Below are 57671 nucleotides of genomic sequence, written 5' to 3' on the forward strand. Positions count from 1 at the left end.
GCTGAAGCCCAGGATGACCGTGACCATCAACGCATACATGATCATGACCACGCCGTGCTGGCGGCGCGCGATCGCAGGCAGCTGTTTCATTTGGAACCGATCCCGATGGTGAACACGGGCGGCGCCGGCGGCTCGGCGAACGAGTTCTGGTAGCGTTTCTGGGCCGCGGCTGCGGCCTGGCCGTCCAGGCCGTTCACCGGTCGGGCGTCCCGGCCGGCATCGGGGTGGATCACTTGCCGGGCGAACGCGGCGCGCGTCGCATCGCCGAAACGGGCATCCCATTGCGGCGTCGTGCGTAAAATGGCTTCGCCGCAGCCGGCAAGCGCGCAGCAGATCACTGCCAGGGTCAGGCTGGTTTTCATGGGATCCTCCTTATTTCAGCTGGAAGCCGGAGCCTTGCGCAGGCGTGGCTGCTGGGGTGGTTGCAGGATTGGCTGCGGGGGTGGCTGCCGGGGTAACAGCGGGCGCACGCTTTTCCATCCTGCCGAGCATGAACAGGTCGCCGCCGCGGGCAGGCTGCAGTGCATCCGTCGGCAGGGCGATACCTGGCGGCAGCGGCTTGACGAGATGGGCCGTGACCACGAACAGCAATTCGGTGCGGTCCTGCTGGAAGTCGGTGCTGCGGAACAGCGACCCCAGCACGGGAACGTCACCGAGCACAGGCAGCGCATCGATGTTGCTGACCTGGTTATTGCGGATCAGGCCGCCAATAGCGAAGCTCTGGCCATCGAACAACTGCACCGTCGTGGTGGCGCGACGGGTCGTGATCAGCGGCATGATTGCCCCGCCCGTGATCCCGTTCGCGCTGATGCCGATGCCTTCGCGCGACAGTTCCGACACTTCGGGCGCCACCTTCAGGCTGATCCGGCCGCCGGCCAGCACCGTGGGCGTGAAGCGCAGGCCCACGCCGAATTCTTTTTCTTCCAGCGATACCTTGTTGTTGTCCTGGGCGACCGGGATAAAAATCTTGCCGCCTGCCAGGAAGCTGCCTTCCTGGCCACTGATCGCCATCACGGTCGGCTCGGCCAGCAGCCGCACCAGCCCCTGGTCGCGCTGGGCGTCCAGCCGCAGCGCATTCGCCGGCGATTTGCCCAGGCTGACGCCGCCCTTCAACGTACCGCTGAGGAAGTTCGATACCAGCGCGTGCGTCCACTCGCCGCCGCGCAAGCGCAAAGCGGTGCCCGCTTCCAGCTTGTCGAGCAGGGTTTTCGATACTTCGGCGATCTTCACCTCCAGCATCACCTGCTGTGGTGCGCTCACCCCCAGCAGGTTGACGACGCGCGCACTGCTTGCGCCGGCCGGTGCGGCGCCACCATCGCGATCCGTGCCGGCCAGCGGCTTGGCCGGCTGGCGCACGTAGGCCTGGGCCAGTTCCATTACGCGCGCCAGCGTCGTGCCGTCCGCCACCGTGCCGCTCAGCACCAGCGTGTCCGCGGCGGCGGTAACCCGGAGATCCTTCTCGTCCGGCAGCAGCGCGGCAAGGGTGCCCTGCAATGCAGAAGGGTCCATTGCAACAGTGACCTCGATCACGCTGCAGGCGCCGCTCCTGCCCTGCACGATCATGTTGGTGCTGCCGATGTCCACGCCGGCCAGGTACAGCGTGTCGGGTGCCACGGCCATCGCCTGCAGCACGGCCGGGTTGCCGACGCTGCGGCTGGCGATAGGTTCCGGCAGGCGCATCAGCGTGGATTTGCCGAGTTGCAGCGCCATCTGGCCCGGCGCGGCAGCCTTGCCGCGGCAGCGCGGCCCATCGACGCGCTCCAGCGCTGCGGTTTTGCGTGGCGCTGCGGTTGCGGCGCCCGGTACCGCAGCGGCGGCGGTCGGCGGTACGGTCGACAAGGCCGGCACGGGTTCGGCATGGGCCGCGGCTGACAGGCCGGCCAGGAGTATGGTGGAATACAGTTTCATGATGGCATCCTTACAGGCACTCTTGATGGCTGCGCAGCCCGGCGATGGTGCCGATGCAGTGACGATGGGGGGCGGCACTTGCCTGCCGTACCGTCGCGCGCGGCGGCGGCAATGCAGCGGGCTTGACCGGTTCCGGGGCGACAAGGCCGAGCAGGCTGTTCTTCGTTGCGCCAGCGGTCGTGCCGGGGTTCGGATCGACCTGGTTGCGCAGCACCAGCGACAGGCTGCCGACGCTGCGTGCCAGGTCCAGTTTTTCCGCCTGTTCGGGCGAGACCTCCAGCGTGACGGCATTGACGACGCGGGGCTTGGTATCGTCGCGCCCCACTTCCTGCGCGACGGCCAGCACAAGGATCCGCTCCAGCACGATCTTCGAGATCGCGCTGCCCTCGCTGGTAGCGCTGGCATCGGCCTGGGTGCTGACGAGGATATCGACGAAATTACCGGGCAATGCGAAGCCGGCGACCCCGACCACGTCGTTGACGCGCACGGTAATGGCGCGCTTGCCTTCGCTGATCAGGGCGGAAAGGCCCCCCAGCGTGCCGGCCGGAGCCAGCTTGGCTTCCGTGAGCGGTTCGCCACGCAGCACACTGGCTTTCAGCACCCGCCCGGACAGTTGCAGCGGATCGCGCAGCGCCCCGACCGGCAGGCTGTCGGCGGGCCATTCGGCCAGTTTCACCATCTCCGACCCCAGGCGCTGCCCGAGGCTGACATCGGCGGTGGCAACGACGATACGGGTGGCATTGCCCGGCGCCTGCCCCAGCAGCCAGCGTGAAGCCAGGGCGACGGCGGCCAGACCAAGCACGATGGCGAATGCCATCATCATGTAAGCACGGCGGTTTTTCATTCGATCCTCTCGAACAGGTTGGTATCGGGAATACCGGCGAGCTGCACGCCGGTGGTGGCAAACATGCTGGACCAGGCCTGGTCGATGGTGGCAACCGACACGGCAGGCGATTGGCCGGTAAATGCGGCAAAGTCGGCAATGCGGGACAGGATGTCGCGCGGGAAACTGGCGAGCAGCGGCTGCCCGTCGCCCCGGTGAAGCTCCTCGATCAGGTAGCGCAGCGCCACCTCGTCATGCACGATGCCCATCGTGCGGCACTCCTGGCGGAACAGCGTGCGGTAGGCGTTTTCACCGAGCGGCCCCACGTGGACCTTGTAGCCGAGCCGGCGCAGCGACGATGGATCGAGCACCGCCTGCGGTTCCAGGCTGGTAACGAAGATCATCGTCACATCGAACGGCACGGAAAACTTGCGGCCACCCTGCAGCGCCAGTTGCTCGACCCCCGTGTCGAGTGGCTGCGTGAACCGGTTCAGCAACTCGGCGGCCGGTATCCGCTGCCGCCCCAGGTCATCCACGATGACCAGTCCACCCGCCGCCTTGACTTGCGGCGGCGCCTGGTAGCTGCCCGAAAACGGGTCGTGGCGCAGGTCCAGCATGTCCAGCGCCAATTCCGCCCCCATGTGCAGCACAGGCCGCCCGCACAATGCCCAGCGGCTGTCGATACTGCGCCGCTCGCCCATCGGACGGGGCGCCTGTGCCGGCGGCGGGTGGTGGATCGCACTGTCGTAGACCTGCATGATTTCCTGTCCCACGGCCACCGCATACGGGACACCGACCGTGCCTTGCAGCAGCCGGCCAAGCCGGCGTGCCAGGGTGGTCTTGCCGCTGCCGGACGGGCCATGCAGCAGCAGGGAGCGGTGCGCATGCAAGGCGGCTCCCACCAGTTCCCTTACCTGGGCGGGCAGGCAGTCGTCGGCAAATTCCGCGGTAAGGGCCTGCGCCGCGACCGGTGGCAACAGGGCTGATTGCCGTTGGAGCAGCGCTCTGTACTCATCCAGCGGCACGGGTGCGGGGCCGCTGTAGGGACTGCGCTCGAGCCAGGCGGCGGTGCGCTGCCGACCAGCCGAGGTCAGCTGGTATTGCACGTCGATGTCGGTATCGCCCCGCCATGCCACCTCGGCCAGCTGCTCGGCCACCATGAAGTCGAGCACTTCGCGCAGCACGTTGATCGACAGACGCAGCCGCGCCGTCAGTACCGGAAGAAGGGTCTTGCCGGCGCTGAACAGATGCTTGGCCACCAGCTCGGCAAGCAGGCTCAGCTCCAGTCCGGTTTCGCGTACCGTTTTCGGTTGCGGAGGCAGTTGAGCTTGCCCTTCGGTACGCTCGCCTGCGGTGATTTGAAGGTCTGACATTGCGCTCCTCCGTTGTAGAGGAGCAATTTTAGGCGGGGGTTTCCTGGCGGATATTGATCTCAAACAAAGGTGAAACCGTGTTGTTCCAGGACGACGGCAGCCGTGCCAAGGGCGATCGCTACGCCATATGGGATACCGCCGGCACTGGCATGGCGTTCGATAGGCACTGCGTGCATACGGTAACCCGCGATCTGGCACATCAATGGCCAGAGCAAATTTTTCATGTTATTGACGAGAATGCGCCAGCGGCCATTCGCCACCAGCATGCCGATAGCCAGGACGCCGCCGATTAGCCAGGAAAGGACCGCGATCTCGAATGCCAGCGTGGGGCCGGCAAACGCGCCTACCATCGCCATCAGCTTGACGTCGCCGGCGGCCATGCCGCGCAACAAATAGAGTGGCAGGAAGAGAAAGAAGCCCATGGCGAGGCCGGCCAGCCACGTGGACAGCACGGCGCCCTCCGCACCCGTGCGCCAGTGCAGCAGCACCGACAGGACAAGGCCGGACAGGACGAGTACATTGGGAATGCGCCGCAGCGCGAGATCAGTGACGGCGGCCTGCAACACCAGCCACAGCAGAAGAATTTGAAGTGCCAGGTTCATTGGGGGTGCCTATAAATGAAAAAAGCCCGCCGGTCGGAACCGGCGGGCTTTTTTATCAATCAGGGCGTGACCGGAGTGGGGTTCAGGGCGCCGGTGATCTTCTCGCCGATGTCACCAAATGCCGTACCAATGGTCTCGCCGAGTGCCGCGAACGCAACGCCCACGACGCCGGCAACCACGGCTGCCAGCAGGCCGTATTCGATGGCGGTGATGCCTTCTTCGTCGTTGGCGAATTGGCGGGCTGCGATGATCAGTGCTTTCATGTTTCCTCCTGAGTACTTTGTGGTTGGGTTTAATGCTGGCTGCATGTCGTGTGCCAGTAGAGAAACTATAGTTTTTATGCCGCCGGCAAACATTGATGTAGCGCAAGCTTGCCCAGTGGAACGGCAAACCTGTGGCGAATTGCCACACGGCCCCTTTCCGGTACCGGCGCGCTGCCGAAATAGCGACTCCGTGTAGAATCGTGGCGCTTTTCAACATTTTTAGATCGGGATAATTGCTCCTGAAATAGAAAAGATTTATCCTTATCAACTATTCTCAGGAAAGGCCTCGTGCTCTCCATCACTATGTGCCTTGTTCCGGAAAAAGCCGCCGCAACCTTCTAGACGAGAGCATGGATTCCCTTCTGAAACACATGGTGGACATGACCGGCCACCGCGATCACACAATGCTCGATATATCCGTGATCTCGGCGGTACAAGAGCTCGCCGGCGCCAGTCGCGCCCGGGTGCTGACGCTGGCCAACGTGCGCGGGTACGTGTATGTGCGTCCGCGTGCCGTGGTGGTGGCCGGGCACGCGGCGAGGATGGAGGAAAGCCCCGATCCAGGCAGCCCTGGCGAGCCGATCGCCCGTTTTCCCGCGCTGGAGCGTTGCATCGCGCGTCGCGAAATGTCCGCCGACGAAGTCGATGAAGAAGGCAAGCACACATTGTGGTTGCCGATCTGGCTGGGAGAAAAAGCCGATACCTGCCTGGAAATCGTCAATCCCACGCCGTACACCGCCGATACCGTCCACGTCATCCGCGGCATCGTCAGCGTTTACAAGAATTTCCAGAACCTGCTCGACTACAGCGAGCGCGATTCACTAACGGGCCTGCTGAACCGCAAGACGTTCGACGACCAGCTGGCCAAGATGCTGCTGGCCGCGGGCACCGAGCCGGATGGGTTGACGCTGCTGCCGGGGGAACCGGAGCGCCGCCAGCATACGGACGAGGAAAAGCAGTGGCTCGCCGTGGTCGACGTCGACCATTTCAAGCACGTCAACGACCGCTTCGGCCACCTGTATGGCGACGAGGTGCTGATCCTGATCGCCAACCTGCTGACCTCGTCGTTCCGTGCCCAGGACCGGGTTTTCCGCTTTGGTGGCGAGGAATTCGTGGTGCTGCTGCGCTCGACCACGCTGGACAATGCCGGGAAGATCATCGACCGCTTCCGCATGAACGTGGAGCAGCATGACTTTCCCCAGGTGGGCAAGGTCACCGTCAGTGTCGGCTTCGTGGCGATCAGCCCCGTCGAGGCGCCGGTGGTGATTCTCGGCCGTGCCGACCAGGCGCTGTATTTCGCCAAGAGCCATGGCCGCAACATGGCGTGCCATTACGACGAGCTGGTCAGCAGTGGACTGCTGCAGGCCGTCGAATCGAACGATACCGCCGAATTCTTCTGACATGCCGGGTACTTTGAAGTATTGAATACAACCTTCCAGGAATATGGAACTACGGCAGTTGCGCTACTTTGTTGCAATTGTGGAACATGGCTCGTTGTCACGCGCTGCCGGGGTATTGCATGTGGCACAACCGGCACTGACACAGCAGTTGCGACAACTCGAGACGGAACTGGGTGCCCAATTGCTGCACCGGAGTGCCCAGGGTGTCCACAGCACGGATGCCGGCAAGGTGTTCTACGAGCACGCGCAAGCGATCCTCAAGCAGGTGGCCGATGCCCGCTCCGCCGTCAGCCAGTCGGCCCGCCCATCCGGCACTGTCACACTTGGGCTGCCGCACAGCATTTCCGCCGCGCTGGCCCTGCCGCTGCTGGCGGCGGCGCGCGAGCAGTATCCCGACATTACCTTGCAATTGACGGAAGAACTGACGGGCCACCTGGCCGAGCAGCTGAAATCCGGCCGGGTCAACCTTGCCGTGCTGTTCGACGATGGCCAGCTGACGCCCTTCTCGACCACGCCGCTGGCCGAGGAAGCACTGTGCTTCATTTGCCGTGCCGATGCGCCATGGTTTCCCGGCCGCGCAGCGGTGACGCTGGCCGAAGCGCTTGGCGCCACGCTGATCCTGCCAGGGCTGCAGCATGGCGTGCGGCCCCGCATTGAATCCGTGGCGCGCGCTGCCGGCCTGGCAACCTGCGGCGTCATCGAAATCAACTCGATCGCCATCCTGAAATCGGCACTGATGGCGGACATGGGTGCGACGATCCTGCCGGTGGCGCCCGTGCTGCCCGAGATCGAGCGGGGCCAGATGCGCTGGCTGGATATCCGCGAGCCGTCGATTTCGCGCACCGTGGTGTTGTGCGCCTCGCGCAACCTGCCACCCACGACGGCTGTCACGGCCATCAGCACGCTGGCTGTCGACGTCGTGCGCCGCCTGTGCACGAGCGACGCGTGGCCGGGTGCCACGCTGCCATGATCCGTTAGCCATCATTTTTTCTTATACCCCTATCCCCAAACGCTATTTCCGTATACGTCAACCCGGGCGTACACTGGGCTGATAACCGCCGATGACGGCGGGCGGACCCGAGCACAACCGGCGTATGATCGACGCGCAATCGACGCACGATCGACGCACCACCGGTACGTGATCGACGCGGGTCCGACCGTGGCCTGAACCGGAACGTCTCTACCCGAGACGGGATGGCGCAGGCGCAACCGAAACAAGATTTTGGAGACAAGCCATGCCCGATACCTCGGCAATGGGTTCTGCCGCACCGCTGCCCGGTGCCGACGGTCCACAGCCAGTCCGCCTGAACGACGTCAGCCTCGACGACAAGTACACCGCCACGTCCGGCAAGATCTTCCTCTCCGGCATACAAGCCCTCGTGCGCCTTCCCCTGATGCAGCGAAAGCGCGACGAGGCGGCCGGCTTGAACACGGCGGGCTTCATTTCCGGCTACCGCGGTTCCCCGCTGGGTGGCCTCGATGAAACCCTGTGGAAGACACAAAAACACCTGGAAGCACATCATGTGCAGTTCGTGCCCGGCGTGAACGAAGACCTGGCCGCGACGGCTGTCTGGGGTTCGCAGCAGGTCGACCTGATCGGGCCAAGCAAGTACGATGGCGTGTTTGCCATGTGGTATGGCAAGGGGCCCGGCGTGGACCGCTGTGGCGATGTCTTCAAGCACATGAACCATGCCGGCACGGCCCGCAACGGCGGCGTGCTGCTGGTGGCGGGCGATGACCATGGCGCCTACTCGTCGACACTGCCGCACCAGTCCGACCATATCTTCTCCGCCTGCATGATTCCCGTGCTGTATCCATGCAATGTGCAGGAATACCTCGACCTGGGCGTGCACGGCTGGGCCATGTCGCGCTTTTCCGGTTGCGCGGTGGCGTTCAAGGCGCTGGCCGATACGGTGGAATCGTCGTCTTCGGTGGATGCCGATCCATTCCGCGTGCAGGTGAAGTTGCCGCAGGATTTCCATATGCCGGAAGGTGGCCTGAATGCGCGGCTATCCAACGTGCCGCTGGGCCGGCAGGCGCGCAACCAGGAAGCGCTGATGCAGGATTACAAGATCTATGCAGCGCTGGCCTATGCCCGCGAAAACCGGCTCAATCACACGACGATCGACAACCCCGATGCAAAGCTCGGCATCATCGCTTCCGGCAAGTCGTACCTGGACGTGCTCGAAGCGCTGGAAGAGCTGGGCATCGACGAGGAGATGGCAGCAAAGGTGGGATTGCGCTTGTTCAAGGTATCGATGCCGTGGCCGCTGGAACCGGACTCGGTGCGCGAATTCGCCCAGGGCCTCGATGAAATCCTGGTGGTCGAGGAAAAGCGCCAGTTCGTCGAATACCAGCTGAAGGAACAACTGTATAACTGGCGCGACGACGTGCGGCCGCGCGTGATCGGCAAGTTCGACGACAAGGGCGAATGGGTGGCACCACGCGGCGAATGGCTGTTGCCGCCAAAGGCCGATTTCTCGGTCTCGCAGGTTGCACGGGTGATCGCCTCGCGCGTGAAACGCTATGTCACCGATCCGCATATCTGCGACCAGATCAAGGCGCGGCTGGTATTCCTGGACGCCAAGGATGCCGTGCTGCAGAAGGCAATCAACACGCCGTTCCGCCCCGCTTTCTATTGCTCCGGCTGCCCGCACAACACCTCGACCAAGGTACCGGACGGCAGCTTCGCGCTGGCCGGCATCGGCTGCCACGTGATGGCCACGTCGATCTATCCGGAAATGAACAAGCTGACCACGCACATGGGCGGCGAAGGCGCGCCATGGATCGGACAGGCAGCCTTTTCAACGGTACCGCACGTGTTCCAGAACCTCGGCGACGGCACGTATTTCCACTCCGGCTACCTGGCCATTCGCGCCGCCGTGGCCGCGAAGGTCAACATTACCTACAAGATCCTGTACAACGACGCGGTGGCAATGACGGGCGGCCAGCCGGTCGACGGTACGGTGTCGGTGCCGATGATCGCGCAGCAGATGGCGGCCGAGGGCGTGCAGCGCATTGCCCTGGTAACGGAAGACCTGTCCCGCTATGCGGACCGCTCGAACCTGCCGGCTTTCGTGACACTGCACGACCGCAAGGACATGGATGCGGTACAGCGCGAACTGCGCGAGATCGCCGGTTGCACGGTCCTGATCTACGACCAGACCTGCGCGGCCGAAAAACGGCGCCGCAGGAAAAAGAAGGAGCTCGTCGATCCGGGCAAGCGCATGGTCATCAACGAGGCGGTCTGCGAAGGATGCGGCGATTGCGGCATCCAGTCCAATTGCGTGTCGATCCTGCCGAAGGAAACCGAGTTTGGCCGCAAGCGCACGATCGACCAGTCGAGCTGCAACAAGGACTATTCGTGCGTGAAGGGGTTCTGCCCGAGCTTCGTGACCGTGGAGGGCGGCACGCTGAAAAAATCAAAGGCCGACACGACCCACACGGAAGACTGGGGTGCGTTGCCCCAGCCAACGATCCCGGCATGCGGGCAGCCGTACAACATCCTCATCAATGGCATCGGCGGCACGGGCGTCATCACCGTCGGTGCGCTGATGGGCATGGCTGCGCACCTGGAGGGCAAGGGCGCATCGGTGCTGGACATGACGGGCATGTCGCAAAAGAACGGTTCCGTCACGTCGCACGTGAAGATCGTGCAGTCGCCGGCGCACCTGCGCGCGCAGCGCATCGCCACCGGCGAAGCGGATCTCGTGCTCGGTTGCGACATGCTGACCACGGGTGCGGCCGATGCGATCGCGAAGATGCGCCCGGGCCGCACGCTGGCCGTCGTCAACCTGCATGAACAGCCACCCGGCACGTTCGCGCAGGACGCCGACTGGGAATACCCGACGGGGGACGTGCGCGCGCTGATCGAGGAATCCGTGGGCGGTGCCGCGGCGGCCGATTTCGTGAACGCGACGAAGCTGGCCACGGCACTGATGGGCGACTCGATCGCCGCCAATTTGTTCATGCTGGGCTACGCCTGGCAACGCGGCCGCATTCCGCTCACCGAGGCGGCGCTGCTGCGGGCAATCGAGATGAACGGTGTCGCCGTCGAGTCGAACAAGAAAAGCTTCCTGTGGGGCCGTCGCGCGGCGGTGGATGTGAAGCGGGTCGAGCGGATCGCCACGCCGGCACAGCCCGTTGTGCTGCAGATGCCGCAGAGCCTGGAGTCCATCGTGCGCAAGCGCGTGGAATTCCTGACCGGCTACCAGGATGCCGCCTATGCCGGGCGCTACCAGCAGTTCGTCGAACAGGTACGCGAGCGTGAACGCGCGTTGGGAATGCCGTCGACGCGCCTGTCGGTTGCAGTGGCGAAATCGCTGGCCAAGCTGATGGCCTACAAGGACGAATACGAGGTGGCGCGGCTGTACACGGATGGCCGCTTCGTCGAACAGTTGAAGGCGCAGTTCGAAGGCGACTTCGCGCTGAAATTCAACCTGGCGCCGCCGATTTTCGCCAAGAAGGATGCGCAAGGCCACCTGGTCAAGGCCCAGTATGGTTCATGGACCTGGCGGGCCTTCCAGGTACTGGCTCGCCTGAAAGGCTTGCGCGGCGGCCCGCTCGACATCTTCGGCCGCACCGCCGAGCGCAAGATGGAACGCGCGCTGATCGGCCAGTACCGACAGGTGATCGCCGACGTGCTGTCGCGCCTCACCGCCGAGAACTACGACACCGCGGTCGCCCTGGCGGCCCTGCCGGAAAAAATTCGCGGTTTCGGACATGTGAAGGAAAAGGCCGTCACCGCGTATCACGCCGAGCAGGCCCGCTTGCTGGCCGCCTTCGGCGGCTCGCACCAGCACGCCGCCTGATGTTGCTCGACACCGGGGTCAGACCCCATTTTTAAGAAATATTTCCTGGAATCGGGGCGGTGCGGCGATCCGACTGACCCCGGTTTCAGGAAACGAAAGACGATATCTTTACGTTTACGTAAGCGTCATATAATCGGATCATTGCGATCCGCCAGAATTTTCAGGGACCTCCATGAACGATCTGACTTCCGCCAAGACCCTCGCCGCCGATGCACAGCCGCCGCGCCCGGCCAACAAGGTGCGTTTTGTCACCGCCGCTTCGCTGTTCGACGGCCACGATGCGTCGATCAACATCATGCGCCGCATTCTGCAGTCGCACGGCGTGGAAGTCGTGCACCTGGGGCATAACCGCTCCGTCGACGAGGTGGTGACGGCGGCGCTGGCCGAGGATGTGCAGGGCATCGCGATTTCCAGCTACCAGGGCGGCCATGTCGAATACTTCAAATACATGATCGACCTGCTGCGCCAGCGCGGCGGCGCGCACATCAAGGTGTTCGGTGGCGGCGGCGGCGTGATCGTGCCGGCGGAGATCGCCGAACTGCACGCCTATGGCGTGACGCGCATCTTCAGCCCGGAAGACGGCCAGCGCATGGGCCTGGCCGGCATGATCGCGTGGATGGTGCAGCAGTGCGACGTGGACTTGTCGCAGTATTCGCCCACGTCGCTGGAACCGCTGCAGGGTGAACAAACCGCAGGCGACATCGTGGCGCGCCATCGCCCGCTGGCGCAGCTGATCACGGCGCTGGAAAACGACAAGGCCGCCCCCGCGTTGCGCCGGCATTTGCAGGAAGCGGCCGACAGCCTGCGCGTGCCGACGCTTGGCATTACCGGCACCGGTGGCGCCGGCAAATCGTCGCTGACCGATGAGCTGATCCGCCGCATTCGCCTCGACCAGGGCGATGCGCTCAATATCGCCGTGATCTCGATCGACCCGTCGCGCCGCAAGTCCGGCGGCGCATTGCTGGGCGACCGCATCCGGATGAACGCCATCAATCCCTGGAGCATGGGTGGCGAATCGCGGCATCGGGTCTTCATGCGGTCGCTGGCCACGCGCGAGGCGGGTTCCGAGATCTCGCAGGCATTGCCCGATGTGATCCGCGCCTGCAAGGTGGCCGGGTTCGACCTGGTGATCGTGGAAACCTCCGGCATCGGCCAGGGCGATGCCGCGATCGTGCCGCACGTGGACTTGTCGATGTATGTGATGACGCCGGAGTTCGGCGCCGCCTCGCAGCTGGAAAAGATCGACATGCTGGACTTCGCCGACTTCATCGCGATCAACAAGTTCGACCGCAAGGGCGCGCAGGATGCGCTGCGCGACGTGGCCAAGCAGTACCAGCGCAACCGCGAGCTGTGGAGCCGCCAGCCGGACGAGATGCCGGTGTTCGGCACGCAGGCTTCGCGCTTCAACGACGATGGCGTGACTGCGCTGTACCAGGCCCTGCTGCCGGAACTGGCGCAATTCGGGCTGCGCACGCGGCCCGGGCTGTTGCCCCTGGCGGACGTGCGCCATTCGTCGGGCAAGAACGTGATCGTGCCGCCGGCGCGGGCACGCTACCTGGCCGAAATTGCCGACACCGTGCGCGGCTACCACAAGCACGTGCGCCGGCAATCGGTGCTGGCGCGCGAGCGCCAGCAGTTGACGGAAGCAAAACGCATGCTGGCGGCGGCTGGCCGCACCACCGACTTCGACGACGTCATCACCGAGCGCGACCACGCGCTTGATGCCGGCGCGAAAAAACTGCTGGCCATGTGGCCGGACATGCAGGCGGCATACGCTGGCGACGAGTACGTGGTGAAAATCCGCGACAAGGAAATCCGCACGGGCCTCGTGCAGCACACGTTGTCCGGCACGAAGATCCGCAAGGTGGCGCTGCCGAAGTACGAGGATCACGGCGAGCTGCTGCGCTGGTTGATGCTGGAAAACGTGCCGGGTTCGTTCCCGTACACCGCCGGCGTGTTCGCGTTCAAGCGCGAAGGAGAGGACCCGACGCGCATGTTCGCCGGCGAAGGCGATGCATTCCGCACCAACCGCCGGTTCAAGCTCGTCTCCGAGGGGCTCGATGCCAAACGCCTGTCGACCGCCTTCGATTCCGTGACACTGTATGGCGCCGATCCGGCACCGCGGCCGGACATCTACGGCAAGGTGGGCAATTCGGGCGTGTCGATCGCCACGCTGGATGACATGAAGGTGCTGTACGACGGCTTCGACCTGTGCAGCCCGTCGACGTCGGTATCGATGACGATCAATGGACCTGCGCCGACGATCCTGGCGATGTTCATGAACACGGCGATCGACCAGCAGCTCGACAAGTTCGTGGCGCAGAACGGACGCCCGCCGACGGATGATGAAGCGGCGAAGATCCGCGCCTGGGTGCTGCAGAACGTACGCGGCACGGTGCAGGCCGATATCCTGAAGGAGGACCAGGGCCAGAACACCTGCATCTTCAGTACCGAGTTTTCATTGAAGGTCATGGGCGATATCCAGGAATACTTCGTCCACCACGGCGTGCGCAATTTCTACTCCGTGTCGATTTCCGGCTACCACATCGCCGAAGCGGGGGCGAACCCCATCTCACAACTGGCATTTACGCTGTCGAACGGCTTTACCTTCGTGGAAGCCTACCTGGCGCGCGGCATGCACATCGACGATTTCGCGCCGAACCTGTCGTTCTTTTTCTCCAACGGCATGGACCCGGAATATACGGTGCTGGGTCGCGTGGCCCGACGCCTCTGGGCCGTGACAATGCGCGACAAGTATGGCGCCAACGATCGCAGCCAGAAGCTGAAGTACCACATCCAGACGTCCGGCCGCTCGCTGCACGCGCAGGAGATCGACTTCAACGATATCCGCACCACCTTGCAGGCATTGATCGCGATCTATGACAACTGCAATTCGCTGCACACCAATGCCTACGATGAAGCAATCACCACGCCGACCGACGAATCGGTGCGCCGCGCACTGGCGATCCAGCTGATCATCAATCGCGAATGGGGCCTGGCAAAGAACGAAAACCCGAACCAGGGCGCATTCATCATCGACGAGCTGACCGATCTCGTGGAAGAAGCCGTGCTGCAGGAATTCGAACGCATCGCCGAGCGCGGTGGCGTGCTGGGCGCCATGGAAACAGGCTACCAGCGCGGCAAGATCCAGGAAGAGTCCCTGCTCTACGAGCACAGGAAGCATGACGGTTCACTGCCGATCATCGGCGTCAATACATTCCGCAATCCCAAGGGCGCTGACGTGCCGCAGGTAATCGAGCTTGCCCGTTCGACCGACGACGAAAAGCAGTCGCAGTTGCGCCGCCTGGCGGACTTCCACCTGCGCCATGCGCAAGCCGCACCGGCCGCGCTGGCGGCCTTGCAGCAGGCGGCCATCGACAACCAGAACGTCTTCGCGAAGTTGATGGATGCCGTGCGCGTGTGCTCGCTGGGCCAGATCACCAGCGCGCTGTTCGAGACCGGCGGCCAGTATCGCCGCAATATGTAAATCCACGATCCCGCCAGCGGGTCAAGCAGGACGTTGACCCGCTGGTAGCCGCCATGATCTTCATCAATTTGGTGGTCTTGCCAGATGTCGCATAGCTGGCGGCGCCTGCTGAGCATCAATACCGCAATCTTCCCCTGCACTAACTTTGTATCTCATTGCCTGGCCTCGGTGGAGACCGTTATGAGATATGCACGACTGACGCCGGGCCACGGCTTCAAGCCCGCCAACAGCTTCCTTTACTACCTGCAGCGCATCATCGTTTCCCCTCCCCTGCGCGGACTGTGCGTACGCATGTTCCGCAATTGGGTACGCGCCCGCCATGGGATCTCGACCCGCGTGTCGGTGCCCGCGCGCCTGCTGTTGCTGGACCGCCTGCACACGGAAGGCTACGCGTCGCTGGGCAATGTGCTCACGACCGGCCAGTGCGACGACATCCATGGCCATTTCGCCGACAAGATGTTGACGGACCGGCAGGACGCAACGTCCACGTTCACGCTGGCGCGCGTGCCGCCGGCAGCACGGCTGGCCGAATACAGCCTGCACGACATCGTGCGTTGCCCGCATATCCTGGCGCTGGCCAACGACAGCCGGCTGCTGGAACTGGCCGAGCGCTACATTGGCTGCAAGCCCACGATTTCCCAACTGGGTGTGCGCTGGTCGTTTCCTGCGCCGGGACCGCGCTCGGACCTGCAAACGTTTCACCGCGACTCCGAAGACTGGCGATACTTCAAGGTGATCGTCTACCTGACGGACGTGGGACCGGATGACGGCCCCCATGTCTACGTGCGCGGCACGCACAAGACACGCGCACCGGTGCGGCTGAAAATCCAGTCCGACGGCGAAATCAGTCGCGAATACGGTGAAGAACGCCTGATCGTCGCCGTTGGCGAGCGGGGCTTCGGCTTTGCCGTCGATACCGCTGGCGTGCACAAGGGCTCGCCGCCCGTCGCCAAGCCTCGCCTGATGCTGCAGATTCAATATTCGCTGTTCCGCAGCTATGCCTATGTGTATGAACCGGAACCATACACCGGCTGCTTTCCTTTCGACCCTTACATCAACCGCCTGATCCTGGCCTGACCGAAAGACTCCCCGCCCATGACGACGATCGAAATCAACCTCCCGCGCGACCTGGCCGAAGAAGCGGCCGAACTGGGCCTGCTGAAATCGCAGGTGGTGGCCGACTTGCTGCGCGACGAAATTCGCCGACGTACTTTTTCCGACCTGATCGAACATGGCGGCTACGCGACAAATGGCTTTGCGGCGCCGGAGGAACCAGATCGCGTTGCACCAGCGAGGCGCCGAAAGGGATGAAATCCGCGCCATGCCGATGTCACCATTGCACGGGGCTCCAGCGCCCGCCGCCATCGGACGTGCGCCCCCCAAGCAACCATGCCGTGGCAGCAACCGATCCTTCACGATTTCCATTCCAGCCACATCGGCTGGCTTCAGCGCGTGACGGCAGCTTGCCACCAGCGGCCGCCGGCATGCGCCTCGGCCAGATCCAAGGCCTGGCCGATCAGCGGCGTGGCAAGTCGCTGGCCTGCCTCGTCGGCAAGCGCGGCAATGCGGTCGAGCGGTTCGTGCCAGGCGTGGAAGGCCAGGTCGAATGTGCCGTTATGGATTGGCATCAGCACATTCCCCCGCAGGTCGATGTGGGCTTGCAGGGTTTGCTCCGGCTGCATATGCACATCCGGCCACTGTTCGTCGTAGGCGCCGGTTTCGATCATCGTCAGGTCAAACGGGCCGAAGCGGTCGCCGATCGCCTTGAAACCGCGGAAGTAGCCGGAGTCGCCACTGAAGAATACACGGCGTTCACGCCCGGCGATGACCCACGAGCACCACAGCGTGCTGTTGCCGTCCGCCAGGCCGCGGCCGGAAAAATGCTGCGCCGGCGTGCAGGTGAGTTCGACATTGCCCAGCTTGATGGAACGCCACCAGTCCAGTTGCCGTACCTTCGCGGCTGGAATGCCCCAGGTGACGAGCCGGTCGCCGACCCCGAGCGGTGCGATGAAATGCCGCGTCTTCGCCGCCAGCACCGCGATCGCGCCACGGTCCAGGTGATCATAATGGTCGTGCGACAGGATAACGCCCGCGAGCGGCGGCAATTCCTCAAGCGTCAGCGGCGGTGCATGGAAGCGTACCGGCCCCAGCCAACTGAACGGCGAGGCCCGGCGCGCAAAGACCGGATCGGTCAGCCACAGGTCGCCTTCCAGTTTCAGCAACACGGTCGAATGCCCGAGCCGCCACACGGTGTGATCCGGCGCTGCCTCGATGGCCGCGTGCGTCATGGCCCGCACTGGCACCGGCGCAGCCGGGACGGTACCAGGAGGTTTGTTAAACAATGCGCGCCACATGATTCCCAGCATTTTGCCCAAGCCGCTGCGATGCATCCGGGCTGGATTGCGGAAACGGCCATTCTGGATTTGCGGTGAAGCATGGGCGATGGTGGGCATGGTATTCCTGTTGGCTGGACGCTATTGAACGCACATTAAATGTACACTACACAGTGTAGTTTCAAGTGTAGCGCTGGCACGCGGAAAAGTAAACTACCCGGTGTAAAATGACGGCATGACCACTACCCGCCTGACCGACCGCAAGCGCTCTGCCATCGTGCAGGCGGCAATCGCCGAGTTTCGTGCCAACGGCTTTGATGCGACGTCGATGGACCGCGTGGCCGCCACGGCCGGCGTATCGAAACGAACCGTCTACAATCACTTCCCCAGCAAGGACGACCTGTTCGCGCAGATCCTCGAAGAGTTATGGGATTGCACTGCCGCCACCGCCCCGGCGTCTTACTGCGCCGATCGGCCGCTGCGAGGCCAACTGATGGATTTGCTGCGGCAAAAAATGGGGTTGCTGCGCGACCCCTACTTCCTTGATCTGGCGCGGGTAGCGATCGCCGAAGCGATCCACACGCCCGAGCGGGCTCGCAGCATGGTGGCAAAACTGTCGCAAAAGGAAGAAGGCGCCGCGGCACTGCTGCGCGCCGCCCAGGCAGATGGCAAGCTGAAACCGGGGGATCCGGCCTTCATGGCCAATGTGCTGCAGGGTCAGCTGAAAACTTTTGCTTTCTGGCCGCAGGTGGCAATGGGCCAGCCGGCATTGGACGCGGCACAGGAAGCGGCCATCGTCGAGACGGCCATCGACATGTTCCTGTGCTACTGGGGCAAATAGCAGTCGCCGATCAGGCGTACGGGATGTAATCGAAGCCGTTGCCGATCACGCTGGCCAGGGCATCGCGATTTTCAAAGCCTTCGCTGAAATCCCTCAACACAGTGGCGCGGTCGCCCCCCTTGTTGAGCACATCGAGCCAGTACTCGTAGCCAGCCTGCTCCGGTGGGCGATGCAGGATGTTCTGGTACAGACCGGCGACGAGCGTGCCATTGTCCGGGTTGCTGCCCTGATAGATCGCGGCAAATTCCGGGCTGGCAAGGAAGCTGGCCGCGACATCGCGCAAGCTGACGCCATCATCCAGGACCGAAATCCAGTAACCCAGGCCGACCGCATCCGGTACGCGGTTGAATGCGGCCTGGTATAGCCGGTAAGCGGCACCGCCGTTGCCGTCGATATCCAGTGCCACGTCAACGTTGTCGAATGTCATCCGCTCGATGTTGCGCAGTACGTCCGTGCCTTCCGTGCCCGTGACCGAGAAACCCTGGTCGGTACGGCTGATGCGGTACCCAGCGCGGTTCTCGAGATATGCTGCATAGTCCAGCCCGGCTCCACCATCGATCGTGTCGTTTCCGTTCAGGCCTGCCAGGAGATCCATGCCCGTAGTGCCAACGAGCTGATCACCTGACGTGGTGCCGACCAGCATGCGCCCCTGCGCATCGATGCCGAAATTGCCGCCGATCCCATCTCCGCCATATAGCCAGCCGAGGGCCGCCAGGTCGAAGGGACGATATTCCGAATAGAACCGGCCAGACGAATCGTACGACATCAGCGTATTGCTTGTGCTGTCGAGGCTGGTTGGCAGCTGGATGGCATCTTCGAACGGATGCTTCAGGCCAAGCATGTGGCCCAGTTCGTGCAACAGCGTCTCATACCCCTCCGAGCCGGAGGCAAGCGTGCTGTTGTAGTCGGCATATTCCGCGTTGTCGAGGTAAACCACGCCGTCGAGCTCGTAGCGGGTGATCGTGCCCGCACCGTCTTCCCAGTACTGGGAGCGCCAGTTGAACGAGCCGACGACACGTTCAGTGGTGATGGAAGCGTTGGCGAAATGCACGTCGGCTTCGGCAGGGCCTGTCTCCAGGAACTGGATGCCGGTAATCTCGGACAGGTAAGCCAGCGCTCCCCGAGTAGCGCTCTGCTGCAGTGCAGTAAATCCGGTTGCCGTGCCGGACACGATATTCTCGGCCGCCGGCAGGATGTCGCCGGCCAGCGAAAAACTGTAGCGGATGGTGTTGTACGGAATATCGGTAACCGCGGTCCAGTTCAACCCTCCCCGGTTCAGTAGCGCGTCGATATGGATGTTGCCGGATAACGGGACATTGCGGATGTCGGATAGCGTAGCCACTAAAATTTCCTTGTTTTTGCAAATTTGGCAAGTATTCACGAGTGGCGCCTGCCAGTCAACCTCCGCCTCATGCTAGCTGAACCGTACCGCATACACGGGCGGCAAATGGGCCGCGATGGTGTGCCACCTGGCACCGCCATCGTCGGACAGCCACAGGCTGCCCGTCGTCGACCCCATCAACAGCATGGCGCCATCGTCGGCCACCGCCAGCCCGTGCCGATACACGAGATCATAGCAATCCCGTTGCGGCAGGCCGTCGCGCTGCGTATCGAATGTGGCGCCGCCATCGCGCGTGCGGTTCACTGCCAGCGCGGCACCGACAGGCACCCGCTGCTGGTCTGCAATGGCCGGCACGAACCATGCTGTGCGTCCGTCGGTGGGATGGGCCGCGACGGCAAAGCCGAACGACGATGCCGGCGCCTGCAATTCTTCCCAGTGGCCGCCGTTGTCCTCCGACCGCCAGATGCCGCTATGGTGCTGGCACCACAGCACGTCGGGTGCGCCGGCGCAGCGGACGATGCGATGCGGATCCTGGGCCGCGCCATCGTGTACCAGTTCGGGCGGCATATAGCGCGCCGCCATGCCTTGCGTACGGAGCGCCCACGTCTTGCCGCCATCATTCGTCAGCCACGCGCCGCCGCATGACACGCCAACCAGTATGCTGGCGCTGTCGCGCGGATCGACGCAGATACTGTGCATGCCCGGGGTGTCGTAGCCGCCGCCAAACCATTCGGCGCGCCCGGGAACGTGCCACAAGGATTCGACCAGCGCCCAGCTTTCGCCGCGGTCGTGCGAGCGGAAAAGCCCACCCGGCAAGGTGCCGGCCCACAACACGCCGGGCTGGTCCGGCCCGCCCGCTTCCAGCGACCAGATCTGCTTCAGGGTCCAGTCGGTCTTGTCATCGCTGTCGTCCGGCTTGGGCGGATACACGGGCACGGCAACTTCCTGCCACGCCAGGCTGCCGGCATCGCGCCGATGCAGCTTGGCGCCGAAGTGGCCCAGGCTCAGCGCCGCGTAGGTGGTCCCGTCGCGCTGGTCGTGCAGCACGATCGAGACCGGATCGCCGGGAAAATGCGGCGCGGACAACATCCACGCGCCTTCCTGCTTCGTCAGTTCGAACAACCCCTTGCGAGTGGCAATGAATGCGTGGCGCGCCATGTCAGCCTCCGGAAAGTGCCTGCAGGATGTGGATGGTGGAACCAGGCCGGAGAGGATCGTCCAGCAAGGCACGATCACGACAGCGCCGGCCATCGACGAAGGCAACGACGTTGGCGCGCAGACGGCCCTGATCATCGAGCACATAGGCCGTCAGGCGCGGGTGGGCGGTGGCCACCGCATCGAGCGCGTTGCGCAATGTCGTGGCATCTGTCTCGAACTGGGGCACAGGCAAGAAGCGCGCCAGTTGTTGCGTGAAGATGATGAGCGCCAAGGGTAATCGCCTCCGGGTTGGACGATTCTAGCGCGGTTGCCGGCCGGGTTGGCCTACAATGAAGTACTGACGGACGGAAAGCAACACGGGAGCTGCCAATGTCGATTACCCAGCAGGAACTGGAAACGCTGATGCAGGAGGTCGAGCAGGAAGATCCGATCGATTTCGCCGACCTGCCCTTTGACGAGAAGGACTTGCGCGGCATCGTCGCCAGCCGTCTGTGCGAGATGGCTGGGGCGATGGAGTCGTTCAGCGAAGCCGACCGGCAGATGACGTTGCTGGCCGTGTCCGCCAAGCTCGTGCTGGAAAACCTCGTGCTGCACGTGCAGCTGCTGCGCCGTCACGGCCAACCGTTGAACGAGCAGACCGAGGCGCTGCTGGCCCGGCTGCGCAAACCGGGCAGCACGGACTGACCGCTCGCGCATCACAGGTTCGGCGAGCGGCACTCCAGCCGTAAGATCGGGACTACGGGAGTTTGCGCGCCGCCGGCGCAATCAGCGTAATGTCGGTTTCCGCCATTGCCACGCATGGCAGCACGTCATGCGCTTGCCGCTCGTCGAACGACAAGCCGGGCCATTCGACCAGGTAACGCACACGGCCGCCATCGCTGCCGCACAGGCAGGTACGGCAGGTACCATTGCGGCACGAACTGGGCAGGCGGATACCGGCGCGCTCGGCGGCATGCAACAGGGTTTCGCCTTCTTCCGCGTCGAACTCGAACTCCTTGGGCAAGATGCGGATACGGTACACCGCCATCAGGCCACCTGTCGCTTGCGACGCAGCATGCTCCAGATCTCAACGACGGCGGCGCGATTGAGCAGGCAGCTGGCGGCCACGTAACCTACCGCGCCGGCGCCAACCTGGATAGCCAGCGCGATGCGGCGATCGGCCATGTCGTCGAGCATGCCGTGCACACCTGTCACGGCCGCGCACATGGCGGCACCGGACAGCATTGCCGGCAACATCCGCAGCGCCACTTCGCCCATTGTCAGGCCGATCACGCCCAGCATGCGATGCATGTTGATCAGCAGGACGACCGGGTACACCAGTGCCCAGGCCATGGCCACGCCGAAGATGCCCCAGTGCGTGCCAGCATAGAACGCGATCGGCATCAGCGTGCAGGCCACGATACCGTTCTGCAACGCGATACCGGGCCGGCCGACCGCATCGGTGACGGCGGGAAGGAACTGCACCACGGTGCGGAAGGGCATGATCAATGCCAGCACACGTAGTGGCAGGATCGCTTCTTCCCAATGCTTGCCGAGGAAGACCAGCACGATATCGCTGGCGGTGGCGGCCATGCCCCACAGGATGGGGAACGCGACCAGCGATACAAGCTCGAACGCCTTCAGCAACTGGCGGCCGATGGCGGCGCGGTCGTTCTGGTAACGCGCAAGGGCCGGGAATGCGACCTGGTTCAGGATGCCGGAGACCCGTTGCACCGGCAGACTGGCCAGGTGCAGCGCCACCGAGTACACGCCGAGGATTTCGCCACCCAGCGTGCGGCCGATGATCACCGTATCGGCTTGCGTGAAAAAGAACCACAGGAAGCGCGAAGCGGAGATCTTGCCGCCGAAGGTGAACAGCTCACGCATGCCATGCCAGGAGAACAGCGGCATGTGCGGGAACGGCGCGACGATGTTAACCGCGACCGTGCGGTAAACCGCGGCGACGAGGATGCCCAGCGCAAGCGACCACACACCCATGCCCCACCAGGCCAGCGCCAGCGTGACGAAGGCGGTGAGCACGGATTGCGACAGGTCCAGCAGCGAGCGGGCCCGGAAGTTCAGGCCGCGCTGCAGTATGACTTCGGACACAAGGCCAAATGGCGCCAGCACGAACTGCAGCGACATGAGCCGGATCAGGTTGGCCAGATTCGGTTCGGCAAAGAAACGCTCGGCCAGCGGCGCGCAGGCGACCAGCAACAGCATCACCGTGAAATTGACCACCATGAACAAGCCAAAAGCCTGACGCAACTTCTGGGTGCTGACTTCCTTGGCCTGTACCAGCGCTGGCGCCAGGCCCATTTCAACGAACATCGCGCACCACGCGAGGAACACGGAAGCCATTGCCATCAAGCCGTAATCGGCCGGCACCAGCATCCGCATCACGATGATCGTGATGACCCAGCTGATGATCTGGCTGGCGAACTTGGCGCCGGCAACCCATTTGAGTCCGTGCAGGACGTCCTTCTTCAATGACATGCGGCGATGTTCCTTGTTATTTCTTTGTTACGCCAGGCGAGCGCTCGTGGTCAGGTTGCGTGCCATGCGCAGGACGAAGCGCAACCGGCTCCTGTCCCATGGTGTGAACCGTGGCAGTTGGAATGGATCCGGCCGGCCGCGGTTCGCGCCCCAGGAGGTCGACACTGCGCCTTCGAAACGCAGTTCGCGCGCCATCGCAACGTGGCGCGCTTCATAGTCCTCGCCCGGCTTGCCGTTCGGGTAGGCGAACAGCGGCACACTGGCGCCGATCATGTCTTCCAGCGCCAGCTTGCCCTGTGCAATTTCCTCGCGCGCTTCATCGTCCGGCAAGCGTGCCAGGATCGGGTGATTGACCGTATGCGCGCCGATCCCCATGCCAGCCGCGTGCAGCTTGCGCACCTGGCTGGTGTTCATCATCAGGTCATCCGGCAGTGCGACACCGGCCAGCGCCACCAGCCGGTCGACCTGCTGCTGGCGCTCGGCCATCGGCAGGTATTTCAATTGCCCGATCAGCGCGGGGATGGCTTGGCGGCGCTCGGCCAGCGTGTGCAGCGGATGCGCACCAAGGCCCAGCGGCGTGGCATCGAGCATGCCGCCGGGTGCGCGCCGAACCAGTTCATACACGCTGTCGTTCCACATGCGACCGCCGTTCAGGAAACCGGTGGCCACGAAGAATGTGGCATGCAGGCCATGCCGCTGCAGGACGGGCAGCGCCACCTCGGCGTTGTCGGCATAGCCGTCGTCAAAGGTGATCGCCGCCGCCCGCGGCGGCAACGTGCCCTCCTTCGAGCGCCGTACCGCTTCCAGCAGGGGCAGCACATTGAAGTGCGATTTGAGCATGCCGACCTGCGCGGAAAATTCCACGGCATCGACCTCGCTCGGGAACAATGCATCCTTCTGGGGAAGCACACGGTGGAAGATCAGGATCGAGAGGCCGTGCCGGCCACCCGGCGACAGCAGCGACAGCAGGCTTTTCTCCAGCAGCGGGGCTTTGGTGGCGGGGGCGGCAATCGCAACGGCGGCAGCGGTCGCGGGCGCCGCATCGAGTTCAGGCTGTTTCATGGCGGAGCTCTTCTTCTGGGGTCTTTTCATCCGGCGGATCGGGCTCGGGCGCAAGAGGATTGATGAGTGGTTTCGGCACCAGCACCTTGCGTTCGCGCTCGACGATCAGCTGGGTGGCCACCATTGCCGCCATCAGGTAATACGGCACGTCGAAATAGGTGAGGCTGAGGAAGGCGCCGCCGACCGCGAAGCCCAGCAGGCTGACCTGGACCATGCGCGCCAGGTTGCCGGCCCAGGCCAGTTCGGCAAACGGGGCGGAGCGGCTGATGATGCGCGAGCCGGCCAGCCAGGTGAGGATGCCGAGCGTGAGGTAAATCGCCAGCCCGCCCCAGCCGTGCTCACCCAGCACCTGGAAATAAATGCTGTGCGCGGCGTGGACATCCTCCGGGATCGGTGCATACAGCTGGAACACGTGGGAATCGTAGATCTCGAAACCGCCGCCCAGCGGCCGGTCATTGGCCAGGTGGAAAGCCATCCACCATGCATTGATGCGGCCCATCGCCGACATGTCCTGCTCATACTCGTCGATAGTGTCGATGCGGGCGTGCCACTGCTCGGGCATGAAGACCAGCGCAACCGGTACGCAGAGGACCAGGAGTATGCCAAGCATGGCCTTGTTGCGGCTTTTCAGCCAAAGGAATGTCAGCATCGCCACCATCGCGATGGCCGCGCCACGCGAATAGGACGCCAGCGATGCCAGCGCGCACAGCAGCATCGACAGGAGCATGGCGCGCTTCGCCCATTTGTGGGTGACCAGCGTGTACAGGTACAGCATCAGCGGGATCGTCATCACCAATGCAAGCGCAATTTCATTGTTGCCGTCGATGAAAGTACCGATTGGCCCCCAGACGCGGTACTGGCCACCGCTGCGCAACGTGAAGATGCCGCCCTTGACACCGTAGAAGCCGATCGAGACCACCACTGTCCAGATCAGCCATTCGACGTGCTTGCGTTTGCGCAGCAGCATCATGACGACGATCGTCATGCCCATGATCTTCATGACCTTGATCAATTGCGGCATGATCTGGTCAGGATGGATCGCAAATGCCGCTGTCAGGCACATGTAGGCAATGAACGCCAGGAATGTGATGGTGACCGGTGTCAGGGGGTAGCGGTACTTGCGATGCGCGTTGGTCACCATCGCCGCCACGGTTGTCACCGCGATGATGGCGGCAAACGGAAATTCACGCGCAAAGCCCCACCCTTGCGTATGCGGGTTCATCACGCTGATCCAGATCCACATGACCATGCCGATCGAGGGACGCTTGAAGATATACGGCAGCGAACCAAACACCAGCAGCGTGATGATCACATCCCTCATGCCACCACGCTCCCGGTGGCTACCTTGCTGACCACATAGCGGAACTTGCCCGATTTTTCCGGCGCGATCTCGGCGACCTGCATGACCTCGACCACGACGCCGGCACCGAGGCGTGCCTTGAAGCCGCGTTCGATCTGGCCCTGCAGTTTGCCGAACGCCTGGGCGTCGAGCGGTGCGGCAAGCACGACCTGCACGTGCGTCAGGTCCAGGCTTTCCTGGACGATCTTGAACGCCTGCACCTGTGGCAAGTCACGCAGGATGTACACCAGCGCCAGCCCATGCATCACGGTGCCATCCTGGGCCACCAGGAAGTCGGTACTGCGGCCCTGGATTTCCTGCAGCAGCGGCAAGCCGCGCCCGCAGTTGCACTGCTCGGTTCCCAATACGCCGATATCGCCGGTGCGATAGCGGATGAACGGAAAGTCGCCGGTCGCCAGGTGCGTCACGACGATCTCGCCGGCCTGGCCGCGCGGCACCGGCTTGCCATCGGGGTCGAGGATCTCGACGACGATATCCTCGGCGGTAATATGCATGCCGCCTTCGGGGCACTGGTGGGCAATGAAGCCGGCATCGCGGCCGCCATAGCCGTTGGCAACCGGGCAGCCGAACGTGTCGGATATCTGCGTGCGCTGTTCATCGTACAGCCGCTCGGAGGTGACAAAGGCCACGCGGATGCCCAGGTCGTCCATGCGCTGCCCTCTGGCACGGGCATGCCGGGCTATGTGGGACAGCGCTGATGGATAACCGAACAGCATGCGCGGCTTGTGGGCACGGATGCGGGCAACGAAGCCATCGAGCTTGGCCGCCGACATCTCGAACGCCGGCAGCAGGTGCGTGCGCAGCAGCAGGTCGCGCAGCGCGCGCACCCGGTCCTGCGCGCCGAGCTCGATCGGTGAACCCCATACGACGATTTCCGGATCGCCGATATCGACGTTCCACCAGCGTGTGGCACGCCATTTCGCGGCCACGTCGTGGCTGACACGTTCCTTGCCAATGTAGAAGATCAGCGGTTCGCCACTGGAGCCGCCGGTGTTGAAGCGGGCAAGGCCCACCGCATCGTCCGCCTTCAGGCGGTCGACATTGGCCCGGATGACCGACTTGTCCATCAGCGGCAACCGGGCCAGGTCGTCCAGGCTGCGCACGTCGCGCGCCGGATCAAAGCCGATTTGCGCGAACAGGTCGCGGAAATACGGAACCGACGTCCCGGCCCGTGCCAGCAGCCGGCGCAGGCGTTGCAGTTGCAGGTCGCGCAGCCGTTCTTCCGGCCAATACTGCGATTCCTCGAGCTGCTTGCGCACGGCCACGCTGCGATGCTGCTTGACGCGCTCGTGCAGCGGAAAAATCAGGTTGGTGACGAGCGCCGTGTAGGGCGCCGGACGAATGCGGGCATTCTGCATGCTCATGGCTGGCTCACCGCGGTAGTGCCGGCGCGAATGGCCAGCACGTGTTGATAGACGGCGAGCAGGCGCGGACGCACGCTCGACCAGGTGAATTGCTGTACGTGCCGCAGACCGTTCTCGCGCAGCGACGCCGCCAGCGAAGGCTCGGTTGCCAGCCGCAGCACGGCAGCCGCCATCGCTTCCGGCGCATTCGGCGGCACCAGCAGCGCCGTGCGCCCGTCTTCGACGAGATAGGGCACGCCGCCAACATGCGTGCTGACCACGGGCACGCCGCAAGCCAGTGCTTCCAGGACGGAATTGGGCGTGTTGTCGACGAGGCTGGGATTGAGCATCACATCCGCGTTACGGTACAACGCCGCCATGGCCGCGTTATCGACACGGCCGGTGAATGTGACGGCGCCTGCTATGCCCAGTTCCTCAGCCAGCCGTTCCAGCTCTTCGCGAAGCGGCCCGGAGCCCGCAATCACAAGGGTCGCATCAGGATGGCGTTCACGCACCAGGACAATGGCACGCAGCGCGGTGGCATTGTCGTAGATCGGTTCGAGGTTGCGGGCAACCAGCAGGCGCGGGCCCGCGCCGGTTTGCGTTTCCCGGGCCGATGAGAAGCGTTCCAGGTTGACGATGTTCGGTACGACTTGCGTTGCAAAGCCATATTTGCCGAACACGGCTTCCAGGAAACCGGACGGCACGATGACGGCATCCGTCCGTGCCAGGCTCGGTGCGACCCAACGGCGTGCGCGGGACAGGAAGCCATCGGCTTCGCCCCCGCGATAATTCACGACGACCGGCTTGCCACGCAGATGCGCGATCCAGATCGCCGGCACGGCAAACAGGTGCCATGACCAGCCGGAGTTGGCCATCACGTGGAACACCTGTACTCGCCCGGCTGCGCGCCAGAGGGCGACCAGGTACGGCAAAAGTCGCGCCAGGGCGCGCAAGCCCTTGATGCGACCAGCCCACGCCGGCTGGTAGGGCGCGTTGACCTGCACGGTCTCGACGTCGATCCCTTCGCCACGCAGCAAGGCGGCCAGTTGCAAGGTCTGGTTCGCCATGCCGCCGGAGGGTGGAGGCAGAGGGCCGACGAGCCCGATCGACCGTGCCGTCATTTACGCTCTCCCGCTATCAGGTTGGCGTACACCTTGCGATACCGCGCCACGCTTGTCGCCCAATTGCGCTCGTTCTCGACGAAGCGCCGGCCTTGCTCCTTCAACTGCTGCCACTGCTCCGGTGCAGCCAGCAGTGCCAGCACCCTGCGCGCCAGCGCGGCGGCATCGCCTGCCGCGAACAGCACGCCGGTACGACCATCCTCGATCAGCTCGCGGTGCCCGCCCACGTCCGATGCAGCCAGCAACCGTCCCTGCGCCATCGCTTCGAGTGGTTTCAGGGGTGTGACGAGATCCGTCAACCGCATCTTCAGGCGCGGGTAGCAAAGCACATCGACCAGGTTGTAGTAACGCTGCACTTCCTTGTGGGGTACCCTGCCCGTGAAGACCACCTGCCCCTCGATACCAAGGACCTTGGCCTGGGCGCGCAATGCGGCGTCCTGCGGGCCGCCGCCAACGAGCAGTACCCGCAATCCAGGCTGCTGTGCCAGCATTGCCGGCACCGCGTCGAGCAGCACGTTCAGGCCTTCATACGCATAGAACGAACCGATGAAGCCCAATACGGTCTTGTCTTCGAGACCCAGCGTGCGTGCCAGTGCCTCATCGCGCGCACCGCCGACCGAGAAATCGCCGACATCGACCGCATTTGGAATCACCTCGATCTTTTGGGCGGGGATGCCGCGGCCCACGATCTCCGAGCGCAACCCCTCGCAGATCGTGGTCGCGGCATCGACGCGCTTCAGTGCCCACGTTTCCATCGCCCGGGTAAGGCGGTAGCGCACCCCCCACTCCTTGCTGGTGCCGTGGTCCACGGCCGCATCTTCCCAGAAAGCGCGGATTTCATAGACGACAGGAATGCCCAACTTGCGGCCCACGCGAAGCGCGGCCACCGCATTGAGGGCGGGCGAGTGCGCATGCAGGATATCCGGCTTGACTTCCTGCGCCACCTGCAGCAGGCGCGCAGCCAGCCGGTTGATCACGGCCAGCTGGTTCAGCACGGGCATCCGGGACAGCATGCCCAGCGCCGGTTCGGTACGGAAAAAGCGCAGCCCGTCGATGGTTTCTTGCGTGTCTCCTGTCATCTCGGCCGCCGCCGCATGCTTGGGGCTGGTGATGTGTTCTGTAATCCATCCGAGTGCGCGCTGCTGCTGCAGGATGGAACGCGTGCGGAATGTATAGCCGCTGTGCAGGGGGATCGAATGATCCAGCACGTGCAGGATCCTGAGCGGCCGGGAGGCGATGCCTGAAATGTCGGACGTTCCCATATTACGCCTGCATTTCTTTTTTCAGGAATGCTTCGAACATCAGCAGGGTCCAGATCGGCGCACTGTAATCGCGGCGGCCGGACTGGTGGTGTTCCACCATCTCGGCCAGGAAAGCCCCGTTGAACATGCCGGTGGCGGCCAGGTTAGGCCCCAGCAGCGAAGTGCGCACGCGTTCGCGCAACGGCCCGCGAAACCAGGCGGCCAGCGGCACCGCGAAGCCCTGCTTGCGGCGATACAGGATGTCATGCGGCAGGTACTTTTCCATGCTCTTCTTGAAGATGTACTTGCCTTCGCTGCCTTTCAGCTTCAGGTCCGGAGACAGGCCGGATATCCATTCCACGAGTTGATGGTCCAGCAGCGGCACGCGTACTTCGAGCGCATGGGCCATGCTGGCACGGTCCACTTTCGTGAGAATGTCGCCAGGCAGGTAAGTCTTCATGTCGAGGTACTGGATCAGCGATAGCGGATCGTCCGTTGGCGAATTTTGGGCATGGCCGCGCATCACGTCGATCGCGCGATAGCCCTGCAGGCTGGTACGGAACTTGTCGGAGAACAGTTGGGCGCGCATTGCATCCGTCATGATCGACACGCCGTGGAAATAGCCTTCCACCAGGTCGCGCGACAACGATTCAAAGGTGCTCTTGGCGCGGAACACGCGCGGTGCCCAGTCGGCCTTCGGATAGTAACGCCCCAGCGTGCCGAACAACGGGCGGCGCAATGCGGAAGGAATGCGGCCGCGCACCCGCTCCTCGGCCATCGTGTAGCGGTAGCGACGATAGCCGGCCAGGTTTTCATCGCCGCCATCGCCCGACAGCGCCACCGTCACGCGTTGGCGCGCAAGCTGGCACACGCGGTAGGTGGGGATTGCCGAACTGTCGGCATAGGGTTCGTCATACAGGTCGGACAACGTGTCGAGCAGACCAAAATCGTCGGTATCGACGGTTTGCACGTGGTGATCGGTGCGGTATTGCTGCGCCACCTGTGCGGCGTAGGCCGATTCATCGAAAGCCCGGTCGCGGAAGCCGATCGAGCAGGTATTGACCGGAGCATTGTTCAGTCCCGCCATCATCGCCACCACGGCACTGGAGTCGACGCCGCCGGACAGGAATGCGCCCAGTGGCACTTCCGCCACCAGCTGGCTGCGCACGGAATCACGCAACCGCTCGACCAGCTCGCCCTGGGCATCGCTTTCCGTCATCGCATGATGCAGCTTGAACGGCACATCCCACCAGCGCTGCGGCATCGCTAGGGGCGCGCCCACCTTCTGCAGCAACCGGTAGCCAGGCGACAACTTGAATGCCCCCTTGTAGATGGTCTTCGGTTCCGGCACGTAGCCGTAGGCAAAGTAATCCTCGACTGCGCAGGGATCGATCCCGCGTGGCAGGCCGGGCAGCGAGCGCAAGGCTTTCAGCTCGGAGCTGAAAGCAAACAACCCATCCGGCAGCATGGTGTAGAACATCGGCTTGACGCCCATGTGATCGCGCGCCAGGAACATCAACTGCTGGTTGCGATCCCACAGGCCGAAAGCGAACATGCCGCGGAAGCGCTCCACGCACGCTTCGCCCCACTCTTCCCAGGCATGCACGATCACTTCGGTGTCGCTCTTCGTGCGGAATACGTGACCCAGTTCTTGAAGCTCAGCCGTCAGCTCGCGGTAGTTATAGATTTCGCCGTTGTAGCAGACCATCACGCTGCCATCTTCGTTGCCGAGCGGCTGCTGGCCCATCGACAGGTCGATGACGGACAACCGGCGGTGACCGAAGCCGACGCCCGGCTCGCGATAGATATCGCCCTCGTCGGGCCCCCGGTGGAACTGGGTATCGTTCATCCGCCGCAGCTGTGCCTCATCGATCTCGCGCCGGCCCTGCGTATCCAGCATCCCCACTATTCCGCACATGATGTCACCGCCCCTCTTGTCTTGATCTTTCGTTCGCACAGGCTGTCATACATGCCCTGGTAGGCAGCGACCATCGCCGTCATGCTGTAGTTGCAAAGCACCCGTTCGCGGCCCGCGGCACCGTGACGGGCCACCAATTCCGGCGAAACGGCGTAGCGCGCAAGTGCCGCCGCCATCGCTTCGGGATCGGAGGGCGGCACCAGCATGCCGGTGACACCGTCGTCGATCACCTCGGGGATACCGCCGACGCGCGTGCCGACGACCGGCAAAGCGCTTGCCATTGCTTCGAGCGCGGAACCGGGCGTGCCCTCGGCAATCGACGACATCGCGAATACGTGCAGGCTGCCCAGGATTTGTGCAATATCGGTGCGGGCACCCGGCAGCCAGGCCACGTCATTCAGGCCAAGCCCGGCAACCTTGGACCGCATCGTTTCCAGCAAGGGGCCATCACCGACGATCGCCAGCCGCAGCGGCAGGTGAGGTAACCGGGCACGCAGCAGGGCGAAGGCATCGATCAGCGCGGCATGGTCTTTCACCGCCTGTATCCGGCCAACGGTACCGATGACCAGATGCCCTGGCTCGAATGGCCAGTGCTCCGGCAATGCCACCTCGCCTGGCGCGTGTGGACGGAAGCGTTCCGCGTCGATGCCGTTCGCCAGCATCCGGCTCTTGTGCGCAGGCACGCCGATGACGTCCCGGTTCCATGTGTCCATCGCCGCCGAATTCGCGTAGCAGCAATCGTAGAACGGCACCATCAGGCGGCGCAGCGCGTTATGTTTGCGATTGGTGCCGTGTGGATCATCATGATCCCGGCCATGAGCGCCATTGACACGCACCGGCACGCCCGCCAGCAATGCGGCCGGGCCGTATTCAACGGCGGACAGATTGTACGAATGCAGCACGGCTGGACGCAAACCGCGCAACAGGCGCCAGAGCGCCACGTGCGTTCCCGGCGATTGGCCAGGCTGCTTGTGCAGCGCATGGATCGTCACGTCGGCGCGCATGATTTTCCTGGCAAAGGCGGGGTTGAAATCGGTCAGGCAAACGATCGCGTGCCGATAAGCACTGGCCGGCATGCGGTTGATCCGTTCCACCAGCAGCGTTTCCAACCCGCCAAAATCGAGCCGGTAGATCAGGTGGACGATGAGCGGGGCGTCGTTCATGGTGGTCACTGTCGCGCGTTCGCCGCCAGCATGGCGTCGATGGAAGCGAGATGGGTTTCCAGGAACGCACGTAGCGCGGGATGCGCAGTCGCGGGGTTCTCGTCGTATGGTGAGAATAGCATCAGCACTGCCCCATCATCGCTGCCGGTCAGAAATTTTTGTTTGGTTTGCAACAGCTTGCCGACATAGTTGCTGGCCGTCGGCCGGCCACCGATGTCATACCATTGCCAGACAACGAAGCGGGAACCGGCACCCACCAGGGTGGTTTCCCGGAAGACGAGCGGTCGCCCAGCGATGGTTTCGGTACGGATGGCGACCCCGGTTTCATTCCAGCCGCTACGGATCGCTGCGAGCCGGTTGGTGGAGCTGATCAGCTTGCCGCCATTCCCGTCGCGGTAATACTTGAGGGTGAATCCGACCGGCTGCTTGCCGACCTGGTAAAAACGGCTCAGCGTGGCGCTGGCAGGCGCGAAATCCGGCGTCCACCCGGTAAATGAGGCTGCGGCGGGCGCCCTTGCCGTAAACGATGCCAGATCGACTGCCGGTGGCGATGCGTTGCCGCGTTCGATATACCAGCCATACGCGGGCCACGCGCCGACACAAGCCGCAACAGCAAGCACCGCCACGGCAACCTTTGCCGGCGCAGCGGAAGCAAAATGGCGCACGGGGTTGGCCTGTGCGGACGCGGCCGGCGCATCTTCGCGCCAGAAGCTGCCGACCCAGAACAACAGGAGCATCACAAGGCCGAAGAACGCCCAACCGTAGATCAGGTGGTCGACCCCGACGGCCAGCGTCATGTTGCTGGTGTGGCCGATCATCACGATCATGTAAGCACGCAGGCCATTGGCCAGCACAGGCAATGCAAGTGCGACGATGACGAACAGGACACGACGCCAGGTCGACTGGTATGTGAGATACGCGTACAGGCAGCCCAGCGTGACCGAGGAAATCAGGTACCGCAAGCCGCTGCAGGCCTCGACCACCGACCAGTCACCGCTTGGAATGCTGAAATTGTTCCCTTCGCGCAGCACAGGGATGCCAGTGAGGCGCAGCGCATCGACCGTGAAATTGGCGGTGATGCCGATCAGCGGCTCGATCAATCCTTCGCCGACTGGAACACCGAACAGCAGGAACGCCAGCGGGAACGCCAGCGCACGGGTGATCGACACGCCATAGACGGCCAGCACGGTCAGCGGAAACATCACGGCGAAGGCATACTGGCGCACCACCAGCACATCGCCCAGCGTGGCCAGCAACCACGCCGCGCCGCACAACAGCAATGCGGCCAATGCCGGCCAGCAGGGCCGTACGGGCAGCAATGCCAATTGCTCGCGGCGGCGCCAGACCAGCCACAACGTGATGGGCACGATCACGAAGCCATGGGCGAACGTTTCCGAGCGATCCCAGATCGACACGATCGAGGCGGCCGTGTCGAAATAGGCAATCAGCGGCAGCAGCACGGCAACTGCGGCAATCCACCATTGCGCCACAGGGGGCGCGACATTTGCCGGTCGGGCAGCGGCCAGCCTGGCTTCTTCGGTTGCGGTAATGGTGTTCATGCCCGTTTCCATGTCGGTGAGGGAATGCCAGCTGGAAGCGCCGTGGCGGCAGCCGGATGCCGGGGTGCTTCCAGCAGTGCATCGAGCGGTGCCAGGCGTGCATCCCATCCATACGAAGCTTCGACACGGGCACGGGCGGCATGGCCGATCGCGGTGCGCGATGCATCGTCCGCCAGTGCCGCAAGAATGGCCTCTGCCACGTCACCGGCATGTTCGGCCAGCAGCACCTCGACGCCGGCGGCCGCGTCGATGCCTTCGAGCGCTTGTGGACTGACGACGACGGCTTTCGCCATCGACATCGCCTCAAGTACCTTGTTCTGGATGCCACGTGCCACACGCAATGGCGCCACCGACAGGGCGGCATGCGCAACGTAGGGCCGTACGTCCGGCACGGTGCCTGTCACGGTCACGCCGGGCAGATTGGCCAATGCCTGCACTTCGGATGTCGGCCGCGCACCGACGATCACGAATGACGCCTGTGGCATGCGGGAACGCACCAGCGGCAGCACGTCATGCGCAAACCACTGTACCGCGTCCACGTTCGGCCAATAGTCCATTGCCCCACAGAAGACCAATGGGCATTCGCCCGATGCATAAGGGTTGGCATGGTCGGCAACCGGCGAAAAATAATCGGTATCGACACCATTGCCGAACCACCCGATGCGGGCCGCACTTTCCGGCGCCAGCGAGCGGAACAGCTCCGCCTCGGGCGCCGAAACGAACAGTGCGGCATCGCTGTCGGCCGCCACCTTGCGCTCGTAACGCAACAGGCGGCTTGCCTCATAGCCATACAGCAGGCTGGCCGGCCATGGCTTCTTTTGCGCATAGGCGCGCCATTTCTCGGAATCGACATCGCACAGGTCGACCACGCGCAACGCTTCCGGCAGGTCATGCACATACTGCGCCATTGGCGACGAGAACACGACTACCCGCTCGATGTCGGCGTCACGCATGGTTGCACGCACCCAGGCACGTGTGGAGCGATCACTGTAGTAATCGAGCGAGAGCGCGCGGTTGGCCAGCAGCGCGCGAAGGCTGCGTAATCGTGCGCGGCGTGGATTGAGCGGCGCGAAATGGCTCGAAGCGCACAATTTGCGCACGTGAGACACGTACTGCCAGTCTTCGGGGTCGTCGACGAACGTGGCCAGGTGAACGCGATAGCGTGCAGCCAGGTGCCGCAGCAGGTGCCACGAACGGATCTTGTCCCCCTTGTTCGGCGGGTAGGGAATGCGGTGCACCAGCAACAGCAGGTCTTCCACGGTGTCACCCCAAATCTTTGACGATGTGCGGACCCAGCGCGTTCGCCAGTGGCAGCGGCAGTTTCTGCCACAACTTGATGAACAACTGGTATTTCGGATTCAGCGGGTTTACATCCGGGAGTTCCTGCGACGCGACCAGCCGGTATTCATACGGCAGCGGCTGGGCCACGAAGCCCCAGTTTTTCTTGAAGTCGAATGCCCCGGTGCCGCGCTTGCTCCGGCCGAAATCGAAGATGCGATAGCCTTTCGCGGCCGACGCCTGCATCAGGTTCCAGTACATGAAGTCGTTTCCGGCGACATCGCGCGCGATCGGCATGCCGCCACCGTAATACGGCAGCACTTCATCGCGGAAGAAGAAACTCAATACCCCGGCGACGAGCGTTTCGCCTTGCACGATGACGCGCACTTCGCAGTCATCACCGAACTCTTCTTTCAGCAAGCTGAAGTATTTCTTGGAAAACACAGGCGTACCAAGCCGGTGCACGCTGCTTGCATAGGCCGCAAAGAAACGATCGACGTGCTGATCTACCTCGCCTGCCAGGCCCAGCTTGATGCCCTTTCGGACCATTGCCCGCTGCTTGCGGGGAATGGCATTCATGTTGGCTTCGTCGTCGCCACAGATCTCCTTGCGGAACGTTACGTACAGATCCTTGCCCAACCATGCCGGATCGCCGGGGTGGGCCGGCGAGTAGTTGCGGTATTCAAGGTGGCCCACGTTCAGCGACGCCGCCAGGCGCAGTGCCTCGGCATCGAGCGCGGCCCGCGCTTCGTCGCTGCGGGCGGCAACGCCGCCGTAGACGCAGAACGGCAATGCGATCAGCGAATGCCCGAACAGCCGGCTCTTGATCTGCGCCAGCGGCAGAACGGCTTCGATCTGCCCGTTGCGCTCAGCCAGGAAGAACCATGTGCGGTGACCGAAAGCTTCTTCGATCACCCGCCGCCAGCCGGACCGGTGGAAGAATGTCGCTTCCGGACAGGCCATTACGAACGCATCCCACTGCGCGCGATCAGCGTCATCGGCGCGCAACAGGCGCACGGACAGCGGGGCGGGTTCGGCGGTGCCAGGCAAGTCAGCCACGACTGCCGGCTTGGCGGCATCGCCTCCCTGCGCCCGGTGCATTGCCTGTTCGATGATTGCGCTCATGCACGCTCCAGGAAGATTCGGTCCATGCGATCCCATTTGAAATCGCGTGTCAGCGCACGAATGCGGCGTTCCATCCGTTGCAGGTTCACGTAGTGCCGGAAGCGCGTCTTGGCCCCCACTCCGGCAATGCGCGGCTGGCCCGGATCGATTTCCCAGGGATGGAAATAGAAGATCGCCGGCTGTTCGTCCTCGCGATTAACGCGGCGCATCAGCCGGCGTGACAGTGCGTAGGGCAGCAGGCGGAAGTAACCACCGCCACCGGCGGGCAGGTTACGTTCCATCATCCGCACGGTGGTAATCGGCACCTCGAGCAAGCCACCGGTACCGTTCGGGTGGAACGCGAAGCGGGGGGCGTCCGGCATGCCGTAATGGTCATGCACGATCGGATAGATCGAGGAACTGTAACGGTAACCCGCTTCTTGCAACACATCCAGCGCCCACAGGTTGGCGGGACCGATCGAGAAACTGGGTGCGCGGTAGCCTTGCACCGCAACGCCGCCGATGTCTTCGAGGATCATCTTGCTGCGAGTTACATCGTCCTTGAACTGTTCGCGTGTCTGGTCCGACGCACGCAAGTGCCCATAGCCATGGCTGGCCAGTTCATGCCCGCCGGCGACGATGCGCTTCACCATGGCTGGATAGCGTTCGGCAATCCATCCCAGCGTGAAGAAAGTACCGTGCGCACCGCCTTCGTCGAGGATCGCAAGAATGCGCTCGATGTTCGCTTCGACACGGCATTCGCGCGATGGCCAGCTGTCGCGGGCTATATGGTCGGCGAAAGCGGACACTTGAAAGTAATCCTCGACATCGATCGTCATCGCGTTGCGCAGCGTGGCCGCGCTTGGCGCGGCCGCATGCAAGTGGCGTACTGGCGCGTTCATTCCGGCTCCTAGCGGCTTTCCAGCCAGTCGGCAATGCTTGTCGCAACACGCCTGGCAATGCGGCCATTGCGCCAATGCGCCAGGCGGCCGGCTTTACCATCGGCGGCAGGCACGCTGGCGCACGGGGCCATCGCGGGCACCATTGTCAGGGAACCAGGCCGTGCTCCAACGAAGCACCCGAACGGGTGGATTTGGTCGCTTTCACTCATGTTCATTCATCCAAAGCCTGATTGACACCAGCAGGCGTGCTCACGATGCGCTTCAGGATCGACAGGACCGACCCCATCGACCGCTCGAGCCGCAACATGCGCTCGTCCAGCACGGCTGGATACTGGTTAGCGAACACGGCGCTCTCAGGGTCGAATCCGGCAGTATCCGCCTGCGGCGCGACAGGCGCCTGTGCGCCGGCAGGGGGCTCGAATTCCTGCTGGATGTCGCGGATGACGATATCGACGTCGGCATCGGTAAAGGCATGCATTTCCTCCAGGAAGCCCATCAGCAAAAGGCGATCACAGAGGTGGTTGGTCTTGCGTGGAATGCCTCCCGTGAATTCGTAGATGGCTGCATAGGCCGCCGGCGTAAACGATGGGTCGCCTTTCCAGCCCACTGTGAGCAAGCGGTGTTCGATGTAGGCCTGCGTTTCCAGCTCGTCCATCGGGCCCAGGTGATACGTGGCGATGACGCGCTGGCGCAATTGCTGCATGCCGGGGTTATGGAGCGTTGCGCGGAACTCCGGCTGGCCCAGCAGGAACGTCTGCAGCAAGGGCTTTTCATCGGACTGAAAGTTCGACAACATACGCAATTCTTCCACCACGCGGGGTGTCAGGTTCTGCGCTTCGTCAACTACCAGTAGTGCCCGCTTGCCGTCCCGATCACACGTGCGCAGGAAGTTCTCAAGGCGGGCCAGCAGCGTGGTCTTGCTGGCGCTGTCCTCGAATGGCAAGCCAAACGCGGCCACCACGCCACGCAGGATATCGTCCGCATTGACGTGCGTGTTGACGATGTGGGCAGCCACGATGCGATCCGATTCGATCTGGCGAAACAGGTTTCGCACCAACGTGGTCTTGCCCGCGCCGACTTCGCCGGTAATCACAATGAACCCCTCGCCCTGTGCCAAACCATATTCCAGGTATGCCATTGCACGCTTGTGGCCCCTGCTGCCGAAGAAGAAATGGGGGTCCGGGCGCAAGCGGAAAGGCTTGTCGCTGAGCCCGTAGTAACTCTCGTACATGAAAACGTCTCGCTCGGTCAGAATTTCATCGAAAGGGAGGCTGACACCGCGTTCTCCGCATAGGAGCTGCTCTGCAGCGCCAGCCCGCCGGAATTGCGCCGCACTTCCAGGCCGCCACTCAATCGCGGCTGGAAGGTGTGCGTCATATGGAACCGGAATTGCCGGTTGTTTTCGCTGAGGTCGCCGCTGAGCGACTTGCTGCGGCTCAGGTTCGCGGACAGCGCGGCAGTGGTGCGCGCGCTCAGCTTGTAGCTGGCGTTCAGCGACACACCGGTCTGGTCGGTATTGTCATTCAGGTTTTGCTGGCCGCTGCCCATCAGCGGGCTGTCGTACTGCACCAGTGACAGTGCTTCGCGCCGCATCTTGAACACCGTGACCATCGTGGTGGTCCTTGCTGAACGCAGCGCTACCGAGGCGTTGAACTGCCGCTGCAGCGAATAGCGGTTGCTGAAATAGTTGACGGCGTTCGGTAACGAACGCGGCAGTCCGAGGGCCTGGATGTAGGCTTCGACATACGCGGCACGCTGCACCGGATCAGGAAAATTCGCCATGAACATCTGATTCAGCATGGACGTCGTGTCGACAGCCGACGGCAGCAGGAAATTGCCGCGGCTGGTGCTCACGTCATCGCTGTAGTTGATGCTCCATACGGTATTGCGACTGCGATGCGTGGCGGCCAGAAAATAACTATTCCCGTAGTAGCGGCGGCCGGCCGATGCCCTCAGGCTGGTCCTGGTGCTGGGCTCGAAATTGAATCCCAGCGACCAGGACGCGCCTTTTGTCCCCTCACCCATGCCTTCGTAATCGAACTTGTCGTAACCACCGGTCGCCGTGAGGCTGAACTGCCGGTTCAGCGAATAGCGCAGCGATGCCAGCGCCGAGCTGTTGATCGATTTGGGCGCGATGCCATCTTCCAGGTTTTCACGGTTCAGCTGCAAGCCCCACCCAAGGGTCTTGAAGGCCATGCCACTGTTGATCGACAGGTCGATCACGTCCGACGTGCTACGGCCAAAACCACCCAGGTCGCTGTCGACCAGATCGTGCGAGTACCGTAGCTGCGTCGAAGCGAAGGTGCCGAACCGGTGCACCATGAACGGCGAAATCCGGTACGACCGGACTTCGGAACGGTTAGTGTCGGAGTATGGGCTGTTACTGACAGGGCCGAAGGCGGAAACGGGGGCCTGCGCGATGCCGGCCGAGGCGTCGAAGTACAGGAACTCATGGATGAGGTTGCCCTTGGCCGTGGCACTCAGCGTGCTGTTAAAGCGATCGCTGCCGGTAACCCGCTCGTCCGAGTAGGCAAAGGCGTTCAACTGGTACGACGCGGCCACCTGCAGGCGCGGCGTGTCATTCGAGATCGACACGCCAGGCGATACCGCAGTGATGAACTGGCTGCGCTTCTGGTCATCGCTGCGCATTTCAGGATTGTCCGACCACGTTTCGCGCATTTCGACACTTGGCTTGACCTGCCATGCCGCACGCACTGCCGACGGCAGCAACGCGAGCAGCATCGCCGAGCCCAGCACGGCACAGCGGGCCTGACATTTAGCCATAGTGATAGTCGTACTTGCTGGATGTGTTCAGCTCGCGCGACTTGTTGTAGACCAGGTTGACGTTACTGCAGCCTTCGAGCTGATGCAGTGCTTCCTTGACCGCGTGCTGGGTCGTTTTTTCCGACTCGACCACGACGACGATCTGCCCCATATGACTGGCCAACACGTGCGCCTCGCTCGTCAGCAACAGTGGCGGCGAATCAAAGATCACGATGCGGTCCGGATAACGGTCAGCAATTTCCAGCACCAGCGACTTCATTGCCTGGCTGGCGAGCAACTCCGTGGCGCGCGGGTTTGATGTGCCAGCGGGCAAGATCGACAAGGTATTGACGTTCGTGCGCAACATGACCTCGGACATATCGAGACGGTCGTCCAGCAAGATATCCATCAAGCCGCGCTGGGCTGGCAGTCCCAGCGTGCGCAGCACTGAAGGACGGGCCACGTCGGCATCGACCAGCAGCACGGTATGATCGAGTTCCATCGCGATACTCATCGCCAGGTTGATCGACGTGAAAGTCTTGCCCTCGCCCGGCAGCGAGCTGGTAATCATGATCAGGTTGCCCGGATTCGCATTCGGCTTGCGTGCCCCGAACGCGCGCTTGATCAGCGGTCGCTTGATGACGCGGAAATCTTCGACGAGGTTGGTCCGGCCACCGGCCGCGGTGACCAGGCCGGCTTCGTTCATCCGCGCCAGGTCCAGCTCGATCATGCGGGTATTGCGACGTTGCGGTTCCGGTGCCGCGGGCTCGGGGTTCGACAACGCAACGGTCGGGCCCTGCGCAGGTGCGTGGGCTACGGGTACCTGGTCCTCAGGCAATTCGGCCACGGTAACGTCAGGGCCATCCATCATGGGCTCGCACGCCGCTGGTATCGCTTGCGTGCGCACCTGGGCCAGCGGCGCGGCCGGTGCTGCGGGTTTGCCGATACGGTTCGCGGCTTTTTCAATGATGCTCACGTTGTAACCTGTGCTTTCCCCGGCTTAGGCTTGCCGGAAAATGGTGATGGCCAGTACTCCGCCGTACGCCGTGAACAGCGAGGCGACTGCGGCAGTGAACGCATACAAGCGGCGGCGGCGGCGGATTTTCTGCTGGTCGGTCCAGTTCATGCCGATGCTGCCCAGGATCGGCAAGCCTGTGACCTCCCGCAGATTGGTCTGGCTGAGGAAAGTCGGCCGGATCTGACTCAACAGTAATGCAGTGCCGAGACCGGCTACCAGCGAAGCCAGGAAGACCAGGGTGTAAAGGCGCGGGCGATTCGGGCCGGCCGGCGTGCTCGGCACGGCCGGAGGATCGACCACACGGAACGTCAGCATATCGGTGGCCGTGGACAGGTCACCCGACAGCTTGGCCGACTCGCGGCGCTGTACCAGCTTCTCGTAATTGTCCTTGTTCACCGCATAGTCGCGGTTCAGCTGCGCCAGTTGGGCTTCGACTTCCGGCGCTTGTGTACTCATGGCGCGCATCTGCGCCAGGCGCGCCGAATACTCGCCCACCCGCGCCTTCAATGAAGCGATGCGGGCTTCTTCCACCGACAGCTGGACATTCATTTGCTGCAGCATGGGGCTGTAGCTGGCCCCCGGATCGACCGCGCGGATCTTCTTGGCTTCTTCCTTCTTGCGCTCTTCGAGCTGGGCGACCAGGCGCTTGGCGGCAACGATGTCCGGATGTTCTTCCGTGAATTGCATGCGCAACTGGTCGAGGTTCTTCTCTACCGCCGAGATGCGACCATCGATTTCCGGGTTGACGATCGCCCGTTCCGCGGTATCGGTAATAGGGGCCATGTCTTCACCGGTCATCTGACGCTTGATCGCGTTGCGGGCCTGTTCCGCTTCCAGCAACTCAAGGCGGGCCTGGCTGATTTTTTCGTTCAGATCGCCATAGGCGGAGGCATAGTCACCGCCCTGTCGTGGGAGCAGGCCCATGTGACGAATCTTGAATTCCTTCAGTGCGTTCTCGCCAATCGCCAGCTTCTCTTCGTACATCCTGATCTGGTCGTCGATGAACTGGATCGCCTTTTCCGATTCCTGCTTCTTGCCGCCGAAGCTACCCTCGACAAAGATCGTCAGCAGCGATTGCACGACGTCCTTACCCAGTTTGGGATTAGGATTGCTGTAGGAAATCGTGTAGATGTCGTCGCGCTCAGTGCCGATGACCTTGATTTGAGTCATCAGTTCATCGACGATTTTTTCATGCTCTTTGGGTGTTTTTACCGTGATGTCGAGATCAACCATCCGCAGCACGCGTTCCACGTTCGGGCGGCTGATCAGCGTGCGGCGCATGAACATTACCTGCTGCTCGGTATTGGGCAGCGTGGTCATGCTTGCCAGCAATGGCTTCAAGATACTTTGGGTATCCACATAAACACGGGCAGAGGCCTGATAATCGTTGGGCAACCGGGAAACAACAGTCCAGCCGACGACCGCTACCAGCCATGTGATTGCGACCGCATACCAGCGGTACTTGCCAATTGCTTTGAGGAAGCTCAAAAGCAGGGCCATCATTTCTGCCATCTTGTTAACTCGCTTTCAGCTAAGCCATTCAGGATGCCGCACCTGCTTCAACCCGACGTGATACCGTCCAAAATATTGCTTAAATTACATCAATCGCTCTATCATACCGCAGAATTCGTTGCCTGTTGATATTAATTTTTCTTTCCAACATGACATGGGATCGAGCGTTGCAATCTGCTGACAATCTACAATTTAATTTCTAAATGGAAAATATTTCTGTCACTGCAAGTTACTCTTTTTCTGCTATCCTGACCCGATGAGCTCCGTGATCCGCCCTTGTTACTTCATGTTGCTGGCATGCGTGGCCGCCGTGCTCGGGTTTGCGCCACCAGCGCCAGCACGGGCGGCCCTGAAAGATACGATTCCAGCTATCAAGCCTTCAGTGGTGGGCGTTGGCACGCTGCTGCGCACGCGTAGCCCGGCGATCGTTTTCGTTGCTACTGGTTTCGCCGTCGCGGATGGTCTTTCCATCATCACCAATGCCCATGCGCTGCCGGACCTCGACACGGAGCGAATGGAAACGCTGGGCATCGTCATTGCCACCGGCCAGAAGCTTGATTTCCGGCCGGCGACCTTGATCGCGATCGATCGCGAACACGACCTGGCACACCTGCGATTGGCCGGTGCTCCGCTTCCCGCGCTGCGCCTGGACAGCAGCGGTGCCGTGGCCGAGGGGCAGGCACTGGCCTTCACCGGTTTTCCATTAGGGATGAGCCTGGGCCTGACACCGGTGACGCACCGTGCGATGCTCTCGGCCATTACCCCGATGATTCTTCCGTCACTGAACTCGCGCCGACTTGATGCGCGTGCCATCAGCCAACTGCAACGTCGCCCATTTGCAATCATGCAACTGGACGGTACTGCCTATCCGGGTAATAGCGGTAGTCCTGTTTATGACCCTGAAAGCGGCATCGTTCATGGTGTGCTGAACATGACTTTCCTCAAGAATCAGAAAGAGAATGCGCTCAGCCAGCCGAGCGGTATTTCCTATGCGATCCCGGTGCGTTACGTCCACGAATTGTTGCAGCAAAATACGACTGGGAAGTAAAAATTTGCACGACCGCCGCGTGCTCTCGTATAAAATATGCAACATAAAATTGACATAATGAAAGTTACGAGCTCGTAATACGGCACAATGTCGACACCCGCTTGCTGACATGCTGCACGCCCGTAACAACCAAACTGGAGAGTCCCGTGAAATACCAAACGCTGTTCAAATGGCTGGCAGCAGGCGCGGTCATGCTGGGTGCCCTGGGTGGTTGCGCCAGTTCGGGAAATACGCTGGTCGATGCCGGGCCGGCACCTGCCCCTGACTATCTGATTGGGCCAGGCGACAACGTCAGTATCATCGTGTGGCGCAATCCCGAAGTGTCGCAAAGCGTGCCTGTGCGGCCGGATGGCAAGATCACCACGCCACTGGTCGAAGATCTGGAAGCAATCGGCAAGACATCGACCGAGCTGGCACGCGATATCGAAAAAGCACTGGCCAAGTACATCCAGCAACCGGTGGTCACGGTCATCGTCACTGGTTTCACCGGCACCTACGGTAACCAGATTCGCGTCATCGGCCAGGCTGCGCGGCCGCAAGCGCTGCCATACCGGCGCGATATGTCGCTGATGGATGTGCTGATCGCTGTCGGTGGGGTAACCGAGTTCGCCTCCGGCAATCGGGCAACGATCATTCGTCAGGTTGATGGCAAACAACAACAGTACCGCGTGCGTTTGAATGACCTGATCAAGGAAGGCGATATTTCCGCGAATGTCTCGATGCGCCCGGGCGACGTCCTCGTTATCCCGGAAAGCTTTTTCTAAGCGCGCTGAGCTGTCGAGAATCTTTACAGCAGTTGATACAGCTCAACAATAAAATGTGCTTTTTTTGCTTTAAGTCATTGATTTAAAACTTTAATCGCACTAGGACAGCGGTCGGGAACAGGAATTGCTTACTATTTTCGCAATATCTATCCAACCGTCAGACCACCCAGAAGGAAATCGACGTGGCCACCGAACAACAGCACGATGCAGCAGCTCCCGGTCCGGCAAATCTGTCGCCTCAAGGCAAGGCGCGGCGCCGCTTCGCCCGCGCCGGGGTGGCCGCCTCCGGCGTGCTGCTCACATTGCACAGCCAGCCCGGCATGGCAGTGGAAGTATGTACGACGCCATCAGGGTACCTGTCTGGCGGACTGCAAAGCTTTCGTGGTCCGCCCCCGACCTGCGCAGGTCGTTCGCCCGGCTATTGGAAGAACCACAGCTGGCCACGCGGGTGCGACAAGAACCAGCTCTATACCCGTATCTTCAGCAGCTCGGGCCCACAAGCAAAAACGTATGGAACCGTGAGCCAGGCAGCCATCCTGGATCCGCAGAAATGGGACAAGCATGGCATTGGCCGCCACTTGATGGCTTGCTATCTGAATGTGCAGGCTGGCTTGTCAACCTTCCAGACGGTGCCCATGCTCCAGCGCATCTGGCTCGAATACCAGGCCAAGGGTTATTACACGCCCACGGCCGGCGTGCGTTGGGATGGCGCAAAGATCGTCGAGTATTTGCAAGGCACCATGTACTGATGGCTTCATCCTGGCGTCTCGTCCCTGGCCAGGCCCTGCTGCACCGCGGCTGGGACGACGCCTTCGTGCTTTACAACGATCTGTCCGGTGATACCCATCTGTTGTCCGATGGCGCCATGGCGATGCTGATCGCATTGCGCGATGGCGACGTGACGCCGGATGAGCTGGCCGCACCGGAGGTGGCCGAGTTACTGGCCACGCTGCGCCAGCTCGACCTGATCGAACCCTGCTGAGCCGCACATGACAACGGTCGGCAGCCTGACACGCACGCAGCTGGGCGAGCGCCTTGCGGGCTCCGGCATCCACTTGCGCACAGGCCACTTCACCACGTTGCTGCGGTCGCCGATCGGCAGCGTGGCCGACGGTATCCACTTGCTGTACAACGACTATCCGCTGCGTGAAGGCTTTGCCGATTTTCATCTTGACCTGGTGCGGCCGGTCACGCTGCGGCGCTGGGTGCGTCCGCAAGTAACATTGCTCTACGATGGCCGTTCGATGTTCAAGCCGCTGCCACTGGACCAGGCATTCCCGATGTTCGAATGGGGACTGAACTGGTGTGTGTCGAGCCGGGCAAACCGGTACCTGATCGTGCACGCGGCTGTCGTTGAAAAAGGCGGACGCGCCGCGATCCTGCCCGCCCCGCCCGGCTCCGGCAAGAGCACGCTCTGCGCTGCGCTGGTGGGCCGCGGCGGTTGGCGCCTGTTATCCGACGAGCTGACCTTGCTCAGGCTCGATGAAGGCGTGCTGTACCCGCTACCGCGACCAATCAGCCTGAAAAACGCCTCCATTGCCGTCATCCGCGACTATGTACCTGGCAGTGTGATGAGCAGGGCTGTCACCGATACGGTCAAAGGCACGGTAGCGCATGTGCGTGCCCCGGCCGACAGCGTGGCGCGGGCGTCCGAAACCGCACTGCCGGCATGGGTCGTATTTCCCCGCTTCGAGGCCGGGTCGTCCGTCACGGCCGAGCCGATGCCGCCTGTGGAAACATTCATGCAACTGGCCCAGAATTGCTTCAACTACAGCTTGCTTGGTGCCGAAGGCTTCACTGCGCTGGCCGATCTCGTCGAACGCAGCCAGGGCTACCGTTTCCGCTATGGCGTGCTCGATGAAGCGCTGGCCTTTTTCGACAGCCTGCCATGACGAAGCGCCTCGATCCATTGCTGGCCGCCGCCCTGCGCAGCTTGACGCAGTCCCCGCCGCAATTGCCGGCGCTCGACGATTCCAGCTGGGACTTGCTGCTGCGCCAGGCAGGGACGGCGAACCTGCTGGCGACGCTCTCGTGCCTGCTGGAAGAACATGGCTTCCTCCATCAGATCGCGCCGGCAGCGCGCGAGCAGCTGGGCTGGACCCGGGTGCTGGCACGCCGGCATCGCCAGGGCGTGCTTTGGGAAATACGACAAATCCGCCAGGCGTTGTCCGGCCTGGACATGCCACTGATCCTGCTGAAAGGCGCGGCCTATACGCTCGCCGGGCTGCCACCGGCCCATGGCCGGCTGTTTTCGGACATCGATGTGCTGGTACCTGAGGAGCGGCTGGGCGAGGCGGAAGCAGCGCTGATGCTGGCTGGCTGGGCCGGTACCCATCACGACGCCTACGACCAGCGCTACTACCGGGAGTGGATGCATGAGCTGCCGCCGATGCGTCACTTGCGGCGCGCCTCGATGATCGACGTGCACCACGCCATCCTGCCAAAAACAGCCGCACTGCGACCGGATTCGACTTTGTTGCGCAGCGCCGCCGTGCCATTGCACGCCCTGCCGGGGGTTTATGTGCTGGCGCCCGTGGACATGGTACTGCACAGTGCAGTCCACCTGTTCAGTGACGGTGAGTTCAACAATGCGCTGCGCGACCTGTTCGATATTCACCGACTGCTGTGCCATTTCGGCTCGGACCGCCGTTTCTGGGCCGAGCTGTTGCCCCGTGCACGCCAGTTGGACCTCGAGCGGCCGTTGTTCTATGCGCTGCGCTACAGCAGGCTGTTGCTGGACACGCCAGTGCCCGACATGGTGCAAGACGACACCGTGGGGCCATCGCCGGCACTGCTGGCCCTGATGGATGCCCTGTTCCGTCGCGCGCTGTTGCCGGACCATGCCAGCTGCGGCGACCGTTACAGCTCCCTGGCACGCTTTCTTCTGTACCTGCGTGGCAACTGGTTGCGCATGCCGCCACTGCTGCTCGCGCGCCACCTGTTTCACAAAGCGTTCCTGTCACCGCGCAAATCCGGGCCAGAAGCTGCGTGACCTGGCAGCCACGGCCACTAAAATGAACTGATCCCTGGAGGTAGCGATGGCCGACGATCTGTTGAGCAAGATTCACCAGCTATGCCGCGACATCCCGGCCACGCACGACGACCTTGCATTACACGCTGAGCTGGCCGCCTCGCTCGTGGGCGCGGAGACGTGCTCGGTGATGCTGATCAACGGCGAAGGCGAAAACGCCCGGATGAGCATTGCCGCCAGCCACGGTCCCCTGGCCCAGGATGCTGCGGCCACGCTCGTCGCACGCGGCGAAGGCCTGGCGGGCCACGTGCTGGCCAGCGGCGAGCCGTTGCTGGTGGACGATATCCTCGCCTCTCCCTATGCCGCCCTGGCACGCCGCCCTACCGCCCCGGGCCGCAGCCTGATGCTGGCGCCTGTTCGCATCGAAGGGCGCGTGGTCGGCACGCTGACCGCTAGTTGCGGCGGTACGCACGGTTGTTTCTGTGAGCAAGATTTGGCCTTGCTGGAGACCGTTGCATTGTTCGTCGGCCGAGCCGTCCAGTTGCGGCAGCTGCGCGGCATCCTGGCCTCCCGCTTTACCCAGCTGGCGCTGTCCCGCGAGCTGCAGGGTGCAGCGGCCACGACAGCCTATCAAAAGCCGGATCATGTGGCGCGCCTGCTTGCGCGCTCGTTCTACCGTGAAATGGCCCGGGCCGGCTTCGACTCGAACCAGATCGTGCAGGCTGCCTCCGAAATCATCGCACAGCTCAACAGCAACCTGGCACGCCATCATGCGCGCGAAGGCCGCAGGTGATGCCATGCTCCGCCGTTTTTCCGTCTTGCTGGTCCTGCTGTGCGGCACTGCCGCCCCGGCCCATGCTGCGCCCGAGATCATTGCCCGCCTGATTGCCGAGGCAGTTCAACTGGAGCATGGCGAGGGAATGGCCCGGGACACGGCGCAGGCCGCCCTGCTGTATTGCCAGGCAGCGCGCCTGGGTTCGCCGGAGGCGCAATATGCATTCGGCTGGATGCTGGCCAACGGTCGCGGCGTGCCACGCGACGACGCTGTTGCATGGCGCCTGTTCTCGGCCGCGGCCGACCAGGGGCATGGCCAGGCGGCGCGGCTTGTACAGGCGCTGCCGGTGCGACCTGATGCGCCGCTGCCAGCCTGCATGGCGGCCGACCTGCCCCTGCGTGTGAACCTGGATCCCGATCCCTGGGCCGCCAGTCCCGCGGATTACCCGCCCGCCAGCGTCTCGGTGCGCCACATCGTCGAACGGCTGGCCCCTGCCTACGAGGTCGACCCCGAGCTGGCGATGGCCGTCATTGCCGTCGAATCCGGTTTCCGCGCGAATGCCGTTTCGCCGAAAAACGCGCAGGGCCTGATGCAGCTGATTCCGGAAACTGCCCAGCGGTTCCAGGTGGCCGACCCATTCGACCCGGAATCGAATGTGCGCGGCGGCCTGGCTTACCTGCGCCGGTTGCTGACGCTGTTCGATGGCGACGTGGGACTGGTGGCCGCCGCCTACAATGCCGGCGAGGGAGCGGTCGTGCGCCATCGCGGCATCCCTCCTTACCGTGAAACACGGGAGTACGTTACGCGAATCGCGCGCTTGTACAGCTTGCCAGTCCACCGCTACTATCGGAGTTCGTCCAATGACCCACTCTCGAAGCGATGAACGATTCCAACCCATCGGCACTGGCCGAATGGCGCGCCGTGCCGGGCGTGGCACAAGTGTTCGACCAGGCGGCGGCCACCGCGGCGTACAGTAACGACACGGGCGGTGTCAGCCGGCGCATCGCAGCGGCGCTCAAGATCGATCACGGCAGTGCCCTGCCAGCGGTGCTGGCAATCGCCCGGCGCCATGGCTGCCACCTGTATCCATTCAGCACCGGCAAGAACTGGGGTTACGGCAGTTCCCTGCCGGTACAGGACGATGCAGTGATCGTCGACTTGTCCGGCATGCAGCGCTTCTGCGTCGACCCGGTACTGGGCGTCGTCACGCTTGAACCCGGCGTCACCCAGGGGATGCTCGCCCGCTTCCTCGATGAGCAGGGTTATCCCTTCATGGTGCCGGTCACCGGTGCCGGCCCGGGCGTCAGCCTGCTGGGCAACGCGCTGGAGCGCGGCTATGGCATCACCCCCCATTCGGATCACTTCGGTGCCGTCACGGATCTGGAAGCGGTGCTGGCGGATGGGTCTCTCTACCGCACTGCCTTGTCCGAGGCCGGCGGCCATGAACTCGCACAATTGTTCAAGTGGGGTATCACGTCTTACTCGGCCGGCCTGTTTACCCAGAGCGGCCTTGGGATCGTGACCAGGATGTCGATCGTGCTGGCGCGCCGGCCGGAGACGGTCAAGGTATGCCTGTTCAACCTGCGCGACGATGCGCTGCTGGAGCCGGCAGTGGAAAAAATCCGGCACATCCTTGCCACGCTGCCGGGCACCGTGGGCGGCCTCAACTTGATGAACCGCCACCGTGTGCTGGCGATGACGGCCCCCTACCCTGCCGCCGACGTTGTCGATGGCACGATTCCCGATGCCGTCATCGCGCGGCTCGGCCGCCAATACCAGATTGCGCCCTGGACGGGATTCGGCACCCTGTATGGCACGCGCGGCATGGTCGCGGCCGCACAAAAGGAGATCAGGGCGGCATTGCGCGGCATCGCCAGCCGGCTGCTGTTTCTCAGCCCGAAAAACGCGCATTTGCTGGCCCGGGCGTCGAACATGATGCCGGGCCCGCTGGGCAAGGGTGTTGCCGCGACCAGCCGCACGTTGGCCCATGCGCTGGAACTGGTCGGCGGCCGACCCAACGAAACGGCCTTGCCATTGGCTTATTGGCGCAATCCCGGCCGCCAACCCGATCAGGACCGCAACCCTGCCCGTGATGGCTGCGGCCTGCGCTGGTACGCACCGCTCGTGCCGATGCGGGGAGCGGATGCCCGCGCCTATGTCGACATGGTTACCCGCGTCACGCGCGAGCATGGGCTGGAACCGCTGCTGACATTCACGTCGATCAGCGACCGCTTGTTCGACAGCACGGTGCCACTGTTGTTCGACCATGGCGTGCCTGGTGCCGCGGCGCGTACACGTGAATGCTACGACGCTCTTGTGCAGCAGGGCCGCACGCTGGGCGTCTTTCCCTACCGCGTCGGCGTCGATGTGATGGAAGTACTGGCGCAGCGCATGCCTCATGCTGCCGCATTCAACGCCCGCATCCGTGCTGCCCTGGATCCGGAACGCATCATTGCGCGAGGTCGTTATTGATCGTCATCGCGCTGTCGAAAAACTTTACAGCGCAACACGTTCTGTAGGCAAAATAGCGTCGATATCCTTTACTACTTGATAAGAATCAAGTACTTATCAAATGATTCTCAGCACTGGCACGGTGTTTGCTCTTTCTTAGGCGTGGTGGGAAAGTCCGCCCCTTAAAGCAGCAATTACCAAACCCAAGGAGTTTTTGATGAACATGTTGAAAAAAGTAGCGCTGGCGGCGGCCCTGACAGTGTCGACGATGACGGCAGCTCTGGCAGCCCCGATCAATGTCGGCGGCGTGGTCTGGGATCCCGACTACCCGATCGACTTCTCGTCGTCGTCCGTGCAAATCCAGCAGATCGTTAACCCGAACGATGGCTCGCTGAGCGGCTTTGGCTTCGTGTCGACGATGAACGGCTACAACCAGTCGCAATTCTGCCCAGGCTGCGAGCTGACTTTCAAATTCAGCGGCTATACCCCGACCGGTACCGTCGGCCAGGTGACGTCGTATGTGGGTGGCCAGGTTGACATCTACGTCAATTTTGGCCCATCGACGATCAATCCTTCCGATCCGCTGACGATGAACGCTGGCAACACTGGCTTGGGCAACCTTTGGCTGAGCCTGGCCGGTCATGAACTGAACGGCGCAACGCTGCTGGGTACGATCAATGCCATTTCGCCGCCGAACCTGAGCGGCCTGGGTCAGCTGGACGTGATCGGCGGCATTGCTGCTGCCAACTTCGATACGGACCAGCAAGTTGACGGCTCCGACCTGTCGTTCAGCACCAGCTTCACGCAACCGTACCCGGGCGACCCGAACCGCGTTGTCGGTACCGGCAATTTCTTCGGTCAGTCGATCGCTACCGACATCCCCGAACCAGGTTCGCTGGCATTGATGGGCCTGGGCCTGCTGGGCCTGGCACAAGTGCGTCGCCGCAAACAGAAGTAATCCAGCAAGACCGGAGTGCGGCATCTTGGTGCCGCAAAAAAAAACCTGGCACACGCCAGGTTTTTTTATGCGCTTGTCCCATCCTGCAACAGGGTGTCGTAGTTCGCTTTATTTGAGAAAAGCGAGATGGCACCAGAAGGAATGCGTACCCAGCGTGATTGCACGCCGGCTTTCAACCTGGGGTGGTCAGCTCGGTAGAAAAGCGAGATCACATACCAGCAGGCTCAGAAGAAGTTTGGCATCCAAGGCGGAAGCACAGTGCTCGTATGGCTACGACAGCATGCCCAGCAGGACTAAAGTCCGCAGACGCTGAAGCCATTTCCGGGCAGACTCAATGAACTGGCCATCTACAGCCTCTCATGCCGGAATGACGAATCAAACAGCTGAGGCTGGGCTGTAGAAGGCCTAGCACCAGCTATTGTTTACAAACCATGCTTGACGTGCTCCAGTCGGCAGCTCGCACATGCAACGGCCGGTTGCATATCCGAACACTTCAGAAACGGCGGAAACGCCGCGACAACGATGCGGCCATGACCGCATCGTTGTCGGCAAAAAACTCCTCAACCGATCTGCAGCAGACGGCTTGCAATGCCGCGTTCTTCCCGGGGCGAGAAGAAATAGGGATACAGAGAACGCTCTCCTGCCGTCTGCGCGCTGGTACCGCCTACCTTGCGGATCTGGTCGTTGACATAATCCATGCTGACATGCAGCAGATATGCTGGCGCATCCACTCGCGGATTACTCCGCAATTCACCGATCTGATTAAATCCCAGCATATTCATATAATATCGCCGATGCCGTGGATTCACTTCGATGAACACATCGGTGCATTGATGCAGATAATGGCCATAAATGAAAAGCACGTGAAACAATGAAGCCAGCGCACTTTTCGACTTGACGTGGGGCGCGAATGCAAGCTTGGTAATCTCACAGACTTTGGCGCCACGCGCACGGAATTCCCCGATATAATCGGAAAAAACCTCGTCCGCCAGGATTCCCATCGATGAGTCGATGCCCAGCGTAACAGTGCCGATGACGTCTCCCTTGTCAGAGGCAGCGAGAGTAATACGGTTAGGATTGTTATCGATCCGGTGTGTGCCTGTATAGCCGCGCCAGGCATACATTTTATTGATGAGCATGCTTGCGGAAGCACGCCCAGCCTCGGTATCGGCAACGCGGATGCCGAAATCGGATTGATTAATAGTCACATGCGTTATGTTTGCAGAGTTATCTTCTTCGACAGCGCAAATCAGTGGCTCACCGGATTCGTAATCGTCCGGAAGAAACTGGTCGGCGTTGCCGTCCTGGGTAAACTCTGAGGCCATAGCACACTCCCCTGTTGAGTACTCGACATTGATACCGATAACGGAGCAAGTCATCGATTGTCGTGCATCAACAACTATTTAATTTGTTATTTATTTATATATTTGAATAATTATTTTTGATTCTTTACTGCACTTCATAGCTGCCGAAGCAATGCTTTTGCCTGCTCGGCTTCGCTGAAGCCCGGCCCGGAAGCCAGCGCCTGTTCCAGCGCCTTGCGGGCTCCAGGCTTGTCGCCGGACTTAAAGAGACCGACAGCCAGATGGTAATGTACTTGAGGCGCTTTGGGGGCGGTCGAGGCCGCTTTTTTCAGCAGCATGACAGCACGCTCGTACGAACCCTGCTCGACGAGCATCCAGCCGACCGTGTCCAATACCTCAGGATTGGCATCGTTCAGCTTGAGTGCACGTTCGGCGGTAGGCAGTGCACGCGCATCCTTCTGCTGCTGGTAGATCCAGGCCAGATTGTTGAGTGCGACAATATTGTTCGGGGTCTGCTGGACGACTGCCTCCAACAGCTGCCTTGCTTCAGGATAGCGCTTGAAAGCAATATAATTTTCCGCAAGGTACATTGCCGCGAGGGCGTCACCTGGATTTTTCCTGGTGAACTCGAGGACGCGAGCTTCCGATTCCTTGACCTTGCCCGATTCGCGCAAGGCTTTGGCAAGCTTGAGCAGCGCAGGCGCTTCGTTACTGATGGCCAAAGCTTGCTCATATGGTCTTACTGCAGCGGCTGCATTTTTTTGTTGTATGAACAAGTCCCCTTCCAGCATGTATCCGACCGGCGTTTTCGGGAACTGCTTCTGCACCTGGCGTACGATCTCGAGCGCGTGGGTGCTGTTTCCCTCGCTGACAGCCAGTTCGGCCTGCGCCAGGTAGGGCTGGATATTGTTGGGCTCCAGGCTGACGGCTTTGGCCAGCGTGGCCCCGGCACCCGAAGGATTTTTCATGGCTAGCTGCGCACCGGCCAGCCGCAGCTGGGGGGTGGCAGCCCGGGGCAATACACTGGTCAGCTTGCCAAAGGTTTCCAGCGCCGCGGCGGGATCCTTGTTGGCCATTTGCGCCTGGCCGAGCACGTCAAGCAGCGCAGCGTTGTCCGGATTGGCTGCCTGGTATTTGCGCAGCAACGTTTGCGCCTTGGCCGGCTGGCTATTGGCATTGTAGTGGGCACCGAGGCGCAGAGCGGTGTTCAGGTCATCCGGGTGCAGCTCATTGGCTTTCTCGAGCCACTTGGTGGCACCTGCGGTGTTACCTTGTGCCATGTCGAGCTGGGCCAGCGCCGTGTGGGCCTCGATATTCTTGGCATCCTTCGCCAGCAATGCTTCAAAGCGCTTGCGTGCCGCATCCGGCTTTTTCTCCGCGATGTCGAGTTGCGCGAGACCAGCAGCGGCAGGGAAATGGGTGGCATCGGAAGCCAGCGCAGCGTCGAATGCGGCCCGGGCCTTGGCCCGATCCTGCTTGGCAAGATAGGCATTACCCTTCATGACTTGCAGCTCCGCGCTGCCGGAATGCGAGGCTTCCATCTTGGCGATCGCCGCCAACGCCTTATCCGGTACGCCAAGGTCGAGCAGCGTGCGCACCAGGACGGAGCCGGACTGTAATGAGCCGGGCTCAAGCTCCAAGGCCTTCTGCAACTCGGCAATGCCGCCGGCGCGATCCCCCTGCGCCAACCTGACCAGGCCGAGCGACGTATGGGAAGGGGCGCGACCAGGCTCCTGCTTGATTGCTTGCGAAAGGTAGTCCGCGGCCTTGCTGAAATCACGCGACAGCATTGCCGCTTCACCAGCCATCTGCAGCACGGTTACATCCGGTGCTTCGCCCTTCAATACGGGAGCCAGTATGGTTTGGGCTTCGCGGCCCTGGCCAGATTTCAACAATGTGCTGACGAGCATCTTGCGGGCTTGCAGGTGATCGGGATTCCACTCGACGTACTTGCGCAGGCTGCCTTCGGCTTGCTCCAGTAACCCCAGATTCAGGGCGACCACACCGGACAGCAGTACGCCCGGCATATATTGCGAGGCCGCCTGGTTAACCTTCAGCAGGTTGGTTTGCGCTTCTTTCAGCTTGCCACGCGAAAAGTCCAGTAGCGCCTGGTGATAAGCGACGAGGAAGCTGCCTGGCGTACTCTTGCGCGCTGCATCGATATCTGCCTGGGCCGCATCGTATTTCTTGGCCGCGATATGGATGGCTGCCTGCTCCAGGTGAGCTGTCCGGTGACTCGGCTTAATTTTCAACACTTGCTGGTAGGCCGCCATCGCCTCATCGCCCTTGCCGGCAACGCGCAGCAAGTCGCCTTTCAATTGCCAGGCGTCAAAATTGGCCGCGTCCTTTGCGATTGCTTCATCGAGCAGGCGCAAGCCACCGGCCCAGTCCTCCTGCAGCGCTGCCAGCCGGGCCTGCCCGGTAAGGGCATCGCTGAAGCCAGGCTGCTGGGCCAGGGCGGCATCGAATTCGCGTTTCGACTCGTCCGTCTTGCCCAGCCCGAGCAAGGCATGGCCGCGCAATGTGGAAATGGCCGGCGTGCGCGGGCCTTGCGCCGTCTCATCCAGGGCTTCCTGGAACTTGGCCTGGAGCGTCAGCGATTTGCCAAGCACGGGCAACACCTGCTCGGCTGGGTATTTTAACGCCAGTGCACGTCGCGCTTCCTTCTCGGCCGTCAGGGGATCATCCATGTCGATGGCCAGGGAGGCGAGCATGAAGCGAGCCTGTGCATCGTCCGGGTTCTTCTCCAGCGCATTCTTCAGCTGGATGGCCGCCGCCTTGTTGTCGCCCTTCTGCTGGTACTGCCGGGCATCCGCCTTCAATGATTCGGCCGTGTCCGAGCTGCATGCAGCGAGAGCGGAAACGGCCACCAGGACCGCGGCTGCGGCTTTCGTCAACTGAGAGGACATGATGCACCTACTAAAAGTTAATAATCGAATAATGACACGGGGGCGATAGCCAATCAATAGGCACTGGCCGCTGGAAGCAGGAAAGCCACCATGCTCAGCCAGCACGGTCGAGCCGACGCAACACCCGCAGATGCGGTAGCCACAGTAAGGCACGCAAGGCACGCAGGCGAAGCCCGGCGTTGCGGTCGAGTGCCGGACGGCCATGACGGCGGCGCAAGTAATCCTCGACGCCAAGTAACGCGGCCCGCGCCTGTTCAGGGAAACCCCGGTAATACAGCCGGTTGACGTCATACAGCGCGCGGTCGAGCAACTTCAAGGCGAGCCTGCGCCGATGTGCCGGCGGCGTGCTGCCCTGCCAGAAAATCAGGTAATTGCGCGCCATTAGGTAGAAGTAATACGGCGGGCGGTCTGTCTCGCGCCGGGGCATGGCATGCAGCACGCGCGCATCGTATGCCACGGCGCTGTGCCAGCCGTGCGCTGCCAGCCGGGCACATAATTCGTCATCTTCGTAATAGGCGAACATCCGTTCGTCGAGCTTGCCCGCGTCGCGCAGCGCATCCATGCGCAGCAGCATTGCCGTGCCGGGCACCCATTGCTGGGCAAGGCGCTGGCGGGCCGTGGCGCGCGCATCGTCGACATTGCTGGCACGGTGGGTATCGAGCCGCGCCCAATCGTGGAAATTACCGCAGAAGTACACCTTTTCCGGCTGGTCGAGGATGGCCAGCAAAGGCGATGCGGCACCGCACCGCCCATCGGCCGCCATCAACGCCAGCAACTGCGCAAGCACGTCGCTGCCGCCCATCACGGCATCGCTGTTGACCAGCCACAGGAAGTCATGGCCTTCGTCCAGCGCACGGTCGACTGCCAGGTTGTGGCCACCCGCGAAGCCATGGTTGACCGCCTCCCTGTGCAACGCGACGGGCATGCCAGCCAAGCCCTGCACGAGCGTTTCGGTGTCGGGTGGCGCCGAGCCATTGTCGATGACAAGGATGTCGGCAGTCGCGCCGCCGGGCAATTGCTGGCGCAGCAGATCGCGCACGCAATCGATGGTTTGTACCGCACCGTTCCAGTTCAGGATGCTGACGAGAATCCGGCTCACGCGCTGCGCTCCCGCCGCAGTATCAGGCTGATCGCCAGCGGGATGAAATACAGTACGCTGCGCACGTCGATCCGCCATTGCTTCCACATCACATCAAGGAATGGCTTGCGATGCGTGACGCGATGCAGCACGTCCGCCACGAAGCCCCGTCGCAGCATGAGCACGGCCTCGCGATTTTCCTTTACCTGGCGCTCGGTCAGCGGATACAGGCGGGCGATCGCCTTCTTGTACTTCATTTCGTAATGCAAGCGGATCAGCGATTTTTCCGTGCCCCACCCCGAGCCCGCGAACACGTTGACACCATCGCGGCACACCACCTCGCGGGCGGACGAAAACGCGATGCGGTCCGTCATGCGGGACAGGTCGAGCCAGAACAGGTAATCTTCACCCGCATACACGAATTCCTTGCGGAAGCGTAGCGTACGGAACGAACGGAAGCGGTAGACGACGGACGAGGTGCCGATCACGTTGCCCCCCAGGATCTGCGACTGCATGTCGGCCTGGTAGACATGGAGATGGCGCTCCCCCGGCAGCATTGCATGCTTGGCCGGCTCGATACGGCCGGCCCGTTCGAATGCACTGACCGTCTGGTCCAGCTGATAAAAGTCGGCGAAATAGAAATCATAGCCGGCACCCAGCGCACGCATGGCATTGGCGAGGTGCTCCGGTTCCCAGGTATCGTCCGAATCCAGAAAGGCGACCAGCTCGGTATCGGGCGTGACATGGTCGAGCGCCGTGTTACGGGCGGCGGCCGGCCCACCATTCTTCTGCTCCACAATGCGGACGGGCGAACGTTCCACGCCCGCCGATTGCGCCATGAATTGCGCTACTTCGTCGCGCGCCGGCACCGGTGATTCGTCATCGACCACGATCACGTCCAGCTGTGCCTCGACCGTTTGTGCCGCTACCGAGCGCAATGCCCGCGCCAGGATGCCGGTCCGGCGCTGGAAATAGGGAATGACGACCGCGATCTTCACGACATGGTCTCCTTGCATGTGGCGCTGTCGCATGCGCCGGGCGGGTTCTTCCTCTGCATCGTCGCTCCCAGAAAAAAATGTCAGCCAGAACGCCGGACCACGTGCCACAGGTCGCGCAGGAACGGCAGCGGATCCGACCAGGTGAACAGGTAATAACGCGTGGACGGGCGTAAAAAGTCGGCTAGATAACCGGCCAGCTCGCCGGCGCGCGAAAACGTCAGATTGCGGTCCGCCACCGCGCCGGGCCGTAAC

At 62.5% G+C, this 57671-nt stretch carries 51 protein-coding genes and 1 pseudogene (2 of these 52 cut by a window edge); 19 read left to right on the top strand and 33 right to left on the bottom strand.

Going from position 1 to position 57671, the window contains the following annotated elements:
* The 7 genes in view from EWM63_RS11775 to EWM63_RS11805 are tightly spaced (at most 59 nt apart) and all read right to left on the bottom strand, a layout consistent with a single transcriptional unit that may run on beyond the window.
* Positions 1 to 90, bottom strand: the 5' portion of a protein-coding gene (locus EWM63_RS11775; protein WP_130186688.1) for a pilus assembly protein TadG-related protein. Its footprint begins 1377 nt before the window's first position; 90 of the gene's 1467 nt are visible here — the first part of the coding sequence; it begins with the start codon at positions 88 to 90; the stop codon falls past the left edge of the window.
* Entirely contained in the window at positions 87 to 362 is a 276-nt protein-coding gene (locus tag EWM63_RS11780) for a hypothetical protein (protein WP_130186689.1), read from the bottom strand. The genes EWM63_RS11775 and EWM63_RS11780 overlap by 4 nt, the downstream gene beginning before the upstream one ends.
* A gap of 10 nt (positions 363 to 372) precedes the next feature.
* Positions 373 to 1908: a type II and III secretion system protein family protein gene (locus tag EWM63_RS11785; protein WP_130186690.1), complete on the bottom strand. Its 1536-nt coding sequence runs from the start codon at positions 1906 to 1908 to the stop codon at positions 373 to 375.
* A 10-nt stretch (positions 1909 to 1918) separates the two neighbouring features.
* Positions 1919 to 2752 (bottom strand): Flp pilus assembly protein CpaB, encoded by an 834-nt coding sequence (cpaB, locus tag EWM63_RS11790; protein ID WP_130186691.1) that lies wholly within the window; start codon positions 2750 to 2752, stop codon positions 1919 to 1921.
* Complete coding sequence (locus EWM63_RS11795) at positions 2749 to 4104, bottom strand: DUF8689 domain-containing protein (protein ID WP_130186692.1); 1356 nt, start codon at positions 4102 to 4104, stop codon at positions 2749 to 2751. The genes cpaB and EWM63_RS11795 overlap by 4 nt, the downstream gene beginning before the upstream one ends.
* 59 nt (positions 4105 to 4163) lie before the next feature.
* Positions 4164 to 4706, bottom strand: a complete 543-nt coding sequence (locus tag EWM63_RS11800; RefSeq protein ID WP_130186693.1) for an A24 family peptidase — start codon at positions 4704 to 4706, stop codon at positions 4164 to 4166.
* A 59-nt stretch (positions 4707 to 4765) separates the two neighbouring features.
* Positions 4766 to 4969 carry a Flp family type IVb pilin gene (locus EWM63_RS11805; RefSeq protein WP_130186694.1) on the bottom strand — a complete coding sequence of 68 codons (204 nt, stop codon included), beginning with the start codon at positions 4967 to 4969 and terminating at the stop codon, positions 4766 to 4768.
* Positions 4970 to 5319: 350 nt separating this feature from the next.
* Here EWM63_RS11805 and EWM63_RS11810 point away from each other — a divergent pair, with 350 nt between their 5' ends.
* The 6 genes from EWM63_RS11810 to EWM63_RS11835 all read left to right on the top strand — a co-directional run bounded on the left by EWM63_RS11810 (position 5320) and on the right by EWM63_RS11835 (position 15978).
* Positions 5320 to 6369, top strand: a complete 1050-nt coding sequence (locus EWM63_RS11810; RefSeq protein WP_130186695.1) for a GGDEF domain-containing protein — start codon at positions 5320 to 5322, stop codon at positions 6367 to 6369.
* A 43-nt stretch (positions 6370 to 6412) separates the two neighbouring features.
* Complete coding sequence (locus EWM63_RS11815) at positions 6413 to 7339, top strand: LysR substrate-binding domain-containing protein (protein ID WP_130186696.1); 927 nt, start codon at positions 6413 to 6415, stop codon at positions 7337 to 7339.
* A 265-nt stretch (positions 7340 to 7604) separates the two neighbouring features.
* A complete protein-coding gene (locus EWM63_RS11820; RefSeq protein ID WP_130186697.1) occupies positions 7605 to 11180 on the top strand; it encodes an indolepyruvate ferredoxin oxidoreductase family protein in 3576 nt (1191 codons plus the stop codon).
* A 172-nt stretch (positions 11181 to 11352) separates the two neighbouring features.
* Positions 11353 to 14667 (top strand): fused isobutyryl-CoA mutase/GTPase IcmF, encoded by a 3315-nt coding sequence (gene icmF / locus EWM63_RS11825; RefSeq protein ID WP_130186698.1) that lies wholly within the window; start codon positions 11353 to 11355, stop codon positions 14665 to 14667.
* 180 nt (positions 14668 to 14847) lie between these two features.
* Positions 14848 to 15744, top strand: a complete 897-nt coding sequence (locus tag EWM63_RS11830; RefSeq protein WP_165390806.1) for a phytanoyl-CoA dioxygenase family protein — start codon at positions 14848 to 14850, stop codon at positions 15742 to 15744.
* Positions 15745 to 15762: 18 nt separating this feature from the next.
* Positions 15763 to 15978, top strand: a complete 216-nt coding sequence (locus EWM63_RS11835) for a hypothetical protein (RefSeq protein ID WP_130186700.1) — start codon at positions 15763 to 15765, stop codon at positions 15976 to 15978.
* A 134-nt stretch (positions 15979 to 16112) separates the two neighbouring features.
* Here EWM63_RS11835 and EWM63_RS11840 read toward each other — a convergent pair whose 3' ends face one another.
* On the bottom strand, positions 16113 to 16955 hold the full coding sequence (locus EWM63_RS11840) for an MBL fold metallo-hydrolase (protein WP_307720853.1): 843 nt from the start codon (positions 16953 to 16955) through the stop codon (positions 16113 to 16115).
* 280 nt (positions 16956 to 17235) lie between these two features.
* Between EWM63_RS11840 and EWM63_RS11845 the strand changes: the two genes are divergently transcribed.
* Positions 17236 to 17841: a TetR/AcrR family transcriptional regulator gene (locus EWM63_RS11845; RefSeq protein WP_130186702.1), complete on the top strand. Its 606-nt coding sequence runs from the start codon at positions 17236 to 17238 to the stop codon at positions 17839 to 17841.
* Between the two features lie 10 nt (positions 17842 to 17851).
* On the opposite strand, the gene EWM63_RS11850 is transcribed toward EWM63_RS11845, so the two are convergent.
* From EWM63_RS11850 to EWM63_RS11860, 3 genes are all read right to left on the bottom strand, one after another.
* A complete protein-coding gene (locus tag EWM63_RS11850) occupies positions 17852 to 19183 on the bottom strand; it encodes a DUF4214 domain-containing protein (RefSeq protein ID WP_165390807.1) in 1332 nt (443 codons plus the stop codon).
* 72 nt (positions 19184 to 19255) lie between these two features.
* Positions 19256 to 20341 carry a WD40/YVTN/BNR-like repeat-containing protein gene (locus EWM63_RS11855; protein WP_130186704.1) on the bottom strand — a complete coding sequence of 362 codons (1086 nt, stop codon included), beginning with the start codon at positions 20339 to 20341 and terminating at the stop codon, positions 19256 to 19258.
* A 1-nt stretch (position 20342) separates the two neighbouring features.
* Positions 20343 to 20612, bottom strand: coding sequence for a MoaD/ThiS family protein (locus tag EWM63_RS11860; RefSeq protein WP_130186705.1), 270 nt, complete (start codon positions 20610 to 20612; stop codon positions 20343 to 20345).
* Positions 20613 to 20710: 98 nt separating this feature from the next.
* Here EWM63_RS11860 and EWM63_RS11865 point away from each other — a divergent pair, with 98 nt between their 5' ends.
* Positions 20711 to 21025, top strand: coding sequence for a hypothetical protein (locus tag EWM63_RS11865; protein ID WP_130186706.1), 315 nt, complete (start codon positions 20711 to 20713; stop codon positions 21023 to 21025).
* 52 nt (positions 21026 to 21077) lie between these two features.
* On the opposite strand, the gene EWM63_RS11870 is transcribed toward EWM63_RS11865, so the two are convergent.
* The 17 genes from EWM63_RS11870 to EWM63_RS11950 form a co-directional block, all read right to left on the bottom strand.
* Positions 21078 to 21368, bottom strand: a complete 291-nt coding sequence (locus EWM63_RS11870) for a 2Fe-2S iron-sulfur cluster-binding protein (RefSeq protein WP_130186707.1) — start codon at positions 21366 to 21368, stop codon at positions 21078 to 21080.
* On the bottom strand, positions 21368 to 22816 hold the full coding sequence (locus tag EWM63_RS11875) for a lipopolysaccharide biosynthesis protein (RefSeq protein WP_130186708.1): 1449 nt from the start codon (positions 22814 to 22816) through the stop codon (positions 21368 to 21370). The genes EWM63_RS11870 and EWM63_RS11875 overlap by 1 nt, the downstream gene beginning before the upstream one ends.
* Before the next feature lie 27 nt (positions 22817 to 22843).
* Complete coding sequence (locus EWM63_RS11880; protein ID WP_207221273.1) at positions 22844 to 23878, bottom strand: polysaccharide deacetylase family protein; 1035 nt, start codon at positions 23876 to 23878, stop codon at positions 22844 to 22846.
* Positions 23865 to 25199 (bottom strand): putative O-glycosylation ligase, exosortase A system-associated, encoded by a 1335-nt coding sequence (locus EWM63_RS11885; protein WP_130186709.1) that lies wholly within the window; start codon positions 25197 to 25199, stop codon positions 23865 to 23867. Before EWM63_RS11885 ends, EWM63_RS11880 begins: the two co-directional genes overlap by 14 nt.
* Positions 25196 to 26602, bottom strand: a complete 1407-nt coding sequence (locus EWM63_RS11890) for a phenylacetate--CoA ligase family protein (protein ID WP_229487860.1) — start codon at positions 26600 to 26602, stop codon at positions 25196 to 25198. Before EWM63_RS11890 ends, EWM63_RS11885 begins: the two co-directional genes overlap by 4 nt.
* Positions 26599 to 27705 carry a glycosyltransferase family 4 protein gene (locus EWM63_RS11895; RefSeq protein ID WP_130186710.1) on the bottom strand — a complete coding sequence of 369 codons (1107 nt, stop codon included), beginning with the start codon at positions 27703 to 27705 and terminating at the stop codon, positions 26599 to 26601. Before EWM63_RS11895 ends, EWM63_RS11890 begins: the two co-directional genes overlap by 4 nt.
* Entirely contained in the window at positions 27702 to 28967 is a 1266-nt protein-coding gene (locus EWM63_RS11900; RefSeq protein ID WP_130186711.1) for a TIGR04063 family PEP-CTERM/XrtA system glycosyltransferase, read from the bottom strand. Before EWM63_RS11900 ends, EWM63_RS11895 begins: the two co-directional genes overlap by 4 nt.
* A gap of 1 nt (position 28968) precedes the next feature.
* Complete coding sequence (locus EWM63_RS11905; protein WP_130186712.1) at positions 28969 to 30864, bottom strand: XrtA/PEP-CTERM system amidotransferase; 1896 nt, start codon at positions 30862 to 30864, stop codon at positions 28969 to 28971.
* Positions 30852 to 32027: a TIGR03088 family PEP-CTERM/XrtA system glycosyltransferase gene (locus EWM63_RS11910; protein ID WP_130186713.1), complete on the bottom strand. Its 1176-nt coding sequence runs from the start codon at positions 32025 to 32027 to the stop codon at positions 30852 to 30854. The genes EWM63_RS11905 and EWM63_RS11910 overlap by 13 nt, the downstream gene beginning before the upstream one ends.
* 5 nt (positions 32028 to 32032) lie before the next feature.
* On the bottom strand, positions 32033 to 33586 hold the full coding sequence (gene xrtA, locus EWM63_RS11915; RefSeq protein WP_130186714.1) for an exosortase A: 1554 nt from the start codon (positions 33584 to 33586) through the stop codon (positions 32033 to 32035).
* Complete coding sequence (locus EWM63_RS11920; protein ID WP_130186715.1) at positions 33583 to 34845, bottom strand: TIGR03087 family PEP-CTERM/XrtA system glycosyltransferase; 1263 nt, start codon at positions 34843 to 34845, stop codon at positions 33583 to 33585. The genes xrtA and EWM63_RS11920 overlap by 4 nt, the downstream gene beginning before the upstream one ends.
* Positions 34846 to 34849: 4 nt before the next feature.
* Positions 34850 to 35989 (bottom strand): FemAB family XrtA/PEP-CTERM system-associated protein, encoded by a 1140-nt coding sequence (locus EWM63_RS11925; protein ID WP_259772503.1) that lies wholly within the window; start codon positions 35987 to 35989, stop codon positions 34850 to 34852.
* On the bottom strand, positions 35986 to 36870 hold the full coding sequence (locus EWM63_RS11930) for an XrtA system polysaccharide deacetylase (protein ID WP_130186716.1): 885 nt from the start codon (positions 36868 to 36870) through the stop codon (positions 35986 to 35988). The genes EWM63_RS11925 and EWM63_RS11930 overlap by 4 nt, the downstream gene beginning before the upstream one ends.
* A 211-nt stretch (positions 36871 to 37081) precedes the next feature.
* Positions 37082 to 38101: an XrtA/PEP-CTERM system-associated ATPase gene (locus EWM63_RS11935; RefSeq protein WP_130186717.1), complete on the bottom strand. Its 1020-nt coding sequence runs from the start codon at positions 38099 to 38101 to the stop codon at positions 37082 to 37084.
* A 17-nt stretch (positions 38102 to 38118) separates the two neighbouring features.
* Positions 38119 to 39654 (bottom strand): TIGR03016 family PEP-CTERM system-associated outer membrane protein, encoded by a 1536-nt coding sequence (locus EWM63_RS11940; protein WP_130186718.1) that lies wholly within the window; start codon positions 39652 to 39654, stop codon positions 38119 to 38121.
* Entirely contained in the window at positions 39647 to 40609 is a 963-nt protein-coding gene (locus EWM63_RS11945; protein ID WP_229487861.1) for an XrtA-associated tyrosine autokinase, read from the bottom strand. The genes EWM63_RS11940 and EWM63_RS11945 overlap by 8 nt, the downstream gene beginning before the upstream one ends.
* A gap of 24 nt (positions 40610 to 40633) precedes the next feature.
* Positions 40634 to 42154 carry an XrtA system polysaccharide chain length determinant gene (locus EWM63_RS11950; RefSeq protein ID WP_307720854.1) on the bottom strand — a complete coding sequence of 507 codons (1521 nt, stop codon included), beginning with the start codon at positions 42152 to 42154 and terminating at the stop codon, positions 40634 to 40636.
* 265 nt (positions 42155 to 42419) lie between these two features.
* Here EWM63_RS11950 and EWM63_RS11955 point away from each other — a divergent pair, with 265 nt between their 5' ends.
* The 11 genes and pseudogenes from EWM63_RS11955 to EWM63_RS32360 all read left to right on the top strand — a co-directional run.
* Positions 42420 to 43211, top strand: coding sequence for a S1 family peptidase (locus EWM63_RS11955; RefSeq protein ID WP_229487862.1), 792 nt, complete (start codon positions 42420 to 42422; stop codon positions 43209 to 43211).
* Positions 43212 to 43402: 191 nt separating this feature from the next.
* Positions 43403 to 43975, top strand: coding sequence for an XrtA/PEP-CTERM system exopolysaccharide export protein (locus EWM63_RS11960; protein WP_130190337.1), 573 nt, complete (start codon positions 43403 to 43405; stop codon positions 43973 to 43975).
* Between the two features lie 182 nt (positions 43976 to 44157).
* A complete protein-coding gene (locus tag EWM63_RS11965) occupies positions 44158 to 44724 on the top strand; it encodes a hypothetical protein (RefSeq protein ID WP_130186720.1) in 567 nt (188 codons plus the stop codon).
* Positions 44724 to 44957: a hypothetical protein gene (locus EWM63_RS11970; RefSeq protein ID WP_130186721.1), complete on the top strand. Its 234-nt coding sequence runs from the start codon at positions 44724 to 44726 to the stop codon at positions 44955 to 44957. The genes EWM63_RS11965 and EWM63_RS11970 overlap by 1 nt, the downstream gene beginning before the upstream one ends.
* A gap of 7 nt (positions 44958 to 44964) precedes the next feature.
* The gene (locus EWM63_RS11975; protein WP_130186722.1) at positions 44965 to 45867 is read left to right on the top strand and encodes an HprK-related kinase A; all 903 of its coding nucleotides are present in this window, start codon (positions 44965 to 44967) and stop codon (positions 45865 to 45867) included.
* On the top strand, positions 45864 to 46967 hold the full coding sequence (locus tag EWM63_RS11980; protein WP_130186723.1) for a nucleotidyltransferase domain-containing protein: 1104 nt from the start codon (positions 45864 to 45866) through the stop codon (positions 46965 to 46967). The genes EWM63_RS11975 and EWM63_RS11980 overlap by 4 nt, the downstream gene beginning before the upstream one ends.
* Before the next feature lie 46 nt (positions 46968 to 47013).
* Complete coding sequence (locus tag EWM63_RS11985) at positions 47014 to 47739, top strand: GAF domain-containing protein (RefSeq protein ID WP_130186724.1); 726 nt, start codon at positions 47014 to 47016, stop codon at positions 47737 to 47739.
* Between the two features lie 4 nt (positions 47740 to 47743).
* The gene (locus EWM63_RS11990; RefSeq protein ID WP_130186725.1) at positions 47744 to 48604 is read left to right on the top strand and encodes a lytic transglycosylase domain-containing protein; all 861 of its coding nucleotides are present in this window, start codon (positions 47744 to 47746) and stop codon (positions 48602 to 48604) included.
* Positions 48601 to 50193: an FAD-binding oxidoreductase gene (locus tag EWM63_RS11995; protein WP_130186726.1), complete on the top strand. Its 1593-nt coding sequence runs from the start codon at positions 48601 to 48603 to the stop codon at positions 50191 to 50193. The genes EWM63_RS11990 and EWM63_RS11995 overlap by 4 nt, the downstream gene beginning before the upstream one ends.
* Positions 50194 to 50389: 196 nt before the next feature.
* The gene (locus EWM63_RS32355; RefSeq protein ID WP_130186727.1) at positions 50390 to 51130 is read left to right on the top strand and encodes a PEP-CTERM sorting domain-containing protein; all 741 of its coding nucleotides are present in this window, start codon (positions 50390 to 50392) and stop codon (positions 51128 to 51130) included.
* Positions 51131 to 51256: 126 nt separating this feature from the next.
* Positions 51257 to 51424: pseudogene (locus EWM63_RS32360) on the top strand (IS3 family transposase); the annotation flags it as partial.
* Between the two features lie 266 nt (positions 51425 to 51690).
* On the opposite strand, the gene EWM63_RS12005 reads toward EWM63_RS32360, so the two are convergent.
* From EWM63_RS12005 to EWM63_RS12025, 5 genes are all read right to left on the bottom strand, one after another.
* Positions 51691 to 52455 carry an N-acyl amino acid synthase FeeM domain-containing protein gene (locus EWM63_RS12005; protein ID WP_229487863.1) on the bottom strand — a complete coding sequence of 255 codons (765 nt, stop codon included), beginning with the start codon at positions 52453 to 52455 and terminating at the stop codon, positions 51691 to 51693.
* A 134-nt stretch (positions 52456 to 52589) separates the two neighbouring features.
* Entirely contained in the window at positions 52590 to 55343 is a 2754-nt protein-coding gene (prsT, locus tag EWM63_RS12010) for an XrtA/PEP-CTERM system TPR-repeat protein PrsT (protein WP_165390808.1), read from the bottom strand.
* 94 nt (positions 55344 to 55437) lie between these two features.
* Positions 55438 to 56442, bottom strand: a complete 1005-nt coding sequence (locus tag EWM63_RS12015) for a glycosyltransferase family 2 protein (protein WP_165390809.1) — start codon at positions 56440 to 56442, stop codon at positions 55438 to 55440.
* Positions 56439 to 57419: a glycosyltransferase family 2 protein gene (locus tag EWM63_RS12020; protein WP_165390810.1), complete on the bottom strand. Its 981-nt coding sequence runs from the start codon at positions 57417 to 57419 to the stop codon at positions 56439 to 56441. Before EWM63_RS12020 ends, EWM63_RS12015 begins: the two co-directional genes overlap by 4 nt.
* Positions 57420 to 57499: 80 nt before the next feature.
* Positions 57500 to 57671: the end of a carboxylate--amine ligase gene (locus EWM63_RS12025; protein ID WP_130186731.1), read on the bottom strand. 1088 nt of this gene lie beyond the right edge of the window; 172 of the gene's 1260 nt are visible here — the last part of the coding sequence; the start codon falls outside the window, past its right edge; the stop codon is at positions 57500 to 57502.

Origin of the sequence: Pseudoduganella lutea (assembly GCF_004209755.1) — a bacterium.
Lineage (GTDB): Bacteria > Pseudomonadota > Gammaproteobacteria > Burkholderiales > Burkholderiaceae_D > Rugamonas > Rugamonas lutea.

What these genes read in the sequence shown, in the direction of transcription:
- EWM63_RS11780 (WP_130186689.1), bottom strand. Translation starts at nt 362, where the DNA reads ATGAAAACCAGCCTGACCCTGGCAGTGATCTGCTGCGCGCTTGCCGGC.
- EWM63_RS11785 (WP_130186690.1), bottom strand. Translation starts at nt 1,908, where the DNA reads ATGAAACTGTATTCCACCATACTCCTGGCCGGCCTGTCAGCCGCGGCC.
- cpaB (WP_130186691.1), bottom strand. Translation starts at nt 2,752, where the DNA reads ATGAAAAACCGCCGTGCTTACATGATGATGGCATTCGCCATCGTGCTT.
- EWM63_RS11795 (WP_130186692.1), bottom strand. Translation starts at nt 4,104, where the DNA reads ATGTCAGACCTTCAAATCACCGCAGGCGAGCGTACCGAAGGGCAAGCT.
- EWM63_RS11800 (WP_130186693.1), bottom strand. Translation starts at nt 4,706, where the DNA reads ATGAACCTGGCACTTCAAATTCTTCTGCTGTGGCTGGTGTTGCAGGCC.
- EWM63_RS11805 (WP_130186694.1), bottom strand. Translation starts at nt 4,969, where the DNA reads ATGAAAGCACTGATCATCGCAGCCCGCCAATTCGCCAACGACGAAGAA.
- EWM63_RS11810 (WP_130186695.1), top strand. Translation starts at nt 5,320, where the DNA reads ATGGATTCCCTTCTGAAACACATGGTGGACATGACCGGCCACCGCGAT.
- EWM63_RS11815 (WP_130186696.1), top strand. Translation starts at nt 6,413, where the DNA reads ATGGAACTACGGCAGTTGCGCTACTTTGTTGCAATTGTGGAACATGGC.
- EWM63_RS11820 (WP_130186697.1), top strand. Translation starts at nt 7,605, where the DNA reads ATGCCCGATACCTCGGCAATGGGTTCTGCCGCACCGCTGCCCGGTGCC.
- icmF (WP_130186698.1), top strand. Translation starts at nt 11,353, where the DNA reads ATGAACGATCTGACTTCCGCCAAGACCCTCGCCGCCGATGCACAGCCG.
- EWM63_RS11830 (WP_165390806.1), top strand. Translation starts at nt 14,848, where the DNA reads ATGAGATATGCACGACTGACGCCGGGCCACGGCTTCAAGCCCGCCAAC.
- EWM63_RS11835 (WP_130186700.1), top strand. Translation starts at nt 15,763, where the DNA reads ATGACGACGATCGAAATCAACCTCCCGCGCGACCTGGCCGAAGAAGCG.
- EWM63_RS11840 (WP_307720853.1), bottom strand. Translation starts at nt 16,955, where the DNA reads ATGACGCACGCGGCCATCGAGGCAGCGCCGGATCACACCGTGTGGCGG.
- EWM63_RS11845 (WP_130186702.1), top strand. Translation starts at nt 17,236, where the DNA reads ATGACCACTACCCGCCTGACCGACCGCAAGCGCTCTGCCATCGTGCAG.
- EWM63_RS11855 (WP_130186704.1), bottom strand. Translation starts at nt 20,341, where the DNA reads ATGGCGCGCCACGCATTCATTGCCACTCGCAAGGGGTTGTTCGAACTG.
- EWM63_RS11865 (WP_130186706.1), top strand. Translation starts at nt 20,711, where the DNA reads ATGTCGATTACCCAGCAGGAACTGGAAACGCTGATGCAGGAGGTCGAG.
- EWM63_RS11870 (WP_130186707.1), bottom strand. Translation starts at nt 21,368, where the DNA reads ATGGCGGTGTACCGTATCCGCATCTTGCCCAAGGAGTTCGAGTTCGAC.
- EWM63_RS11875 (WP_130186708.1), bottom strand. Translation starts at nt 22,816, where the DNA reads ATGTCATTGAAGAAGGACGTCCTGCACGGACTCAAATGGGTTGCCGGC.
- EWM63_RS11880 (WP_207221273.1), bottom strand. Translation starts at nt 23,878, where the DNA reads ATGAAACAGCCTGAACTCGATGCGGCGCCCGCGACCGCTGCCGCCGTT.
- EWM63_RS11885 (WP_130186709.1), bottom strand. Translation starts at nt 25,199, where the DNA reads ATGAGGGATGTGATCATCACGCTGCTGGTGTTTGGTTCGCTGCCGTAT.
- EWM63_RS11890 (WP_229487860.1), bottom strand. Translation starts at nt 26,602, where the DNA reads ATGAGCATGCAGAATGCCCGCATTCGTCCGGCGCCCTACACGGCGCTC.
- EWM63_RS11895 (WP_130186710.1), bottom strand. Translation starts at nt 27,705, where the DNA reads ATGACGGCACGGTCGATCGGGCTCGTCGGCCCTCTGCCTCCACCCTCC.
- EWM63_RS11900 (WP_130186711.1), bottom strand. Translation starts at nt 28,967, where the DNA reads ATGGGAACGTCCGACATTTCAGGCATCGCCTCCCGGCCGCTCAGGATC.
- EWM63_RS11905 (WP_130186712.1), bottom strand. Translation starts at nt 30,864, where the DNA reads ATGTGCGGAATAGTGGGGATGCTGGATACGCAGGGCCGGCGCGAGATC.
- EWM63_RS11910 (WP_130186713.1), bottom strand. Translation starts at nt 32,027, where the DNA reads ATGAACGACGCCCCGCTCATCGTCCACCTGATCTACCGGCTCGATTTT.
- xrtA (WP_130186714.1), bottom strand. Translation starts at nt 33,586, where the DNA reads ATGAACACCATTACCGCAACCGAAGAAGCCAGGCTGGCCGCTGCCCGA.
- EWM63_RS11925 (WP_259772503.1), bottom strand. Translation starts at nt 35,989, where the DNA reads ATGAGCGCAATCATCGAACAGGCAATGCACCGGGCGCAGGGAGGCGAT.
- EWM63_RS11930 (WP_130186716.1), bottom strand. Translation starts at nt 36,870, where the DNA reads ATGAACGCGCCAGTACGCCACTTGCATGCGGCCGCGCCAAGCGCGGCC.
- EWM63_RS11935 (WP_130186717.1), bottom strand. Translation starts at nt 38,101, where the DNA reads ATGTACGAGAGTTACTACGGGCTCAGCGACAAGCCTTTCCGCTTGCGC.
- EWM63_RS11940 (WP_130186718.1), bottom strand. Translation starts at nt 39,654, where the DNA reads ATGGCTAAATGTCAGGCCCGCTGTGCCGTGCTGGGCTCGGCGATGCTG.
- EWM63_RS11950 (WP_307720854.1), bottom strand. Translation starts at nt 42,154, where the DNA reads ATGATGGCCCTGCTTTTGAGCTTCCTCAAAGCAATTGGCAAGTACCGC.
- EWM63_RS11955 (WP_229487862.1), top strand. Translation starts at nt 42,420, where the DNA reads ATGAGCTCCGTGATCCGCCCTTGTTACTTCATGTTGCTGGCATGCGTG.
- EWM63_RS11960 (WP_130190337.1), top strand. Translation starts at nt 43,403, where the DNA reads ATGCTGGGTGCCCTGGGTGGTTGCGCCAGTTCGGGAAATACGCTGGTC.
- EWM63_RS11970 (WP_130186721.1), top strand. Translation starts at nt 44,724, where the DNA reads ATGGCTTCATCCTGGCGTCTCGTCCCTGGCCAGGCCCTGCTGCACCGC.
- EWM63_RS11975 (WP_130186722.1), top strand. Translation starts at nt 44,965, where the DNA reads ATGACAACGGTCGGCAGCCTGACACGCACGCAGCTGGGCGAGCGCCTT.
- EWM63_RS11980 (WP_130186723.1), top strand. Translation starts at nt 45,864, where the DNA reads ATGACGAAGCGCCTCGATCCATTGCTGGCCGCCGCCCTGCGCAGCTTG.
- EWM63_RS11985 (WP_130186724.1), top strand. Translation starts at nt 47,014, where the DNA reads ATGGCCGACGATCTGTTGAGCAAGATTCACCAGCTATGCCGCGACATC.
- EWM63_RS11990 (WP_130186725.1), top strand. Translation starts at nt 47,744, where the DNA reads ATGCTCCGCCGTTTTTCCGTCTTGCTGGTCCTGCTGTGCGGCACTGCC.
- EWM63_RS11995 (WP_130186726.1), top strand. Translation starts at nt 48,601, where the DNA reads ATGAACGATTCCAACCCATCGGCACTGGCCGAATGGCGCGCCGTGCCG.
- EWM63_RS32355 (WP_130186727.1), top strand. Translation starts at nt 50,390, where the DNA reads ATGAACATGTTGAAAAAAGTAGCGCTGGCGGCGGCCCTGACAGTGTCG.
- EWM63_RS12005 (WP_229487863.1), bottom strand. Translation starts at nt 52,455, where the DNA reads ATGGCCTCAGAGTTTACCCAGGACGGCAACGCCGACCAGTTTCTTCCG.
- prsT (WP_165390808.1), bottom strand. Translation starts at nt 55,343, where the DNA reads ATGTCCTCTCAGTTGACGAAAGCCGCAGCCGCGGTCCTGGTGGCCGTT.